This is a genomic window from Pantoea sp. SJZ147 (assembly GCF_007828605.1).
Lineage (GTDB): Bacteria > Pseudomonadota > Gammaproteobacteria > Enterobacterales > Enterobacteriaceae > Pantoea > Pantoea allii.
In genome coordinates this window covers 57,672-115,342 of the sequence record NZ_VIVB01000017.1, presented here as the reverse complement: position 1 = coordinate 115,342, position 57,671 = coordinate 57,672, and the positions used below count along the sequence as shown (strand labels likewise).

Genomic DNA, 57,671 nt, shown 5'->3' with positions numbered 1-57,671 from the left:
CCACGTGCGCCGCTGGTGCTACAGCAACTGGGTTTACTGGTCGCGCTGATGCCCGACATTGCACGCCTGCGACGCACACTGGGCAAACGCTAACGGCCTTTTTCTTTCCCCTCCGACATCATCAGTGCGGCCTGATACCACTCGCCTAACTCGGTTTTAATGGTTTGCGGCAGCGCCGCCTGATGATGACCGGAAATCGCCCCTTCAAGCGCTAACAGCGTTTTGAGGCCAAGATGATGGTTCTTGCGTCTCAGTTTTAACCAACACTGTTTGGCCCCTGCTTCATGCAAGTGTTTTACGGTACAGATACCTATCTCATGCAGCATCATTTCCAGTCGCAGACTGACATTCGGCAGGTCTTTTAAACGCACCTTGCCCTGGCGGTCATCTTGTTCACGCCGGGCGGTTTCCAGTGAAGCGGCAGACAGCGCGACCAGATGCTCTGGGTGAGCCCACAGGTTGTCATCGACCTTATAATAATTCAGGCTGACCGCTATCCCGCGTTTGCGAAACGTAAGCGGTTCCAGCGGCTGTTCTGCCACATATTCCCGTAATTCTTCACTGGCGCGTAAATAGAGCTGATCTTCTTTTATCAGTGCAAAAACGACCCGTTCAACCGCCAGGGCATAGCCACCAAACTGGGTACGGGATTGAACATGACCCAACGGGGCCAACTGCTGTATTGAGCGCAGGATGACCCGCTGCTGTTTCTTCATATCATCACCTCCTTGTAACACAAACCTGTTAAAAACGTTACTATTCAGACGGTTAGAAGATAAGTAAATTCAGTAACAGGTTCAATGAATAAATCCGTTTAAACACAACCTTGTGCAAATTTTGCGAGGCATTTTCAGAAATTCAGGTTGATCTTTATCCAGGATGCCATTACTGTATATCCATACAGTCAACTGCTGAGTGATTAATTTATGCGCACCCAACATACCAGTAATGTATGCTCTGCTCACCGTTACGCCTTGTCCTCTGTTCCGGCAACGCACGGAGGCTGGATCACTGAATTACGTTACAGCGAACAGCCTGGCATGATGCAGATGCTGCTGTTACCGCTGCTACAGCAATTGAGTCAACAATCTCGCTGGCAACTGTGGTTAACGCCTGCCCATAAGTTGAGCCGGGCCTGGATGCAGGAATCGGGTTTGCCACTTGAGAAAAGTATGCATATCGCCGATGCTGAACGTTACAATGCTGTAGAGGCCATGATTAAAGCGTTACGCACAGGAAATTACAGTGTTGTTTTGGCCTGGATTCCCTACGAACTGGATGAAGATGAACGTCGTGAACTGGAACTTGCGGCGGCGGAAGGAAAAGCCCTGGGGCTCATTTTGCGGTCGGGTGAAACTCCCAAAACGGCAGTAAGACCAGAAAGTTCGCTAAAAATTCAGTCTGATTTGTTTCATTAAGTAAAAAATGAGATTTATCTCAACAGGTTTTTTATCTGACTAAAGGCTAAGACACTGATTCTGCTCCCCCCAGTAATGACAACGGCTTAGCCCCCTTTTTGTGGGGTAAGCACCCCACAGAAGTTCAGGCTAAATTGTTAGAAATTATGTATAAAACACTGTTTTTTTACATAAGTGCCTCACATCACACTTGTAAGTTTCCAATCTCGTTGTAGACTTTATCTCGCCAGGGTGCTCAATAACCTCCGTTTTTTGCGGTAGAGTCATAAGCGAGCGTTTTGACCCGGCGAAGGATTAAACCAAGAGCAACCTTTATGCTCATTGCCTATTTGGATGATAACGAGGCGCAAAATGAAAAAGACAGCTATCGCAATTGCAGTGGCACTGGCTGGCTTCGCTACCGTAGCGCAGGCCGCCCCAAAAGATAACACCTGGTACACCGGTGCTAAACTGGGCTGGTCTCAGTATCACGACACTGGTTACTACGGTCACGGTTACCAAAACAACGACGGCCCAACTCATGAAAGCCAACTGGGCGCGGGTGCGTTCGGTGGTTACCAGGCTAACCCATACCTGGGTTTTGAACTGGGTTATGACTGGTTAGGTCGTATGCCTAATAAAGGCAACCAGGTGAATGGCGCATTTAAAGCACAGGGCATCCAGCTGGCTGCCAAACTGAGCTACCCAATCGCAGACGATCTGGACATCTATACCCGCCTGGGTGGCATGGTATGGCGTGCAGACTCTACTCAGCAGAACGTAGCTACTGGCACTCGCATCAGCGACCACGACACCGGTGTTTCTCCACTGGCCGCTGTTGGTGTTGAATATGCGCTGACCAAAAACTGGGCAACCCGTCTGGATTACCAGTGGGTTAACAACATCGGTGATGCACAGACCGTTGGTGCTCGTCCAGACAACGGCATGCTGAGCCTGGGTGTTTCTTACCGCTTCGGTCAGGATGATGTTGCTGCACCAGCTCCGGCTCCAGCACCAGCTCCAGCGCCAGTGGTTCAGACCAAGCGCTTCACTCTGAAATCAGACGTCCTGTTCACGTTCAACAAGTCGACTCTGAAGCCAGAAGGTCAGCAGGCTCTGGATCAGCTGTACAGCCAGCTGAGCTCAATGGATCCTAAAGACGGTTCAGTAGTTGTTCTGGGCTTTACCGATCGCATCGGTTCAGAGCAGTACAACCAGAAACTGTCTGAGAAACGTGCTCAGTCAGTAGTAGATTACCTGGTATCTAAAGGTATCCCTACTAACAAGATCTCTGCTCGCGGCATGGGTGAATCTAACCCAGTTACTGGCAACACCTGTGACAGCGTGAAAGGTCGTAAGGCCCTGATCGACTGCCTGGCGCCAGACCGTCGTGTAGAAATCGATGTTAAAGGCATCAAAGACGTTGTAACTCAGCCACAGGCTTAAGTTATACGTGATAAAAAACCCCGCTAATGCGGGGTTTTTTTTGTCCTGAATATGAGATGGCTCATGGGGTTTTTGCTCTGAAGCGGCTGTCCAGATGGTACGCCCACTACTCTTTTTCAGAACCCGAGTTGCCTAATATCGCCTGCAGATCCTGCTTCAGCGTCGACATTTGGCTGGCGTACTTCTCTTTGCGTTCGGCATCTTCGATGAGCTGCACGATGGTTTCGGACAGCGTACTGTTACGGCGCTGCGCTAATCCCGCCAGCCGTTGCCAGACCAGATATTCGAGATCGATTGATTTTTTACGTGTGTGCTGATGCTCAGCATTGAAATGTCGCTTTCGCCGGGCACGGATAGTTTGCTTAAGTCGGTTGTCCAGATCGGGATGAATATGCTGGTTGATCCAGTCGTTAATTTCTACCGGATTATTTTCCATCACCAACAGCTTATCGACCGCGGCCTGCGCAGCACTGAGTTCCAGGTGACGCGTGATCAGCTCACCTTCCCGATGTTTTTTCACCAGGTATTTCCACTTCCATCCACTTTCAAGATTTTCGAGCTGCTGGTATTTCATCGGAATCTCATCGTGATCACGTAACGAACTAAGAATAACAGCTTTTTTACCGGATGCAGCAACGAAAAACATGCTGCCAGCGTCACAACATCTGATTGAACTCTGCAGTGCTTAAGCAAGGTGAATCCTGTATAATCTCGCTTTTCTCAAAACAGACAAATGCGATTATTTTGACCAGCACTCAACTTACGTGGCAAACCTTACAGCCGGATAGTACGCAATATCAATCCGTTTTCTCCCGAATTGCTGACGAAGAGACCGATGCCTTAGCAACGGTACAGCCCCGACTGCTGAACGCGCTGGCCCATTTACATCATCAAAGTCAGGGTTTCCCACTGCTGCTGGTTCGCAGCCAGGAAAACCGTGACTATCTTGCGTTGATAGCTGATGCAGCACAACGCGTTATGGGCCATTCGTCAGCACTGTCCGGTGGTGACTACCACATCATGGCCGACAACGTTACCTTGCAGCCGCCAACCGACAGCCAGCGCCCGTTTACTAGCCAGGGTGGCATTCACTATGCTGACTGGATCGAGCAGGAAGCGCTGTTTGGCTGTGTTCGGATGCACAAAGATCGTATTCAGCTTGAGCCGGGCCTTATTCATCGTGCTAACGGCGGAACACTGGTACTTTCACTGCGCGCATTGCTCACTCAGCCGCTGCTGTGGCTGCGGCTGAAAAAGTCTATTGAACAAGGCTACATTGAGTGGTTGTCGCAGGACGAACGTCGTCCCCTGCCGGTTTCCGTTCCCCCGCTTCCGCTTCAGCTGAATCTGGTGCTCTGCGGTGAACGTGACACACTGGCTGATTTTCAGGAGCTGGATGCTGAAGCTCACGAAATGGCGATTTACACTGAATTCGAAGAAAATATTCAGATCCTGGATGAAGACGACATGCTCGCATGGTGTCGCTGGACAGTCGATCTTGCCAGCCAGGCGGATATCGCCGTCCCCGATGAAGACTTCTGGCCAGAACTGATCAAAGAAGGCGTCCGTTATAGCGGCGATCAGGAAACCCTTCCGCTCTGCCCACGCTGGCTGCTGCGCCAGCTGCGTGAAACCACCCTGATGGGTGACACGCTCAGCGCCGAAGCACTGCGTGACGCGCTGGAAGCACGGCTGTGGCGTGAGAACTACCTCAACGAACGTTTGCGTGATGAGATTCTGCAGCGCCAAATTTTGGTCGAAACAGAAGGTGAAGTCGTTGGTCAGATAAACGGCCTGTCAGTGGTGGAATATCCCGGTCATCCGCGTGCCTGGGGCGATCCCTGCCGTATTACCTGCGTGGTGCATCCCGGTGACGGTGAATTTACCGATGTCGAACGCAAAGCGGAGCTAGGTGGCAATATTCATGCTAAAGGCATGATGATTATGCAGGCCTACCTGATTGCTGAACTGGAGCTTGATCAGCAACTGCCGTTTTCAGCGTCACTGGTGTTTGAACAATCTTATTCCGAAGTGGATGGCGACAGCGCGTCGCTGGCAGAACTGTGCGCCTTGATTAGCGCCCTTGCCAGCGAGCCCTTGAATCAGCAGGTTGCGGTCACCGGCTCGGTCGATCAGTTTGGTAATGTGCAACCGGTTGGCGGACTGAATGAAAAGATCGAAGGGTTTTTCGATATCTGCCATCAGCGTGAGCTGACCGGACAGCAGGGCGTCATTATTCCTGCCTGTAACGTTCGTCACCTCAGTCTGAACCAGCAGGTGGTTAGCGCGGTCGAAGAGGGACGTTTTCATATCTGGGCAATCGATCGTGCTGATGAAGCGCTGCCTCTGCTGACAGGTAAAATATGGAATACGGAAGATGGCGAAGGCGAATGTCTGCTGCGTACGATTCAGGAGCGCATCAGTCAGATGAATCAACCAGAGCCTTCACCACGATTCTGGCCGCTGCGATGGCTTAACTGGTTTAACCACCGCTAATCCCATTTGCTCAGCATACAACTGTTCGCTAATATTCGAGATTCACTAAAAGAAGGCTTATTGAGAACATGGTAGATAAACGCGAATCCTATACCAAAGAAGACCTGATCCTGTCTGGTCGCGGTGAACTGTTCGGCGAAAATGGTCCGCCGCTTCCATCCGGCAATATGCTGATGATGGACCGCGTGGTCAAAATGACGGAAGACGGTGGTAAATACGATAAAGGCTTCGTGGAAGCTGAGCTGGATATCAATCCGGACCTGTGGTTCTTTGGTTGCCACTTTATTGGCGATCCGGTTATGCCTGGTTGCCTGGGTCTTGATGCAATGTGGCAGCTGGTGGGCTTTTATCTCGGCTGGCTGGGTGGCGAAGGCAAAGGTCGTGCGCTGGGTGTAGGCGAAGTAAAATTCACCGGCCAGGTTCTGCCAGAAGCAAAAAAGGTGACGTATCGCATTCACTTCAAACGTGTCATTAACCGTAAGCTGGTGATGGGCGTTGCCGATGGTGAAGTGCTGGTTGATGGTAATCTCATTTATACCGCCAGCGATTTGAAAGTGGGTCTGTTCAAAGATACCGCAGCATTCTGATACGTTCCCCGCAGAAATGAAAACCTCCGCTTGATGCGGAGGTTATATCCCTTTTCAGTGACATCCGGCTACGCAGCAGCCGACCTGTCCTCCATGGCTTGTCGCCAACCTCCCAACCAGTGAGACTTAGCGTCTATCATTTGATACGGACACATCTCTTTAGAGCGTCCTGTAATGCCAGCTTGATAACCACGTGAATGGGCGCGCTCAAGGCGGTCTCGTTTCTGTCTCTTCATACTCCGTGTCCCTCATGTAAGGTATGTGGAATCTGGTGGAAAGAAAAAGATGGCTAATAAATGTTCAGCCACCCTTTTGTTTTACTCGCTCTGTATGAAAAGATCAATGCGCAATCTTCACGCCAATGTCACAAATGTGACCTGAACCGGACATAAATTTTCTGTTTCGTGATGTAAGCCTATTGCTTTATCCGTATGATTTATATAGAAACCTTTGATAACGTCAAAAAACTTATACGATTCGAAACAATAAGTTAACTAAAAGCCCGTCCCCGCTGAGTGTGCAGTGGCAGCGTTACGCGCAATCTGTTGAGCTATCTGCTGCCAGCCCTGGGCAAGCGTTTTGACTAATGCATCATAGCCATCTTCTCGCTGTGGCAGTACCAGACTGAACGCTTGCTTTGTGAAGCGTCCCTGATGTTCCAGCGTCCACTGCCCGCTAATCACCACCTTGCCGTCATACCTGCCCTGGAAGTCGTTCACCGTCACGTTCAGCGTATCGTGTTCTTGCCCGATTAACGTCTGAGTGACCAGACGACCCGGCAAGGCTTTGGTGAGATTGGTAATTAACGTTTGCTGAAGCTGCTGATCAAGCGGACTGGCCCACAAATTATTGGCGGCTATAACGTATTTTACGTCACTGGTTTGATAAACCAGGCCGTTACCCGCCAGATAATCCGGTACGACCACCTGCTGCACCCACAATGTCGGCTGTGCGTTTGCCTCACTGCTGATCACCTGCATCGAGGCTGCCCCTGAGGGCAGCTGATAGTAAGTGGTATTCACCGTGCTGCTACAGGCACTCAGTGCGAGAGCGGCCAAAAAAACGAGTCCTTTTTTCATTGTTTCGCCCTCTTCGGCTGGGGATCCTGTCCCGGTTTTGCTTCAAACACTAACGCATTACTTTTGGCATTTAGCGTCTTCAGCACTGGCTGCAGTTCACGCAGCACCTGATCAAGCCGTTGCATATCGCCCACCAGCTTGCTGTAGGCAGGTGAACCTGGCTGCAATCCTTTCATACTGCGGTTGAGCTCACGTAGCGTCTGCTGGGTCTCTTCAGGCAGCGTTTTCATCGCCGGACTGCTGGTAACGACGTTGATGTTATCAATGGTACGTTGCAGATCGCGCAGGGTTTTCTGGCTCTCCTTCAGCGTTCCGGTTGCTTCCGACACCATATTGTTTAGCGGTAAACCGTTAATTTTATCCAGCGCAGCCATCAGTTTCTGCTGAATCTGGCTCAAGCCGCCGCTCACCGTCGGGATCACTTCATAACCCGCCACTTTATCCGGGCCTTTATACACCGGTGCATTGTCATAGAAGTCGATATCGACAAACAGCGCGCCAGATAACAGGTTGCCGGTCTTCAACGTGGCGCGCAGGCCGTGTTTCTTACCATCCTGGAGATGCTGTTCAATGTCGAAGTTTTCACCCAGACGGCTAATGAAACGGTCAGGTTCAATGCGAATCAACACCGGCACGCGATAGTCGTTATTCAGCGCCTGCGCAGTGCCTGCATTCATAAACGGCACCTCTGAAACCGTACCCAGACGAATGCCGCGGAATTCCACCGGCGCACCGACCTGCAGCCCGCGAATCGAATCCGAGAAGAACAATAAATAGTCAATATGCGTGGTATACAGAGAGTCCTGAATACTGCGTTGATCGTCAAACAGATGATAATCCGCATGATTCTGGGCCGCTTTACCTAAATCCCAGCCATCTGGCACATCAAAGCTGACCCCGCCGCTGAACAGCGTGGTCAGCGATCCCATTTCAACCCGCATGCCTGACGCCGACATATCAACGGCAATGCCGCTGTCTTTCCAGAAGCGCACATTGGTGGTCACCAGGCGGTCGTAAGGGGCGGCGATAAACAGCTGATAGGTCATCATGCGTTTATCGGTATCAAAACTGCTGGTTTCAACGGTGCCAACACGATAGCCCCGGAACAGCACCGGATCACCCGCGTTAAGCTGTCCCGCTTTTTTACTGTCGAGGATAATGCGGATGCCCTTCGCATCAGGCGGCGCTAAAGGTGGCGCATCCAGCAAGGTGTACTGATCCAGGGGTTCTTTTTTGGTACCCGGCTGGAGCTCAATATATGCCCCGGACAGCAGTGTGCCTAAACCGGTAATGCCTTCGCGACCGACCTGGGGTTTGACCACCCAAAACGCGCTGTCGCTGTGTAGCAGCTTTTCCATACCGGCATTCAGTCGGGCTTTAATCTCAACATGGTGAAGATCGTCAGTCAGTACCGCACTTTCAACCACACCCACGTTAACACTGCGGCTTTTTATGGTGGTTTTACCCGCTTCAATGCCCTCGGCGCTCTCGGTAATCAACGTGACTTCCGGTCCCTGATGGCTAAAGTGATAAAAAAGAATCCAGCCGCCAATTAACAGCGTAACAATAGGGACGATCCATACCGGAGACCAACGCTTGATCTGATCCACTTTGGCATGACCGTGATTATTTTCCGTCAAGATGCGGCTCCTTCATGTTTTTTTCACCAGCACGATCCCAGGTTAAGCGCGGGTCAAACGTCATTGCTGCAATCATGGTCAGAATCACCACCAGCGCAAACAATACGGCTCCCCATGCCGGGTAAACTTTCATTAACTGCCCCATACGCACCAGCGCCGAGAGCACAGCAATCACAAAGACGTCAATCATTGACCAACGTCCAACAAATTCAACCACCTCATAGATCAGGTGCATTTTATGGCTGTCACGCTGCCCGCGCCCGCTGGCATCCCAACACAGCCAGCCAATCGCCAGCATTTTCAGGGACGGGACCATAATACTGGCGATAAAAATAACTAACGCCACCGGATAGGAACCATCGCCCCAGAGTAAAATCACCCCGGCCATAATATTGGATGGCATCGCCGACCCCAGCGTTTCGGTAATCATAATCGGCAGCAAATTGGCGGGGATGTAAAGCATAACGGAGGTGATCAGCAGGGCCAGCGTCCACTGCAGGCTGTGCTTGCGGCGCGCATCGGCAACCACGCCACAGCGCGGACATTCCCGCTGCGCCACCGGCAACACCGCAGTACAGCACGGGCAGGAGCGCAGGCCCTGTTTTAATCCACTGACACCGGCTTGTGGGGCATGAGGCAAAGGCGGCATGGGTTCAATGTGCTGCCACAGCCAACGGCGGTCCAGGCACTGAAATGCCCGTAGCTGTAAGAGACAAAACAGGCACCACGGCCAGAAGCTGGTTTCGAGACCGATTTCACCATAAGCCATTAACTTCACGAAACTGACCAGCACGCCAGCCATAAAGATTTCTGCCATGCCCCAGTTGCGCATATGGAAAAGACTTCGTGCCAGCCCCAGTTTAAGGCTGACAGGCATCCTGACCTGATTGACCAACAGGACAATCGTGATCATGCAAAAGGCGGGAATGCCCTGGACAAACAGCAGGAACAACGTGGCCAGGCTGGCGTAATCATCGGCCACCATCACCCTGGGGATTTGCATCAGGCTAATCTGGCTGGACAGCCCGGCGACTTTCATGGTGATAAACGGAAACAGATTGGCGAGCACCAACATAAACAGTGCGGCAAGCGCATACCCGGTCGGACGTTTACGCGGCTCCGACCAGTTCACGGTCAGGGAAGTATGGCAGCGCGGACATGACGCACGGCTGCCAACGGGAATGTCCGGCAGTTTTACCATCAAGTCGCACTGTGGACAGAGCATCCACGCGTTCGTTTTCTCTGCAGAACACATTCCCGGACCCTTAAGCTATGCGCCGTTTCTCATAGATTCCAGCTCTTCCCAACGCGCAAAAGCGGTTTCCAACTGCTGTTCGACGTCAGCCAGTTCATCTAACACCGGCTGCGTTTTATCGTGTGGCTGACTGAAAAAATCCGGATGACTCATCCTGGCCTGCAGCTCGCCAATACGCGCCTCTAACTGTTCCAGTTTTTGTGGCAACTGTTCCAGTTCACGCGTGAGGTTATAGCTTAGTTTGTTCGCGTTACGTTTGGCAGCGTCATTTTTAGCATCGGCTGGCTTAAGGGCACTATTTGCCCCTTTTACTGAGCCCTGTCCCTTTTGCTGTTTATAAGCCGCCCGCTGCTGCTGCGCGTCATGGTAGCCGCCGACAAAGGTCCCTATCTCACCGTTGCCTTCAAAAATCCAGCACTCGGTGACGGTATTGTCAACGAACTGACGATCGTGGCTGACCAGCAGCACGGTGCCCTGGTAGCCATCGATGAGCTCTTCCAGCAGTTCCAGCGTTTCCACATCAAGGTCGTTGGTCGGTTCATCAAGAATCATCAGGTTACTGGGGCGCAGGAACAGACGCGCCAGCAGCAGGCGGTTACGTTCTCCACCCGACAGCGCCCTGACGGGAGTCATCGCGCGTTTTGGATGGAACAGGAAGTCCTGCAGGTAGCCCAGCACGTGGCGCGGTTTACCATTGACCAACACCTCTTGCTTGCCCTCCGCCAGGTTGTCCATCACTGTCCGATCGGGATCGAGTTCGGCACGGTGCTGATCGAAATAGGCGACCTCAAGCTTGGTACCCGAATGCACACGACCGTGATCGGCCTTCAGCTGTTGCAGCATCAGACGCAGTAAGGTGGTTTTCCCACAACCGTTCGGCCCAATCAGGGCAATCTTGTCGCCGCGCTGCACCTGGGCAGAGAAATCTTTTACCAGCTGCTTGCCGTCCACGGCGTAATCCACATTTTCCAGTTCAAAGACAATTTTACCGGAACGTGATGCTTCACCGACCTGCATATTGGCTTTGCCCATGACCTCACGACGCTCTGAGCGCTCGCGGCGCAACGCTTTTAACGCCCGCACGCGGCCTTCATTACGCGTACGACGCGCCTTGATGCCTTGACGAATCCACACTTCTTCCTGCGCCAGCTTGCGGTCAAACTCGGCGTTTTGCATCTCTTCAACGCGCAAGGCTTCTTCTTTGCCTTCCAGGTAGGTGTCGTAGTTACCCGGCCATGACACCAGCTTGCCACGGTCCAGATCCACAATACGGGTGGCCATATTGCGGATAAAAGATCGGTCGTGAGAGATAAAGACGATGCTGCCGCTGAAGGTTTTCAGGAAAGTTTCCAGCCAGTCGATCGTTTCAATATCAAGGTGGTTAGTTGGCTCATCCAGCATCAGCACGCGGGGATTACTGACCAGCGCACGTCCCAGCGCGGCTTTACGCAACCAGCCGCCGGATAAAGAGGACAGTTCGGTGTCCGGCGACAGACCAATCTGCTGCAGCACGTCCATGATACGGCTTTCCAACTGCCACAAATTGTGATGATCCAGAATCCCCTGCAGGCGCGCCATCTCGTTGAGATTTTTATCACTCGGATCGTCCATCACCTGATGCGAAATCGCATGGTAGGCTTTAAGATGCTCCGCCTGCTCTTCTACGCCTTCGGCCACAAAATCATACACCGAACCGCTGATATTCCGCGGTGGGTCCTGCTGAAGCCGTGCCACGACCAGATCGGTTTCATAAATAATGCGACCGTCATCCAGCGGCTGCTCGCCATTAATGATTTTCATCAATGTGGATTTTCCGGCACCGTTACGGCCCACCAGACACACGCGCTCATTTTCTTCGATGTGCAGTTCGGTATTGTCTAACAGCGGCGCATCGCTAAAGGACAGATAAGCGCCGTGGATACTAATTAATGACATGTAACTTATTCCTTACCAGCATGAGTAATCAGCCAGCAGTTATGAATTTGGCGGTTACGCGCAAAATCCTGTGACAGGGTTTTCTGAGTGATGTCCTGAGCCTGGAGCCCCAATGCCTTAAGGCCATCCAGATCCATTTTGAAACCACGTTTGTTATTCGAGAACATGATGGTACCGCCTTTACGCAACAGGCGTTTCAGGTTACGCATCAGCATCATATGATCGCGCTGCACATCGAAACTCTCTTCCATACGTTTTGAGTTGGAAAATGTGGGCGGATCGATAAAGATCAGGTCGAAATTCTCATCGCTCTCGTTCAGCCAGCTCAGGCAGTCGGCATGAAGCAGGCGATGTTGACGGCCGGTCAGGCCGTTGAGCCGCAGGTTACGCTCGGCCCATTCCAGATACGTGCGCGACATATCCACGGTGGTGGTGGAGCGCGCGCCGCCCAGACCCGCATGTACGCTGGCGGAACCGGTGTACGCAAACAGATTCAGAAAATCTTTGCCTTGGCTCATCTGGCCCAGCATCTTGCGGGCAATGCGGTGATCGAGGAACAATCCGGTATCCAGATAGTCAGTCAGGTTCACCAGGAAACGGGCGTTAAACTCCTGCACTTCAAAATAGTCGCCCTTCTCGCTCAGCTTTTGATACTGCGCTTTGCCCTTTTGCCGTTCGCGGGTCTTAAGGATTAAGCGGTTTGATGGCAATTCAAGCACGCTCAGCGTAGCGCTAATCACATCAAACAAACGCTGACGGGCTTTGTTCGCGTCGATGGTTTTGGGTGGTGCATATTCCTGCACGACCACCCAGTCCGCATAGCGATCCACGGCCACATTATAGTCCGGCAGATCGGCGTCATAAATGCGGTAGCACTCAATGCCTTCCTGACGCGCCCACTTATCCAGCTTCTTGAGGTTTTTGCGCAGACGGTTCGCGTAATCTTCAGCAATCTGATTACCGCGCTCAGCGCTGCTCGCCGACAGCTGATAGTTTTTCTGTACACAGTCCAGCGGGCCGTTTTTGGCTTTGAACTGACGGTCGGCACGCAGTTGCAGGCAACTCAGCAGCTCGGGAGACGCGCTAAACAGCGACAAATTCCAGCCAGCAAAATGCTGCTTCATCAACCGACCAAGCTGACTGTGCAGGGCAATAAGCGCAGGCTCGCTTTCCAGACGTTCACCGTAAGGTGGGTTACTGAGTACCGTGCCCAGCGTTTCTGAATTAACGGGATTCTGCAGCTTCAGCAGGTCCTGTTGTGCAAAGGTGAAGTGTTCAAAGACACCGGCGCGGCGCGCGTTCGATTTTGCCCACTCCAGCACCCGGCCGTTATTGTCATAACCAAAAAAACGCGCCTGACACGCTGCGGTGCCGACACGCGCCCGCGCCTGCGCGTCGCTCTTAACCTCTTGCCACAGGCTTTCGTTAAAACCAGACCAGGCGGTGAAGCCCCACTGATTACGCAGTAAACCCGGTGCGCGGTCGCAGGCTATCAGCGCGGCCTCAATCAGCAAGGTCCCGGAACCACACATTGGATCAATAAGCGGCGTGGTGGGCTGCCAGCCTGAACGCATCACAATCGCTGCGGCCAGGTTCTCTTTCAGCGGCGCCTGTCCGGTTTGCTGACGATAACCGCGCTGATGTAAGGCACTGCCGCTTAAGTCCAGCGCAATGCTGGCGCGATCGTCGTCAAGCCACACGTTGATGCGGATATCAGCCTGTTCGCGATCGACGTCCGGGCGTGCCAGATTACGGCGGGTAAAGCTGTCGACAATCGCATCTTTCACGCGCAGTGCGCCAAACTGGCTGTTGCGAATCTCATCGTTGGTGCCGTTAAAATGCACGACAAAGGTTTTATCGCTGCCGAACATGGCTGGCCAGTCGATGCCCTGCACCCCAAGGTAGAGATCGAGATCGCTGTAAACGCCAACCTCAGACAAGGGCAGCAAAATACGCGAAGCCAGACGACTCCACATCAGGCTTTGGTACATAACGCGGTCATCGGCTTTGAAGTGAACGCCTCCCTGTACCACTTGCAAATCCTGCGCGCCCAGCGCGTCCAGCTCATTTTTTAACAGCTCTTCGAGCCCACGCGCCGTGCTGGCAAACAGAGAATTCATATCGTCACTTTTTTACTCTTGAGAAAATTGTTGCGCATTATAGCGAATCGCAGACCTATGTCATAAAGTTAGCTTCTTTTGTCTTGCGCGCCTGCTCCTGGAGACCTTCATGATTACGCTTTCCCGCCTGTTTATCCATCCTGTCAAATCCATGCGCGGGTTACAGGTATCACATGCCTGGGTTGCCAACAGCGGGTTAACCTATGACCGTATCTTTATGGTGACCGAACCTGACGGTACCTTTATTACTGCGCGTCAGTTCCCAGAGATGGTGCAGTTTACGCCGGCCATTACGCCAGAGGGCTTGTTTTTACAAGCGCCCGACGGCAGCCAGTCGCTTATCCGTTTCGTAGACTTCACCCAGGATGAGCAGCCGACAGAGGTCTGGGGCAACACCTTTACCTCACGCATCGCGCCAGACAATATTAACCAGTGGCTGAGTGGTTTTTTTCCACGAGCGGTACAGTTGCGCTGGGTCGGGCCGCAGCCCTCACGTCGCGTGAAGCGCTTTACAGAGGTGCCACTGAGTTTTGCCGATGGATATCCCTACCTGGTAGTGAACAACGCGTCGTGGCAGGATTTACAGCAGCGTTGTCCAGCCAGCGTGCGGATCGAGCAGTTTCGCCCAAACCTGGTGGTGAGTGGTGCACCCGCCTGGGATGAAGACAACTGGGCTGAAATAGCTATCGGTCAGGTAAACTTCTCCGTTCCTAAGCCTTGCAGTCGCTGTGTTTTTACCACGGTTGGTGTTGAAAGCGGCCAGAAACATCCGGATGGCCAACCTTTGGCCACGCTCCAGGGATTTCGAACGGCGCAGGATGGCAGTGGGGACATTGATTTTGGCCTGAATCTGATTGCGCTCAACAGCGGTATTATTCGTGCCGGAGACGAGGTCAGGATAACCAAACGCCAGCCGCCGCGCGCGTACGGACCGGGAGAGGTGGTCGAAACGCTCAAGCCGCAACGGCAAGCGCCCCAGCAGGTCACGATTATCTGGCAGGGCCAGCGCTTCAGCGGCGACAATCAGCAGGTTTTACTTGAGCAGCTCGAAGCGCAGGGCTTCCGCATTCCTTATTCGTGTCGGGCTGGCCTGTGCGGCAGTTGTAAAATAACGCTGGTTGCGGGAAAGGTAAAAGCCTTAAAGCAGAGCGCCATCCGTGATGATGGCACTATATTGAGTTGCAGCTGTATTCCGGCGGGTGATATCGACGTGGTATGAGTTACACCGCGCGCGCATAGCGCGTGGCTTTTTCCTGCTTGTGGGGTTGCAGCCGATCGTTCATCACTTTAATCGCATCGCCAAGAACCATTCCCTTGCCCGCCAGCGTCAGTGCGGGCTGTGCCAGCAAGCAGAGCGCGGCGTTGTCGCCATTTTCGACCACCAGCAGACGCGCCTGTTCGCCATTTTCAGCCAGCGTGACCTCGACCATTTCGCCCACAGCGGGCTGCATTGACTGACGGTGCGCCGAGAAATGCCAGCTTTTTGGCATCAGGGGTTTCAGAAAACGCGCAGCAACCAGCGCATTTAATACCAGTTCAGCGCGTTGATCGCTGTTGAGCGGGCTTTGACGACATTTCTCTTCAAACGTGAAATAGAGTGCAGCATCATCAACACAAAATCCGGATTCGGTGAAAGCATCCGGCGTCAGCATTTTACGTGCATAGCGGGAACGAAAAAGCATACCGTCAGCCAGATCGAGCATCATTCGGTCGTGCTCTGCGTCGTAATACCAACGCCATTTGTCATCGGGTTTAATTTTCATCATGTGCCCTGTATTTACCGCTACGCTAAAAGCAAAAAATCCATCAAATAAAAATGAATGCTGAAAAATCGTGCAACAGGACAAAATATAAACGAGCCGGAGGGATAAATAAACCCCCCAGCGCATTATTATGACGAATGTCTTAGATATGGCTCACGATATCTTTAATTAAGCCCGGCCCTTTATAAATAAAACCAGAATAAATTTGAACCAGCGTGGCGCCTGCCGCTATTTTTTCACGCGCCGCGGTAAGCGAATCAATGCCGCCCACGCCAATAATTGGCAATCGTCCCTGTAATTCTTGTGACAGCCGCTGAATGACGGCGGTGCTGCGAGACTGTACCGGACGACCACTTAAGCCACCGATTTCTTCGCCATATTTCAGACCATTTACCAGCGACCGATCGAGCGTGGTATTTGTCGCAATAACGCCATCAATCTGGTGCCGTATTAAACTGTCAGCCACCTGGATCAATTCTTCCTCAGAAAGATCCGGTGCGATCTTTACCGCCACCGGCACATATTTGAGATGCCGTTTTTCCAGCTCTTTTTGTTTCGCTTTAATGGAAAAGAGCAGATCGTCCAGTGCCTCACCATATTGCAGCGAGCGTAAACCTGGCGTATTAGGAGACGAAATATTGATAGCGATATAACCCGCATGGGCATACACCTTCTCCATGCAGATCAGGTAATCATCTTTGCCCTGCTCTACCGGCGTATCTTTATTTTTGCCAATATTGATCCCCAGTACACCTTTAAAACGGGATTTTTTCACGTTTTCCACCAGATTATCGACACCGAGGTTATTGAACCCCATGCGGTTAATAATCCCTTCTGCTTCGACTAAGCGAAACATGCGCGGCTTGTCGTTGCCCGCCTGAGCGCGTGGCGTAACCGTTCCCACTTCAACAAAGCCGAATCCCATGGCACCAAATGCATCGATACACTCGGCATTCTTATCCAGGCCCGCGGCAAGGCCAAGGGCATTGTCGAACGTCAGCCCCATACAGCTAACCGGACGCGAGGGTAAATTCTGGCGAATGAACATTTCCAGCGGCGTACCGCTCATAAAGCGCAGCTGCTGAAAGGTGAGATGGTGCGCACGTTCAGGATCGAGCCTGAACAATGCCGGTCGGACAATTGAGTAAAACATGCACTCTCCTGGAAGACGGAAGCGATGGTGAAAATCAGTGCACAGGAAATTGTGCGCCAGAATGGTAAGGTGCTCTGGCGCAAAAGTAAATCGCGGGGCGTTAAGCCAGGGGACTGTTTAAAGCAGTTTTGATCTTACACAACGGAATCGTTTGCTGTACGTGAATTCAACCTGTCGGGGAACGCATAGTCACGCCAGATTTTGTGCCGCACCATGATGCCGAAAATACCGATGCAGACCAATACTTCGGCCAGCACCATCGACCAGGCCGCGCCGACGGCACCAAATTTCCACGCCAGCAGGCAGCAAACCGGGACGTTAATCACGCCCGCGACCATCATCACCATCATGCGTTGCCGTGCCAGCCCATGGGGGATCAAAATCTGCAGGCCCGCCGGATACGCGATATTGCCAAACAGGAAGCAGAGTACAAAGACGCGCAGCACATCGGCTGAGGGCAGGAAGTCTTTACCTAACAGCAACGCGACAACCTGATCGGCAAACAGCCAGGTAAAGATCACGATAGCCAGGCTCAGCGCAAACGACAGCATCAGGCTTTTCCGTGTTGCTGCAACCGCCGCCGCTTTGTCGCGGCCAAACAGGTGACTGACGCGGGGGAAAAACGCGCTACCAATCTGCTCTGGCACCGAGTTCGCGGCCTTGCGTAACCGATCCGCACCGTTGTAGATCCCCACCATGTAATGGGAGGTAAAAGAAGCCAGAATCACGACGTTAACACTGTTAAACAGATTGGCGCCCGCGATAGCAATAAACACATCCGCACTGTCGGTGATGCGCTGTTTGATTTCGCGTGGCTCAAAGCGATACGCGCCAATCACCTTCATTTCCAACACAAATTTCAGCGTGATGATGGCGTTGATAATCGACACCGCACCCGGTATCAGGGCAGCCAGCCAGGTATCCTCTGGCGTTTTCACCAGTAAAAACGTCAGTGGAATGGCACAGAAATTACCAAAGGTCGCGATGACAGCCGTTTTGCCCAGCTTTTCGAATCCCTGCATTAACCAGCCGAATGAAAACAGAGAGCCGATTAAGGTGGTGCAGTTAGCCAGGATAATGAAGAACAGAGAATGCCAGGACGGATTAAACCAGGTCGCCGTGAGTAACGTGCCGCTGGTCACCAGCAGCAGCATCAGCTTGGCGTTGAAGGTCGACCAGAAAAGCTGGGTAACACGTGTTTTATCGTCCCGGTGATGGGCAATGTCCTTGGTGGTAAAAACATTGAATCCCCAGTCAGAGATGGTACTGCAGTAAAGGACGCAGGCAATCGCCAGCGCCAGAATCCCCATATGATCCACCCCAAGCACACGCGCCAGATAGGGTAAGGTCGCCAACGGAAACAGGAAGGAGGCTCCCCGGTAGGCCAGTAAAGATAAGATATTGACTACTAAACTTTTGTCGAGCACTTTTGCCATGTCACAACAACCTTATACACATTGCATGTCTCACCTTCGCATTTCGTTCAGGTGCAAACAACATCAGGGTCCACTTTTAGGAATTACGGAACGCGTTTGAGTTCTTTTTTCACTTTATGGCTTTGCAATAAAATGAAGGTTTCCGGACTGTTTAACAGCAGCCATTCTTTAAGGCTGCTGGCTTTAATTCGGCGGCCCAGATAACGAATCGCATTCAGCACATATTCCGGTACCGGCGTTTGGTTGTAGAGCGACAGATAGATCATTAAACGAAAAGAGTGAATAAGGTAGGCTTTTTCCAGCGCCTTCTTTAATTCACTTTCTGCCCGTGAACTGCACAAGGTGTTGAAAGTGGCAATAAAAGCATTGTAGCGCTGAAAGAAAAAAGTAGGACTTTTACTGCTGTTGGTCAGCGACCCACTACGTATGCGCTGTTTGTAATACGTCTGCTGGGTTACCCATGCCTGTTTGCATTTCATAAATACCGATAAGGTAAAATTATGATCTTCATGCACGCGATCGACAAAGCGCAAATGATGCTGCTGGATAACGGTTTTTCTCAGCACGTAATTCCAGGCTGCAGAGGTATAGGAGCCGTTATGAAGCAACGCTAACAGCACATCCTGTGGCCGCTGAATGCCAGACAGGCTGTGCCTGACCTTAGGCCAGGTGATGTGCGGTTTATCTTCCCGGTACGCGCTGGAATTAAAACAAAATAAATCGGTATCCGGATAATTTTCGACGACCTGAGTAAGCTCACTCACTAATCCGTCCGCCACCACATCATCAGGATCGCAAAAGAAAACGAACTGCCCTTGCGCCACTTCTACGCCTTTATCGCGCGCATTGCCTGCACCGCCATTGGCTATTGTGATCATTTTCACCTGCGGAAGATGACTATAGTGCTGTTCAACTAAGGCTACCGTTCCATCGGTAGAGCTGTCGTTAACAATGATAATTTCGTTTGGCGCGCTAATTTGCCGTAATAATGAATCAACGCATTCGACAATATATTTTTCCACATTGTAAGTGGGAATAATGACCGATAACAGGATGTCAGACATACGAGATTTCTCTGCTGTTAGAAAATGACAAATAAAATCCACCAGCCTGAGACAGGCACTGACCAAGGGCGAATAGTAATTTTTAAAATAACAGGCGCTTACATTGAGCAGAGACATTTTACTGCCTGAATCAATAAAATGCCTGTCTCAATGTCGGCAGGAAAAGGCGATCAAAAAAAACATCGTTAGCGGTTCTAAAGAATAACTGACAGATAATCACGTCCCTGTTTAGAAATCATTTAGAAATCATTATCTCATCAGGACGTTTTGGCTGCGCTATCTGTAACCAAACATGAATTACCGTTAAAAAATTCATGTAAAATGCCCGTAATCCCCATCCCTTCCATGCAACTAATCCTAATACTTCGCCGGGAGCCAAACGAAATCACGTTGAATCATCGACATTTTTTACCCTTTCTTTTTTTGTATCGCGTAAAAAACAACAACACCGTTTTTCGTTTCATTCCTTTGTTTCATTATTTTGATATTCAAGTAACCAAATGTACGGATTCCGGGGGTTTCATGGCGTTTATTCACCCGGATTAATGTATCAATGCACCTTCCCTGCTTTTTTTAAGATTTGTCGTATCGGTTTTATCTCTCAGTCCTGACGTTTTTATCTGAAATCCTTTTGCAATTTTTACCTTTAGATTGTCAGAAAAATCATTTAAGCCCTGCCGTTGCCTCTGCCAGGATGAAAGCCTCAGTTCTCAACAAAAGATAATCAATAACTTTCAGTTATAAGGAGTCGTAAATGAGAGTGCTTACCCTGGCAGGTAGTCCGCGGTTTCCTTCACGGTCCACGTCGTTGTTAGCGCTATGCCAGCGCAAACTGGAAGCATCCGGCGTTGAGGTCATTCCGTGGAACATCCATAACTTTCAACCTGACGATCTGATCAATGCACGCTTTGACTCCCCGGCGCTTTTAGCCCTGAGCGAAGATCTGGCTCAGGCTGATGGCCTGGTCATTGCCACGCCTGTCTATAAAGCCTCTTTTTCGGGGGCGCTAAAAACCGTTCTCGACCTGTTACCTGAACGCGCGCTGGCTCATAAAGTGGTGCTCCCGTTGGCCAGTGGTGGAAGCGCCGGTCATATGCTGGCCCTGGATTACGCGCTTAAGCCAGTTTTAAATGCCCTTAAAGCTGAAGAAGTGCTTCACGGGGTTTACGCCGAAGATAATCAAATCAAACATTACGACCGCCAGCCAGAACTGGACCCGGTGCTGGCAAGCCGTCTGGACGAAGCGGTGCAATCGTTCTGGCTGGCGTTGTCACGACGTCATCAGCCCGTTGCCCTGGCCGTGTAAGGATACAGAGATGAAACGAATAGTCAGCGCGTGGTTAATGGCAGGGATGTTTGTAGCAGGGGCACAGGTTGACGCCGCAGAAGCGCCGCCCGCTCAGGTTCGCATCGGCTATCAAAAGGGGTCGGTCAGTATGGTGCTGGCAAAAGAACATCGCCTGCTGGAGACGCGTTTCCCCCACACGACAATTCAGTGGATTGAATTTCCGGCCGGACCGCAAATGCTGGAAGCGCTGAACGTGGACAGCATCGATATTGGCAGTACCGGCGATATCCCACCGATCTTCGCACAGGCCGCAGGAGCAGACTTACTGTATATCGGCTCCGAACCGCCGAAGCCCAAAGCTGAGGTTATTCTGGTCAGCCAAAACAGCCCGTTAAAATCCGTTGCCGATTTGAAAGGCAAAAAGGTGGCCTTTCAGAAAGGCTCCAGTTCCCATAACTTGCTATTGCGCGCGCTGGAAGAAGCGGGTTTGAGTTTCAAGGATATTCAGCCGGTTTATCTGACGCCTGCTGATGCCCGAGCAGCCTTCCAGCAGGGCAACGTTGACGCCTGGGCGATATGGGACCCCTATTATTCCGCCGTCCTGCTGCAGGGTAATGTCCGCGTATTGAAAGACGGCACCACGCTGAATCAAACCGGGCCGTTCTACCTTGCGACGCGCAGTTTTGCACAGGACCACAATGACTTCGTCTTAGCGACGTTAAAAGCCTTCAGTGACGCAGAAGCGCTGACGCGTAGCGAACGCGATCAGAGTATTCGTCTGCTTTCTACATCGATCGGTCTGCCTGAGGCCGTCATTGCCAGCAACCTGGACCATCGCCCGCCCAGCCCGGTCAGCCCGGTGAGTGCGCACACGGTCGCTTTGCAGCAGAAAACCGCCGATCTGTTTTATGCCAATCATCTGATTCCCGTGAAAGTATCGATTGCCGAGCGCATCTGGCATCCCCATGCCGTAACGCAATAAGGAGAGAAAAATGAGTGTTTCCGTATTTTGGTTCCTGCCAACCCATGGTGACGGACATTACCTTGGCACAGCTGAAGGCGCTCGCCCGGTTGACCATGCTTATTTACAACAGGTGGCACAGGCTGCCGACCGGCTGGGCTTTGGTGGCGTTCTGATCCCGACGGGCCGCTCCTGTGAAGATGCCTGGCTGGTGGCGGCATCGTTAATCCCTGTGACTCAGCGTCTGCGTTTTCTGGTGGCCCTGCGTCCCGGTGTCATTTCGCCCACCCAGGCTGCGCGTCAGGCCGCAACGCTCGATCGCCTTTCCAACGGACGCGCGCTGTTCAACCTGGTGACCGGGGGCGATCCCGAGGAGCTGGCTGGTGATGGCGTATTTCTCGATCACCGCGAGCGCTATGCTGAATCGGCCGAGTTTACCCGCGTCTGGCGGCGCGTGCTGGAAGGCGAAACGGTGGATTACGAAGGCAAGCACGTTCATGTGCGAGGCGCTCGTCTGATGTTTAAGCCAGTACAGCAGCCCCGTCCGCCGCTGTGGTTCGGGGGTTCTTCAGAGCCCGCTCAGGATCTTGCCGCCGAACAGGTCGATGTTTACCTCACCTGGGGTGAACCACCTGCCCTGGTTAAAGAGAAAATTGAGCAAGTGCGGGCGAAAGCCGCAGCACAGGGGCGACAGGTTCGGTTTGGTATTCGCCTTCACGTGATCGTGCGTGAAACCAATGAGGAAGCCTGGCAGGCAGCCGACAAGCTGATCGCCAACGTGGATGATGCCACCATCGCCAAAGCACAAAGCGCCTTCCAACGCACCGACTCGGTGGGTCAACAGCGCATGGCTGCTCTGCACGGCGGACGCCGCGATAAGCTGGAGATCAGCCCTAACCTCTGGGCCGGCGTCGGACTGGTGCGTAGTGGCGCAGGCACGGCGCTCGTTGGCGATGCGCCTACCGTGGCGGCACGGATGAAAGAGTATGAAGCCCTGGGCATTGAAACCTTTATCCTGTCGGGATATCCGCATCTGGAGGAAGCTTATCGCGTCGGTGAGCTGCTGTTTCCTCATCTGGATCTGAATATTCCTCAGGTCCCGCAACCGCGGGTGGTTCAGGCGCACGGTGAAGCCGTTGCGAATGATTTTACGCCTGAGAAAAAAGCCGCCCGGGCCTGAGGAGATAACGATGACCAGACTACGTAAATCATTCTCAGCGGCGCTGGTGCCCTGGCTGCTGCCGGTGTTACTGGTGGTGGTCTGGCAAATTGCATCACAGACCGGCTGGCTGTCTACGCGTATTCTGCCAGCACCGGAAAAGATTGTGACCACCTTCTGGCAGTTGGCCGCCAGTGGCGAGCTCTGGCAGCATCTCGCCATCAGCAGTTGGCGGGCATTGCTTGGCTTCAGCATTGGCGGTTCACTCGGTTTGCTGCTGGGATTGATCACCGGCACCTCGCGGCTGGGTGAGCGCCTGCTGGATACCTCACTACAAATGTTACGCAACGTGCCCCATCTGGCGCTAATCCCACTGGTTATCCTGTGGTTTGGCATCGATGAATCCGCCAAAATTTTTCTGGTGGCGCTGGGCACGCTGTTCCCTATTTACCTGAATACCTACCACGGTATTCGCAACGTGGACCCAGGTCTGGTTGAAATGGCGCGCAGCTACGGTCTATCCGGCTGGAGCCTGTTTGTTCAGGTGATCTTACCCGGCGCGTTACCGAGCATCATGGTAGGCGTGCGCTTTGGACTGGGATTAATGTGGCTAACGCTGATTGTGGCCGAGACGATTTCGGCTAACGCCGGTATTGGCTATCTGGCAATGAACGCCCGTGAATTTCTGCAAACGGATGTGGTGATGGTTGCCATCATTCTTTATGCCCTGCTGGGAAAACTGGCTGATGTCAGCGCATTACTGCTGGAGCGTGTCTGGTTACGCTGGCATCCGGCTTATCAACGTAAGGAGCAAACCGCATGATTAACTCCGCTATCCCGGCGCGTCTCAACGCGGGTACGCCCGTCGGTGTGAAGGGCGTCAGTAAGAAGTACGGCGAGCGCACCATTCTGAATCACATCGACCTGCATATTCCTTCCGGCCAGTTTGTTGCCGTAGTGGGCCGCAGCGGCTGTGGTAAAAGCACCCTGCTGCGCCTGCTGGCCGGGCTGGAAAACAGCACCCAGGGTCAACTGCTGGCAGGTAATGCGCCGCTGCAGACTGCGCGCGACGAAACCCGGTTGATGTTTCAGGATGCCCGACTGCTGCCGTGGAAAAAAGTCATTGATAATGTCTCGCTGGGTCTGCGTGGCAACGCATGGCGTGAGGCCGCACGTGACGCGCTGGAGGCTGTCGGACTGGCTGACAGAGCACACGAGTGGCCTGCCGCGCTCTCCGGTGGTCAGAAACAGCGTGTGGCGCTGGCTCGGGCGCTGATTCACCGTCCCGGCCTGCTGCTACTGGATGAGCCGCTGGGGGCGCTGGATGCCTTAACGCGGATCGAGATGCAGGAGCTGATCGAATCGCTCTGGCAGCAGTACCACTTTACGGTTCTGTTGGTTACCCATGATGTCAGTGAAGCAGTCGCGATGGCTGATCGGGTGTTACTGATAGAGGAAGGTCAGATAGGACTGGATTTGCTGGTCGATCTGCCCCGCCCCCGGCGACGGGGTTCAGCGCGTCTGGCAGAGCTGGAAGCGGAAGTGCTGGATCGGGTTATGCGTCGCGGCGCAACAGACAAACCGCCACGCTATGCGCAACAGCGTTAATCAAACGGCGGGCTGTTAACCCGCCGTTTTTTATCAGGCGTTCAGTGCCTTGGTAATTTTCTCGTACAGATCGCCAGACAGTTTATCCAGACCTTGCAACTGCTCCAGCGCCTGACGCATCAGCGCCTGGCGGTTAGCGTCATAACGTTTCAGACGAATTAATGGCTCAATCATACGCGAGGCCACCTGCGGATTGCGGGTATTAAGATCCGTCAACATCTCCACCAGGAAGCGATAACCACTGCCATCTTCGGCATGGAACGCCGAGGGATTACCTGAAGCAAACGCACCAATCAACGAGCGAATACGGTTGGGGTTACCCATACTGAAGGAACGGTGCGACAGTAAACGACGCACGTTGAGTAACGCATTTTGCGCCGGGCTGGTAGCCTGTAAGACAAACCATTTGTCCATCACCAGGCCATCCTTGTGCCAGCGCTCATCATAGTCCGCTAACAACGCATCACGGCACGGTAACTGTGCCGCCACCGCAGCAGTGAGTGCAGCCAGGGAGTCCGTCATGTTATTGGCATGCTGGTATTGCGCCTGCACCAGTTTATTCGCCAGATCCATGTCCCCAAAGGCCAGATAGTAAAGACAGATATTCTTCAGCGAACGTTTACCAATGTCTGCATGATCTACGTGGTATTCGGCCTGCTGATTCGCATGGTAAACGGCAAAGAACTCATCGGCCAACTCACGGGCCAGCGTACGCACCAGCGCCTCACGCACCAGCGCAATGGCCTGCGGATCGATAATTTCAAACAGTTCGGCGATTTCGTTTTCACTTGGCAGCGATAAAATCAGGGCGGTGAGCGCCGGATCGCTGTCGGCATCCAGCAACACCGTGCGGAAGGCGTCTGCGACATGCAGTGGCAATGACAGATGCTGGCCTTGCTGATGACGCGCCACGTTGAGGCGCAGGTAAGTGGCTAACAGGCTTTGTGCGGCATCCCAGCGTGAAAAGTCGTTGCGTGCATGGCGCATCAGGAAAGTCAGTTGCGCATCGCTCCACTTATAATCGAGCTTCACCGGCGCGGAAAACTCACGCAGCAGTGACGGCACTGGCTGGAAATAGACGTTATCGAAAACAAAGGTCTGGAACTCTTCCGTTACGTTCAACACGTTATGCACCGGATGGCCGTCACGCTGAAGCGGAATCACCTTACCCTGCCCGTCATAGAGTTCGATATCCAGCGGGATATGCAGTGGCAACTTCTCTTTCTGCTCGGCCGTCGGCGGCGTGTGCTGGGTAACATGAAGCGTGTACTGTTCCAGTTCCGGGTTGTAGTCATCGCGCACCGACAGCGTTGGCGTGCCCGACTGACTGTACCAGCGACGGAACTGAGAGAGATCGATATTAGAAGCGTCTTCCATAGCCTGAACAAAATCATCGCAGGTGGCTGCGCTGCCGTCGTGGCGTTCGAAATACAGCTGCATCCCTTTCTGGAAATTCTCTTCACCCAGCAAGGTGTGCAGCATACGGATCACTTCAGAGCCTTTTTCATACACCGTTAAGGTGTAGAAATTGTTCATTTCGATCACCTGATCCGGGCGGATCGGATGCGCCATTGGGCTGGCGTCCTCGGCAAACTGCGCGCCGCGCATGATGCGCACGTTATCTATGCGGTTAACCGCACGCGATCCGAGGTCGGAGCTGAACTCCTGATCGCGAAAGACGGTCAGGCCCTCTTTCAGGCTCAGTTGGAACCAGTCGCGACAGGTTACGCGGTTGCCGGTCCAGTTATGGAAATACTCATGACCAATGACCGCTTCAATCCCCAGATAATCTTTATCGGTGGCAGTTTCGGCTTTTGCCAGCACGTATTTGGAGTTGAAAACGTTCAGGCCTTTATTCTCCATCGCGCCCATGTTGAAGAAGTCCACGGCAACAATCATAAAGATGTCGAGGTCATACTCCAGGCCAAAGCGCTCCTCATCCCACTTCATGCTGTTCTTCAGGGAGGTCATCGCCCAGTCGGCACGATCCAGATTGCCGCGATCGACAAAGATCTCCAGCGCAACATTGCGACCAGAACGCGTGGTAAAGCTGTCACGCAGCACATCAAAGTCACCTGCCACCAGCGCAAACAGATAGCACGGTTTAGGGAAAGGATCCTGCCACTTTACCCAGTTACGGCCTTGGTCATCTTTACCACTGTCAATGCGGTTGCCGTTTGACAGCAGGTAGGGATAACGGCTGCCGTCAGCGATAATGGTAGTGGTAAAGCGCGCCAGCACGTCGGGGCGATCCAGATACCAGGTAATATGCCGGAAACCTTCGGCTTCACATTGGGTGCAGAGCGCTTCACCGGATTTGTAGAGCCCTTCAAGGGCGCTGTTACGGTCAGGATGGATATCATTGACGATTTTAAGCGTGAAGCTGTCCGGTAACTGACTTAATACCAGCGAACCCGCGTCTTCATGCCAGGCCGTCCAGGCCTGACCATTGACTTCCAGCGACACCAGCGTCAGATCTTCGCCGTCCAGACGCAGTTCAGCCTGGTGGTCTCCCTGACGTTTAACCTGACTCACCGCCGTCACCCGCGTCGTCGTTTCATCCAGTTCAAAGGTTAAATCGATATCGGTGATGGTGTAGTCCGGCGCACGATAATCGTGTCGATATTTTATTTGTGGCTGCTGCGTCATATTCCGTCTCGCATGTAGTAGTTATTCGTCAAAGTCTACGCATTCGTCGCTAAAGTAAAAGTATAAGCATTACTCGTCAAACGTCTAAGCATGATGCGCCGAGCTTAGCATGCACAATGCATGTATCAGATAAAATGGCTACAATTTGTTAACAATGACACATTTCGTCCTCGACTCGCTATCCTCAAATATGCTGTGATCGCTCTCTGTTAGTGATTTATACTTTTGCGTCTTTTACGACGTTAAACACACCGGGCTCTGCGCCACCGAACAGGATGCTGAAACGCGCCATGACAGGACATGCTTCCCCGATACTGACTTCGCTGCTGGATACGGATGCTTATAAGCTTCATATGCAGCAAGCCGTATTCCACCGTTACCATGATGTCACGGTGGCCGCGGAGTTCCGCTGCCGTAGCGACGAGCTGCTGGGTTTTTATGCTGACGAGATCCGTGCGGCAATAGATGCCATGCAGGCGCTGGCACTCACCGAGGCTGAATATGCCTGGTTATCTGACCTGCCCTTTTTTGCTGATGACTACCTTAGCTGGCTGCGAAACTTTCGCTACGACCCACAACAGGTCGAAGTCCAGAATCACCATGGCAAGCTGGCTATCCGCATCCAGGGCCCCTGGCGGGAAGTCATCCTGTGGGAAGTCCCACTGCTGGCGCTGATCAGCGAAGTGGTTCACCGTCACCGCACACCCGCCATCAGCAGCCAGCAGGCCGTGGAATTTCTGCATCAGAAACTGGACAGGTTTCAAACCCAGGTGGCTGACACCGATATGTCACGTTTCCGATTGATGGATTTTGGCACCCGACGCCGTTATTCACAGGACGTGCAGGAATCGATTGTCAGCACCCTGAAACAGGATTTTCCGTGGCTGATGGGCACCAGTAACTATGATCTGGCACGCCGCCTTGAACTTACGCCAGTAGGTACTCAGGCTCACGAGTGGTTTCAGGCTTTTCAACAAATCAGCCCGGTGCTGGCGAACAGCCAGCGCGCGGCCTTACAGGCCTGGCTGGATGAATATGATGACAAGCTGGGCATTGCTTTGACCGACTGTATTGCCATGGATGCCTTCCTGCGCGATTTCGGTCCGGTCTTCGCCCGGCGTTATCAGGGACTGCGCCACGACTCAGGTGACCCGGTTGAGTGGGGCGAGAAAGCCCTGGCGCACTATCAGCAGTTGGGTATCGATCCGCTCACGAAAACGCTCGTGTTTTCGGATAATCTCAACCTGGAGAAATCGCTGGCGCTCTATCGTCACTTTGGCCAGCGTACCAACGTTGTATTCGGCATCGGCACGCGCCTGACCTGCGACATTCCCGGTGTTACGCCACTCAATATCGTGATCAAGCTGGTGCAATGTAATGGCAAGCCGGTCGCTAAGCTCTCTGACAGCCCAGGCAAAACGATCTGTCAGGACAAAGCGTTCGTTAAAGCCCTGCGAAAAGCCTTTGACCTGCCGCTGGTTAAAAAAGCCAGCTAGCCTCTTTGTTATCGGGGCGTTAACGCGCCCCGCCTTCCCGGCATTAAATCTGATATTCCCCTGAATTTTGCTTGTTTCCTGTTGACTCACAAGTAACATAGCTACACCCCAGTCTGGGGAATTCATTCACACACTTCTTCTATATAGAGAGATATTTATGAGCGTAGTGCCTGTAGCGGATGTACTGCACGGTCGCGTCGCGGTTGACAGTGACGTCACCGTACGTGGTTGGGTGCGTACCCGAAGAGATTCCAAAGCCGGTCTTTCCTTTATCGCTGTCTATGACGGCTCCTGCTTTAATCCCGTTCAGGCTGTCGTCAATAATTCTCTGAATAATTATCAGGACGAAGTGCTGCACCTGACCACTGGCTGTTCCGTCATTGTCACCGGTAAGGTGGTTGCGTCGCCGGGTCAGGGTCAGGCATTCGAAATCCAGGCGACAAAACTGGAAGTGGTGGGCTGGGTAGAAGATCCCGACAGCTACCCGATGGCGGCAAAACGCCACAGTATTGAATACCTGCGTGAAGTCGCGCACCTGCGTCCGCGTACCAACCTGATTGGCGCTGTAGCCCGGGTGCGTCACACGCTGGCACAGGCGCTGCATCGCTTCTTCCATGAGAACGGTTACTTCTGGGTCTCCACGCCGCTTATTACCGCCTCCGATACCGAAGGAGCCGGTGAGATGTTCCGCGTCTCAACCCTGGACATGGAAAACTTACCGCGCAACGATCAGGGTAAAGTCGACTACTCCGAGGATTTCTTCGGTAAAGAAGCCTTCCTGACGGTGTCCGGTCAGTTAAACGGTGAAACCTACGCCAGTGCCCTGTCGAAAATCTACACCTTTGGCCCGACTTTCCGCGCGGAAAACTCCAACACCAGCCGCCATCTGGCAGAATTCTGGATGCTGGAACCGGAAATCGCTTTCGCCTCATTAGACGATGCGGCAGCCCTGGCGGAAGCCATGCTGAAGTATGTCTTCCAGGCCGTTCTGAATGAGCGTGCGGACGATATGGCGTTTTTTGCCGAACGCGTAGACAAGGATGCGATTAATCGCCTGGAGCGTTTTGTTACTACCGATTTCGCCCAGGTCGATTATACCGATGCCGTCGATATCCTGATGAACTGCGGTCAGACCTTTGAGAACCCTGTGTCATGGGGCATCGATCTGTCCTCTGAACATGAACGTTATCTTGCCGAGAAGCATTTCAAAGCGCCGGTGGTGGTTAAAAACTATCCGAAAGATATCAAGGCGTTCTATATGCGCCTGAACGACGACGGTAAAACCGTGGCCGCGATGGATGTGTTAGCGCCGGGCATCGGTGAAATCATCGGGGGTTCTCAGCGTGAAGAGCGTCTGGATGTGCTTGATGCGCGTCTGGAAGAGATGGGCCTGAAAAAAGAAGATTACTGGTGGTATCGCGATCTGCGTCGCTATGGCACCGTGCCACATTCAGGTTTTGGATTAGGTTTCGAACGTTTAATCGCCTATGTCACCGGCGTACAAAATGTAAGAGATGTTATCCCCTTCCCACGCACGCCTCGCAACGCGAGCTTCTGATTTTCAGCATTAAATATAAGAAATTCATATATATAAAGAGGTCGGCATCGCCGGCCTTTTTTTATTTTTGTAAATTTTGATATGTCTCACAAAGTTCCGTTATTTTTACATTTTGTAATACATATTTTATATTTGAAACAAGATTACGACTTTTGTAGCATTTTCGCAGTAGAATTACCCGATGGGGGATGGAAAGATGCGTGCAGACACAGGAGACACCAAACTTCTTTCAAGGTTCACGTAAAGTTTTCTTGACGGCAGTGGCAGGTGTCCAAATAACTCCAATGAGGGTAATAAATAATGATGAAGCGCAACATTCTGGCAGTGGTTATCCCTGCTCTGCTCGCCGCTGGCGCAGCTAACGCAGCAGAAGTTTATAACAAAGACGGCAACAAGCTGGACCTGTACGGTAAAGTGGATGCGCGTCACCAGTTCTCTGATAACGCAGGTGATGACGGCGATCAGACTTATATTCGCTTCGGCTTTAAAGGCGAAACCAAGATTAATGACCAGATGACCGGTTACGGTCAGTGGGAATACAACATTCAGGGCAATAACTCTGAAGGTTCTGACGCGCAAAGCGGTAACAAAACCCGTCTGGGCTTTGCCGGTCTGAAATTCGGTGATGCAGGTTCAATCGACTACGGCCGTAACTACGGTGTGGTTTATGACGCAATCGGCTGGACCGATATGTTGCCAGTATTCGGTGGCGACTCAGGTTACTCAGACAACTTTATGAACGGTCGTAGCAGCGGTCTGCTGACCTACCGTAACACCAACTTCTTTGGTCTGGTAGATGGCTGGAACTTTGCGCTTCAGTATCAGGGTAAAAATGATCGTACCGATCCTCGCCGTGCGAATGGTGATGGCTACGGTATTTCAACCTCGTACACCTCTCCGATCGGAGTCGGTATCGTAGGTGCTTACAGCAGCAGCGATCGTACTAATAGCCAGGCTAACGGTTCAGTCAGTAATAACAACGTTGTAACCTCTCAAGGTGCTGGCGTTGGTGCTGGTAAGCGTGCAGAAAACTGGGCAACTGCTCTGAAATATGACGCTAACAACGTTTACCTGGCAGCAATGTACGGTGAAACCCGTAACTCTACGCCAATCAGCGGAACTTTTAACGTCAATAATACAGTAATTAGCGGCAACGCTTATGCTAACAAAACTCAAGAAATCGAGCTGGTAGCTCAGTATCAGTTCGACTTCGGTCTGCGTCCATCTCTGGCCTACGTTCAGTCTAAAGGCAAAGACATCGAAGGTATCGGCGATGCTGATATCTACAAATACTTCGATGTGGGCGCAACTTACTACTTCAACAAAAACATGGCCACCTACGTTGACTACAAAATCAACCAGCTGGACAAAAACAACCCACTTGGTCTGCCTGATGATGACGTAGTTGGTGTTGGTCTGGTTTACCAGTTCTAAGTTTGTTGATGCAGTACAAAAAACGGAGCTTCGGCTCCGTTTTTAATGCCGTTTTCTTGCCCTCTCCCCGGTTATTTCCCCCCAACAACATAAGAACGGGTAATTCTGGCGCACAGACGATGAATTTTATCGCAAACGGTTGGCATTTCGCCGTGCTGACGTTAACCTGATGGTTCATTTGCTAAAGTTCACGCTACTGGACCCGACTCATGTTTGAATCGATCTCTGCTGCACCCGCTGATCCTATCCTTGGCCTGGCCGATCTCTACCGTGCCGACGACCGCCCAAATAAAATCAATCTTGGTATTGGTGTTTATAAAGATGAAACCGGGAAAACGCCGGTGCTCACCAGCGTTAAAAAAGCAGAACAGTACCTGCTTGAAAACGAAACCAGTAAAAATTACCTGAGCATTGACGGTCTGCCGGATTTCGCGCATTGCACGCAGGAATTGTTATTTGGCAAAGGCAACGCCCTGATCGCGTCGGGCAGAGCCCGTACGGCGCAGACGCCGGGCGGTACGGGTGCACTGCGCGTCGCCGCAGATTTCCTGTCCACCCAGACCGCCGTTAAGCGCGTGTGGGTGAGCAACCCGAGCTGGCCTAACCACAAAAATGTGTTCAATGCTGCCGGGCTTGAGGTGTGCGAATACCAGTATTACGACGCGGCTAACCATACGCTGGACTTTGATGGCATGCTGGCCTCGCTGAAAGAGGTGAAAGCTGGTGATGTGGTGCTGTTCCACGGCTGCTGCCATAACCCGACCGGTATTGATCCAACAGCAGAGCAGTGGCAACAGCTGGCACAGCTCTCCCAGGCCAACGGCTGGTTGCCCCTGTTCGACTTCGCCTACCAGGGCTTTGCCCGTGGTCTGGAAGAGGATGCGGAAGGGCTGCGCATTTTTGCTGCCAGCCATCAGGAACTGATTGTCGCCAGTTCTTATTCCAAGAACTTTGGCCTGTATAACGAACGTGTTGGTGCAATTACATTGGTTGCAAGCGACGCCGCGACGGTCGAGACCGCGTTTAGCCAGGTGAAATACACCATTCGCGCTAACTACTCCAATCCTCCGTCACACGGTGCCGCCGTCGTTGCCACCATCCTGGGTAATGACGCGCTGCGTACTATCTGGCAGCAAGAGCTGTCTGATATGCGTCAGCGTATCCAGCGCATGCGTCAGCTGTTTGTTAACACGCTGGCGGATAAAGGCGCACAGCAGGACTTCAGCTTTATCATCAAGCAGAATGGGATGTTCTCATTCAGCGGACTGACCAAAGATCAGGTTATCCGCCTGCGCGAGGAGTTTGGGGTTTATGCCGTTAATTCGGGCCGCGTGAACGTTGCCGGTATGACGCCAGATAATATGTCTGCACTGTGTGAGGCAATTGTCGCCGTACTTTAGGCTGATACCGCATAAAAAATGGGCCGCTCTGGCCCATTTTTTATTGCAGGAAAGGATTGGTCAGACGTTCACGTCCCAGCGTTGACACAGGACCGTGACCGGGTAAAAACGTGACATCGTCGCCTAGCGGCAGCAGCTTATTTTTTATCGCATCGATGAGATGCTGATGATTGCCCTGCGGGAAATCAGTGCGCCCTACACCACCGCTAAAAATCACATCACCCGAAATCAGTAAGCGACCTTTGGCATCAAAAAATACAATGTGGCCTGGCGTATGTCCCGGGCAGTGCAGTACGTCAAGCGTGACCTGGCCGACCTGAACAGTGTCACCTTCCTCCAGCCAGCGATCCGGCGTCAGTGGCGCGCAGTACTCAAGACCAAACATTTGGCTTTGCGTGGGTAATGATTCCAGCCAGAATGCATCCTGCTTTTGCGGACCGACCAGCGGCACCTTCCAGAATGCAGCCAGTTCCGCCGCCGCCCCAACGTGATCGAGATGACCGTGCGTAAGCAGGATCTGTGCGGGCTTTACCTCAAGCTGTGCCAGCGTTTGCTTGATGGTCTCAGCATCGCCACCGGGGTCCACAAGGGCGGATTCACGCGTGGTTTCACACCAGATAACCGAACAATTCTGCGCAAAGGCGGTGACGGGGATAATGTGATAGTTCATAACGCTCCATGGTCGGCACCCGCAGCGTTGCCGACGTTACTACCAGTGCCTGACGGGACCGGTATCAATATGTACAAAGTTGCTGCTGGGGTAATATCCTACACCACCGGCTCGCATTTTTAATGCGGCTTTGCGAACATTCGCCAACGTCACCCCTTCAATATGAAAATCCATCGCCTGGCCTTTGGTGTGGTAACTGTGTTTTGCCACACCAGGTCCCGATTCCCGCAGCATATTGTTCGTCGCCAGTGAGCGATAGCCGGAGACGAGCTGAACGGGTTTGCGCGTTTCTAACAGCGCCTGAAGGCGATAGAGCTGATCAAACAGATGGGGATCGATACTTTTTGTTTTATTGGCACGGTAGTCGCGGAAAAAGTGGTTCAGGCGTGACAATTCACTTTTGTCGTAACTTTTACCGTTAAAAAATTCAGTTTTAAGGGTTTCGCCAGTGTGAAGATTATTGAGCGTTAAAATCCGTGGACGTGAAGTGGAGAGTGAAGCCATCGCGGTCTCTGGCAGTAAGGCCAGACCGGCAGCGGCACTTCCGCAAAGCAGCAGTTTGCGACGTAAAGAATCGATTGTAGACATGGAGCGGTTTACCTGAAAACAGAGTCAAAGACATGTGCAAAAAACGTACTGGCGGAACCATAACTTCCTGGCGCTAGCACGTCAACCCATTATGGGCAAGTTTGGAAGGCGGCTCCAGATAAAGCCGCCTTAATGACAGGACTGAATCATGCAGAGGCCGTGCGACTAACGATTAAAAATCAACCATTAGAGCAACAACTGTTGCGCACGGCTTAAGACCTGGCTGGCTGAACGCGCCGTATTATCATAATTGTAAATATCTGTACGGAACTGCGTTTTACCGTCATCCGCGACCCAGGCCGTTAAATAATACAGGTTAACCGGGATGCGATGGCGAATAGGCACATAGCGCGTGTCTCCCTGCTTAAGCGTGTCAGAGATACGGGCATCGTTCCAGCCGACATCCTGCAACAGAATACCCGCCAGTTCTGAGGCTTTATTGACGCGCACGCAGCCCGAGCTTAGCGCACGAATATCGCGCTGGAACAGGTTGTGGTTCGGCGTGTCATGCAGATAAATCGCATCCGAGCTTGGCATATTAAACTTATAGCGACCCAGCGAGTTGGTTTGCCCCGGTGCCTGACGTATGCGGTAAGGGAAAGAAGACGCGGACACCATGCTCCAGTCAATCATGCTGGGATCGATGACTTCAGAATCGGCACTCCAGCCAGACAGCAGGGTATAACCGTGCTTATACAGATAGGTGGGGTCCTGTTTCACTTTAGGAATAATGTCCTGACGCACCAGGTTGGTCGGCACATTCCACGGCGGATTCAGCACCACATTATTCAGTGCGCTTCGCATCAACGGCGTTTTACGATCTGGCCGGCCCACGATAACCCGGGAGGACAGAACTTTTGTGCCGTTGTTGTAATAGTTCAGCGAGTAGTTGGGGATGTTAACCATAATGCCGTTGTGCATATCATCCGGCAGCAGGCGCAGGCGCTGAATATTCAACGCCAGTAAGGCAGCACGCTGCTGGGGTGAGACATTCAGCCATTCACGTGTGCGCAGGCCAATCGCCCCATCGGCGTCAAGCCCCTGCCACTGCTGAAAGCGTTTTACCGCCGCCACCAGGTTGTCATCATAGACGTTCACACCGCCCGGTGCCGAGGGGGCATTTTGCACATTGCCTGAAACATCGGGCGTGATGGCGGGTATATCATTAACCGTCACTGCCGAAGGACTCACGGCGACAGGCTGCTCGCTGTGGCTGGCAGGAACGGGCGCGGTGGGAACGACGTCCTCGTTGGGCGCAGGTACGGCAACCTGAGCGCTTAACATACCGCTGCGGCGTAATATTTCGCGTAAGGCCGGCACATCGTCACTGACCTGTCCAGGTCGTAAGGTGTCACGATTTTTAATTTGCGGCCAGGGCTGTTTATCTTCAAGCAGACTCTTCAGCGCCTTGTGCATCAAGGGATACTGCGGATGCTGCGGCACCAGTGAATTGACAAAGGCCAGCGAACTGCCCGCATTCACCGCATTCTGCCATGCGTTAATCACGGACACCGACGGTACCGCCAGCTTGTAAGGGACGGTGCTGTACAGCCAGGTTTCCCCCTGAACAGGCACCGTTGACACAAACTGCAAATAGCCCAGCATCGCATCGGACAGCGTTACGTCGCGGGCGAAATCTTTAATCGTCGGATCGGTCAGGCGATCGACCCAGCGGGTAAACTGCGGCTGGACGCCGGAAAGCGCAACCTCCGCCAGCTGCTGCTGAAACTTTTGCACGGCGTCAGGATCTTGCCAGATCGGCTGCATATTTCGCGCGGCATACAGGGCAGCCAGTGAAGCGCCATAAAAAGGCTGGTTATCGCCTGAAAAAGCCTGTCGGATCTTCTGCTGGCTCTCGCTGACGGACAGGGCTGCATGCGTCATTTGCGTGCCCGGCATGGCAGCGATGATAGCGGCCTGAGCCATGGCACAAGGAATCAGCGTTAGTGCCAGCGCAAGCCACGAACTAACCTGATGAATTTTTAAGCTTTTATTCAGTAACATCCCTGCCCCCTTCATTGATCTACCGCGCAGCATGTCAGGAAACGGCTGCGATCGGGCTGTTACCCATATTATTGAGTATACGAATAAAAACGGCATTTGCCTCCTGTGACAAATGCCGTTACCAGATTAACCAATGGCGCTGTTTTTGACTATCTCTGCATCATGAATATTATGTCGTGGTTTCGCTTGCTGGATCGGCTTCGCTACTGCGTTTCGCAGGCAGCGGATCGGCGGCGAATCCGCGTAATCCCACCACGTGAACGTGCTCGGTATTATTAAATACTTTACGCATCAGTTTATAAGTGGTGCCCTTCTCCGGGCTGATGTTCTCTGGTGCCGCAATAACCAGCTGCATCTCCAGACGCTCACAGAGTTCAAACAGCGTCGCGATAGAGCGTGCATCCAGACGAGCGGCTTCATCCAGGAACAGCAGACGGCAAGGTGAAATATCTTTACCGCGCAGGCGGCGTGATTCCTCTTCCCAGCTCTGAACGACCATAACCAGAATCGACATCCCGGTACCAATCGCCTCACCGGTAGACAGCGCACCACTTTCTGCGCGCAGCCAGCCGTCCGAACCACGATTGACCTCGACTTCCATCTCCAGGTAATTACGGTAGTCCAGCAGCTCTTCACCAATGGTCTGCGGCGTGCGCTGGCCCATATCAATATGTGGATTCAGACGTTGATAGAGCTTCGCCAGCGCTTCCGAGAACGTGAGTCGGTTGCTGTTAAACAGATCCTGATGCTGTTCATGCTCTTCAGACAACGTATCCAGCAGCATCGCGTGGGTTTCCCGCACGTTAACGTTAAGCCGGACGCTGCGCACCTGACCAAAGCTAACGGTTTGTAACCCCTGGTTCAGCTGACGAATACGGTTCTGTTCACGCTGGATCGTTTTACGAATAATGTTCGCCACGCTGCGTGAACTGATCGCCAGAGTTTGCTCACGGGCCGTCAACTCCTCCGTCAGACGATTGAGTTCAATCTCCATCTGTTCGATGGCTTCAACCGGATCGTCGGTGCGAATAATATCCTGACGGATACGTTCGCGCAGATGTTGATACACGGCGATGAAAAACTGAATCTTACGTTCCGGACGTTTAGGATCTTCAGACAAACGCAGCACGTCGCGCAGATGTTCGTTATCCGCAACCGCCAGGCGCAGTGCGCCCAGCGCCTTATCCGACATGGATCGCAGTTCATCGCCACTGAGATAAGCCAGTTCACGGCGATGCAGACGGCGTTCCACCCCGTTGTCTTTAACCAGACGCAGTACCAGGCACCAGCCCGCTTTGGCGCTGACCACCTGTTCACGGTTCTGGTGATAGTTACGTTCAAGCTGGCGCAGCTTTTTCTGCAGGTTGTCCATCTCTGCTTCGCAGAAGGTGAGCTGTTTCTCCAGCTGATTGCGGCGGGCGCGGTTGTGGCTCAGCGCCGTATAAAGCTCGTCACGGCGGATTCGCGCGCGTTCTTCCGCACTGGCATCGGCCTGAACCCCAATGTCCTGCATTTCCTGCTGCAGCTCTTTCAGCATGTCGCGCTTGGCATCATAAGCACTTTTTAACGATGCCAGCACCTGCGAATACTGCGTCAGCTGCGACTGATGCGCGCGCAGGCGTTCACGCGTGCGACTCCGTTCGGCTTCGGCCTGCTCCAGGCGCTGCCGTAGTTTATCGCTCAGGTCGTTGTTGCCGCCCAGCATGCCAGCCGAGTCGTCATAGCTAAAATGCGCCCGGCGCTGTACCACTTCCGTCAGGGCAAACGCCTGCTGACGCGCATTGCGCTGCTGTTGCTGCGCCTGCTGGTAATCCGCCTGCAGCTGTTCGTGCTGTTCAGGATCGCTTTGCAGTACCGCAATCATCGGCTCAAGTTTGGCCAGTTTCGTCCCATGTAAATGCAGGAAACGTGCGGCCTCTTGCGCCTCTTCGACCTGCTCGCGAATCTCTTCACAACGATCCGCCAGGGTTTCATCCAGCAACAGGTTAATGCGCGGCAACAGGCGGTTAAGCTGTGCAACGCCCTCTTTCGCCAGCTCAAACTGCTGACGCTGCTGCTGATTGTTGCTTTCATGTTGATTGAGCGCACGTTCCAGCTCACCGCGACGGGCGCCGAGCTGACGGATTTGCGCTTCAGGATCGTCATCAAAGGCCACCGCAAGGTGACTGCCGATAAAGCGGCTGAAAGACTGGTGTAAACGTTGCGTCTTCTGAACGTCAAAAGATAACGTGGCATAGCGTTCCGCCAGGCGATCGCGCTCATTGTTAAGTAGCTCGAGTTGGTTTTCGCGTGCCGCCCGACCAAATAAAGGAATTTTTGGGAAGCGGGAATAGCGCCACTGACGCTCGGCGACTTTCACTACGACCGCGTTTTGTAGCTCGTCTACGCTGAACACGCTGTCATCGAACGACTGGGGGTCCCCTTCGATCAGGTACAGATCTTCCGGGCACTCTTCTAAGCCATCCAGTTGCTCACGCACCAGCGACAGGTCGGGCACCACAATAGCGTGGCGCGACGGGCCATACAGCGCGGAGAAGTAAGGTGCATCGTTCAGCGTCACGTCATCATAAATTTCTGACAGCAGTACGCCGCCAAACCGTTCGGCAAGCTGATTCAGGCGAGGATCTTCGGCACCGCCCGGTTGGCTGAGACGTTCAATTTGCTGCTCAATTTCACGTTTGCGCGCCGCCACTTCGTCACGTTCAACGGTGGTTTCACGCTCGCGTTCCAGCAACTGCTGCATGTACTCGGTCACGTCCTGGCTGCTGGCCAGTTCCTGACCGGTTTGCTCACTGAGCTGAGTCAGGATTTCTTGTGCTGCCAGCCAGTGCGGCGCGCGCGCGGTCAGCGACGTGATGCGTTCGCGCAGCTGCTCAAGTTCCTGGCGCATCATCATGCGCTGTTCGCCCGCGTCAGCCACGCTGCTGTTGAGCTGCTCGATTTGCGCTTCGAGTTCACGCTGCAACCCTTCCAACGCATCAGGCTCGTAATGCTGGCCCTGACGTTTACAGAACTCTGCCAGCAGACGTTCGGCTTCCTGTTGTTCGCGCAGGCGCTGTTCAAGCTCATTCAGGCGCAGACGCAGTGACGAAAGTTGATCGGCATGGTGACGCTGATTGCTGGCATCGCGCAGCAGATCGCGGCCGACTTGCCACGCCTCTTTGCGGCTGACGTCACCGGCAATGCTGGTGACCAGCGACAACGCCTGCTCAAACTGGCTGTGAGCCGCTTCCGCTACGCTCAGCTTCTGCTCAAGATGCAACAGTTGCCCCGTGGCTTCTTCTTCTTTCGCCTGGAAGCTGGCCTGCCATTCGGCAGCATTTTCAATATTCAGATCCGGCAGCTGGCACAGCGATCGCGCACGTTCCAGCGCCTGTAACGCCTGTTGGTACTGGATCGCCCGGGTTTGTTGCACATCCAGCGCCTGCTGAAAATCGGCCAGCTGGCTTTTCAGCTCATCGACTTCCAGTTCGGCCGCCTCAGCACGGGCCTCATTTTCTTCCTGGATTTCACGCGCTTCGGCGACCACTTCGCTCTGCTCTTCCAGACGCAGCGTTAGATCCTCGATATCGCTGTCATACCGGGTAATCTTCTCTTGCTGGCGCATCGCCGTTTGCACCAGATTCAGGTGATCGCTGGCTGCCTGATAATCGATTTCGAGATCGCTTTCCGCCCCGCTGTGTTCGGCCAGCTCGCGCGCCATTTCCACATGACGGAACTGTTCAGAGGCCAGCTGTTTGCGGCTGCTGAACAGCTCATTGCGCAGTTGTAAGGCGCTATCAAGATGAATGCGTCGCTCATTGGCGTGACGCATGTAGTCTGCCGAAACGTAGCTGGTGGCTTCAGAAATCAGATGCTTGAACAGGTCACGATCGGACTGCGTCACGCGGATGGCTTCCAGCGTCATGCGGTTTTCGCGCAGTGCCGCTTCCATATCCTGAAACGCTTTGCGCACGCCGCTGTTTTCCGGCAACAGGTAGTCGCGCAGAGAGCGGGTAATCGCACTGGAGATACCGCCGTAAAGTGACGCTTCGATCAGGCGATAAAACTTGCTGCGATCGCTGGCTGAACGCAGGCGACGCGGCACGACACCGAGATCAAACATCATGGCATGATAGTCGGTGACCGAGCTGTACTGACGGAACTGGACGCCTTCCAGTGCCTCAACGCGTTCTTTTACCTCGTTAAGCGGTAAAACACGTGCCTGACGGCTGTTGAGGATTTCCGTGAGCATGTCGGTAGGCAGCGTATCCGTGGGCAGCCCATGAATACTGAAAGGCTTGATATCGACCTTCTTATCACGTCCGGCGATCTGCTGCAGTCTGACACCCACGACAACGCGTTGATGACGGGAATTGACCACGTCCAGCATGGCATAGCAGACGCCGGCGCGAAGTTTACCGTGCAGGCCTTTATCGCGTGAACCCGAGGTGGCGCCGGCTTCGGTAGTGTTACGGAAGTGCAACAAGGTTAAGTCAGGAATCAGCGCCGTGACAAAGGCCGCCATGGTGGTTGACTTACCTGCCCCGTTCCCACCCGACAGCGTGGTGACCAGTTCATCAAGATCAAAGGTTCGGGCAAAAAAACCGTTCCAGTTGATCAGCGTTAGCGAACGAAATTTGCCGCGTTCAATCATGCCTGTTCTTCCTCCGCGATATCACCCGCATCGCTGTCATTCTCTTCACTGTCTTCCGCCTCAGTCGTGGCCGTTGCGTTGTCCAGCAACATTGCCTCGCCGTCACGAATCAGGCGCAACTGCGCTTCCCGCGGATCATCACCGCTGCGCACATCGGCACCAAAGCGAAAAACAGACTCGATAATACGAAACTTGCTGCTGTCATTGCCAAAGAACCACACCATACCAAGACGACGCAGGCGGCTTAAGGAAGCCCGCATTTTTTCCTGCAGCTTGGCACGATCGAGATCCGAGCCGGTTGAGCGCTGGTTAACCAGCTTCAGCAGTTTGCTTTCATCAGCCAGGGACAGCAGCTCGTCATACAGCTCCTGCTGGGTAAAAATACCTTCGTTCGCCAGACGTTCCGGGCTGAGATAGAGATAGCACAGGATTTTACCGACCATCATATCCAGCTCAGACAGGACAGAGCGAGGAATCAACGTGGTTGAGCGTGGACGCAGATAGAAGAATCCCTCTGGCGCGCGGATCAGCTCAACGTTATAGCGCGTATAAAACTCTTCCAGATACTGCTGGTAATCCATCAGAAAAGCGTGGTTATCCAGCTCTTCAATGCCAATGTGGCGTCCGGCACGCAGTTGACTGTCCAGCGCCGGAAAAATCGGATTTGCCAGTGCCTGTGCCAGTTTAACCGGCATCACTTGTTCAATATTTGTCGATGACATGTGCCTGCACCTTGGCTCCGTAATCATTAATGGCTTGCCATTCCACAGGCAAACCGGCTAAATCGGCTTCCGCTACGCCGAGTCGCACCGCCTGATCCACTACGATGCGCGCAAGGTCAAAGTGACGCGCGCGTGGGTATTGGGCCAGATAGTCGCGCATTACCACGGCGAGGTTGAGCGGTTTTTGCTGCGTTTTGTAACTCTCTAAGGCTTCTTCAATCATGGCCGCCAGCTGCTCGCGAATTTCATTAAATTCTTCAAATTCCAGCTCGGCAGGCAGTTCGCCCATGACTTCGTCGTTACGCAGCGTCAACTCGTCATCACGCATATCGTAAAGACGTTCGGCGTTGGCATAGGTCAACGCCCAGGGCGCATCAAAATAGTTCTGTACGGAAACCCGCAACCGCTGAGCAAAAACGCGGTTTTTGTCCATATCGATGGCAGTACGAATAAATTTGTGGACGTGGCGATCGTAGCCAATCCACAGGTCGATGGCCTGCTGCCCCCAACTGGTAATGCGGTCGAGTTTGCTTTGCAAATCGAAGACCAGTTTATCGACGAAGCCCAGATCCGGGCTATCCAGCGTCGCATCCTGAATACGCAGCAGATTTTCCTGCAGCTTATCGCCCGCCGCCTCAAGCGTATCCTGCAGCTCGCGCAGTGTACCTGAGGTTTCCGACAGCAACATTTCACAGCTTGAAATTGCGGCTCGCCAGTCTTTGTTCAGCAGTTCAGCAATATCGGATTTCACCGCCTGCTGTTGCTCATCCATCAGGCGCTGTGTCATATCAATACTGTCGAAGATTTCGGCCACCGAGTATTTCAGCGGCGCGAATACGTTGCGGTGCCAGTGAAATTCGTCGCCATTTTCCTGAGCGGCATCCGCGGCACGCTTCAGTTCCGCAGCAACAATGGAAAGTTGCATAGACAGGCGCAGCGTGGAGAACTCACGCTGGCGGATATAGTAATCAGTGATGCCAATGGCCAACGGCGTCAGGCGATAAATGGCATTGCCCTCGGTTAACTCACTGGTAAAGCGGTTTAACAAGCGCTGACGCACCATATCGTTGATGGCGTTGTTGGCACGCACCAGGACGGTTTCACTGGTTTGCTCAAAGGCTTTGCTGACGTGACGAAACGCATCAATCAGATCACCTTCGCTCATCTCTCCGTCCATGCGCTCGCCGTTTAGCGTGGCGATAGCCAGCAAAAAAGCCAGACGTTCAACTGGCAGCGCAAGGGAGAAGTCATTCTTGCGCGCCCAGGATACCAGTTCCGGTACCGTCTGGGAAAATTCACTCATAATTCGTCCTTCTGCCCGGGTTTGCGCGCGGTCACGTGGATGTAACGCCCTAAGCTTAAAAAGGGTTCCTGGCGGCAAAAGCGCCGCTCCATCTCAATAATTTCGTCGTCACTCTTTGGCTCGCCTTTAGGCGGCTTCATATAATCACTGAATACACGAATCCCGGCACGCCGTTCAATCTGGAAACCACAGGCTTCCAGCCAGCGATACACATCATCGGGATCGCGAGGATAATCCGGTGACAGCGTGCGCTTCTTGCGTTTGGTTAAGTTGGTACGCAGATAACCAAAATTACCCAACGTCAGGGTGCGTAATGTTAAACCATGCAGGTTGTAAAACATCAACGACAGCACGCCGCCGGGCCGCAGTGTATCAAACAAGGCTTTTAACACGGCTTCAGGTTCAGCAACCCACTCAAGCACAGCGTGAAACAATACCAGATCCACCGGCTTAACCAAATGTTCACCGACCTGCTGCGCGCTAATTTGTTTGAATTGCATGTGGTGGCTCACACCCAACGCCTGGGCATTTTCCTGCGCGCGGCGTAACATTTCACCTGACAGATCGCACAGCACGACCTGATGGCCCCGCGCCGCCAGCCCGCTGGAAATTTGCCCTATACCGCCGCCCGCATCCAGCACGCTCAGGGAAGAGGAGGACAGGCTGGGAAGAATCGTTTCCAGCTCATCCCACAGGATGGCCTGACGCACCTGGCCTTTGGTTGTGCCGTAAATATTTTGCGAAAATTTATCCGCGAGATCGTCAAAGTTACGATCCTGCATGGCGTGGACTCCGGTATGCTGCGGTGAAACATATGCTATTTTGTCACAGGTACAGTAAGAATGAAGCTTTCATCCCATTCTTGTGCTCTGGCTGCTGTTTTTTCGGACAACAAGAGGTTTTTTAAATGTTTTTTATGCTGAAAAAGGCAGTGGGTAACGTATTACTTCCCCTGCCTTTTCTGCTTTTGCTTATGGCAGTGGGCATTTTACTGCTTTGGTTCAGTCGCTGGCAGAAAAGCGGCAAAATAATCATCTCAACCAGCTGGCTGGTGTTATTGCTGATTAGCCTACAACCCGTTGCAGACCGCCTGCTGCTGCCGGTGGAGTCGCACTATCCGACCTGGAATGGCAGCCAGAAAGTGGATTACATCGTGGTACTGGGCGGAGGTTATACCTATAACTCTGCATGGGCACCCAGTTCAAACTTGTTGAATAACAGTTTGCCCCGGGTGACAGAAGGCGTGCGCCAGTGGCGGCGTAACCCGCAGGCAACAATGATATTTACCGGTGCCGCTGCAGGGCATAACCCCAAAAGTAATGCGTGGGTGGCCGCACAGGTCGCCGAAAGCCTTGGCGTACCTTCATCACATATCCATACATTGGATCAGCCCAAAGATACTGCGCAGGAAGCCCAGGCGGTCAGCGCCCTGATCGGTCATCAACCCTTCCTGTTGGTCACATCAGCGAATCATATGCCGCGTGCCATGCGTTTTTTCCAGCAGGCAGGACTCGACCCGACGCCCGCGCCGGCTAACCAACTGGCGATTACCTCCCCGTTAAACTGGTGGGAGCGTGCTTTCCCTTCTCCTCTGTGGATGGGCCACAGCGAGCGCGCTATCTATGAAACGCTGGGCAGCCTGTTACAGCGCTTTAAAACCTCTGCTGAGGACACTGGCCCGTAAACATGCTGAGTGATACGCCCAATAACGCGCGTATCACTCAACCATGGTTTTCTGTTTGGGGCCATATCTGGACGGGTGCATCCTCAGGCAAGCGCCGCGAGGGGTAAAGCGCGACGGCTCGACTCAGCCGTGCATGGCAGCACGAACGCGGATCAGATCCTCTGGCGTATCGACGCCAACGCCCGGTACCGTTTTTGCTACCGCGACATGAATCTTTTCGCCATACCACAGCACGCGGAGTTGCTCGAGAAGTTCGATCTGCTCAAGTGGACAAGGTGCCCAGCCTACGTAACGACGAATAAACCCTGCGCGGTAGGCGTAAATGCCAATGTGACGTAACAGCGTATCGCCGATCCGATCGCGCGATTCGGCGTAGCGCTCACGGTCCCAGGGAATGGTCGCGCGTGAGAAATACAGCGCGTAGCCTTTTGCATCCATAACGACTTTAACGGCATTGGGATTAAATGCTTCTTCCGCATCGGTAATCGGCACGGCCAGCGTCGCCATACCTGCTTCAGAATGCGCCAGGTTGGTCGCTACCTGATGCACGATTTCCGCCGGGATCATGGGCTCATCGCCCTGAACATTGACGATAATTTGATCGTCTGCAAACTGATACTTCTCAATCACCTCGGCAAGACGTTCCGTGCCTGAATGATGGTCGGCGCGCGTCATGCAGACTTCGCCCCCTGCCGCTTCGACAGCGCTGGCTACATCAGGGTGGTCGGTCGCCACGATCACCCGGCTGGCACCGGATTCTCGTGCGCGCTCCATCACATGTACCACCATCGTCTTGCCATGAATATCGACCAAGGGTTTACCGGGTAAACGGGTTGAGGCATAACGAGCAGGAATGATGGCAATAAAACTCATGGATGGATCTCTTCAACCGATAAGGTACGGGCTTCATTTTCCAGGAGAACCGGAATGCCATCGCGCACAGGGAAAGCCAGCGCATCCGGCTTGCAGATCAGTTCTTGCTGTTCGTTGTTGTAGTACAGCTTGCCATTGCAAACCGGGCAGGCAACGATTTCGAGTAAACGGTGATCCATATTTCCTCCATCACGGACCGAGAGCGTAAGCGCTAAAGCATATCACAGCGCTGACAAGAGCGGGTAAACCGCACCGGGTGCGGCATCACGGATTATCCAGTTGCCACAACGTTGGCCAGTGCGCCAGTAACGCTGAGGGTGCCTGCTGAATCGCGACCGTCTCTGCGCCCTGCCAGCGCGCAAAGCGGGTTATTGCGCGTTGGGCATCCTGCAAAAATGACGCAGTGACCGGGACGTTTTGTTCCAGCCAGATATTTTTGATTTCAAGCTGGCGCGACGCGCGGAGCATCCGTGCATCAAGCCGGGCTTTAATTTGGCCGCGATGCAGCAAGGGTAAGACAAAGTAGCCATATTTACGCTTAGCGGCTGGCGTATAGCATTCAATACGGTAGTCAAAACCAAAGAGTTCCAGCGCCCGTTTCCGATCCCAAACCAAGGGATCGAACGGGGATAACAGCGTGGTATGTGTCGCTTTCAACGGCGTCGCTAATCCGGGCAGCGCACTCTGATGCAGCCACATTTCTCCCATACCATTAACCTCGACCGGAATAATTTCTCCGGCCTCCTGCGCCCATTGCATAAACACGTTGACGGGTGCGCGTTTCAGCCGGTAATAATCCGCCAGCCACTCGCGGCGAAAAATCCCCAGGCTGCGTGCGCTGTTTATAAGCATTAATCGGGTTGCTTCGTCCTCGCTGATGGCATGGATCGCATCCTGCCAGTCAGGCATCACCCGGGCGCGTAAATCGTAAACACGCTGAAAATTTCGCCGTTCCGACACCATCAACTCACCGGCACTAAACAGGTTTTCAAGATGCCGCTTGTGCGGTTTCCAGGCCCACCATCCGGGTTTATGATTTTTTCCGCTGGCAAAATCGGCCGATCTTACCGGTCCGTTATCGCGGATATACGTCAGTAACTCGGCGATCTCCTGCTGATATTCGGCAGCCCACTGCGCACTGTATTTCCAACCCAGACGTTCAGGCGACAGCATGCGATGTCGCAGTAGTTTGTAATCGTTGCGCGGAATAAAGCAGGCTTCATGGGCCCAGTACTCAAATATCTCGCCCTGAGCAAGAGCCTCATCCAGCCAGGAGGACGGATAGTCGCCTAAACGACTAAACAGCACCAGATAAGGGCTTCGGGCAACCACATTGATGGTGTCGATTTGCAGCAAAGACATCTGGGTAATACAGTCTGGAATGTCCTCACGGCGTGCCCGGCGGGCAGCGGGACGAAGCAGGCCCTGTGCCGCGAGTTGAATATTGCGGGCCTGCTGTAGCGAAAGTGAATGTGTGCTCATTCTCTTCCTTATCTGAAGGGGATTTTAGTGCGATGCCCGGTGTGAATACGTGCCGCAAAGGCGTTCTAAATCGTCTAACAGTGCCATTGCCGCTTCAGCTTGCAGATGAGCATCTACCGGTAAATACCACCAGGCAGGTTGCGCGAATGCGCGACACTTTACCGCATCTTTTTCGGTCATCAGCAGCGTCTGCTCCGGCAGCAGCAGACGTGAAAGTTCGTCTTCGCTATAGGCATGGTGATCGGCGAAGGCGATTTCCGCCACGGGCGTTAAACCCTGCTGTTTTAAGGTGTTAAAAAAGCGAGGTGGATGACCGATTCCCGCCATCGCAACAACGTCTTGAAACGCGCTGAGTGGACGTTGCTCACCGCTAAGAAGGTGGGTCGCCATGCCCGGGCGCAGTTGCATGGCAATTTCACCCTGCTGCGGTTCGCCGCCGTTGACGATAATGGCATCCACCGTATTCAGGCGCGAAGCACGTTCACGCATCGGACCCGCGGGTAGCCACCAGCCATTACCAAAACGGCGCACACCATCGACCACCACGATTTCCCGATCGCGCTGCAATGCGTAATGCTGCAGGCCATCGTCGGTGACAATCAAATCCAGTGAATGATGTTCCAGGAGCGCCTCAATGGCATCACGACGACGAGGGGCGACGGCCACTGGCGCAGACGTGCGCTGAGCGATCAGAACAGGTTCATCCCCTGCCTGTTCGGTCGCAGTGTCGGCCGTAACCCGCAACGGATAACTGTCTGCTTTGCCGCCATAGCCGCGCGAAATCACCCCCACCCGTAATCCGCGCTGTTGCAGGGCTTCTACCAACCAAATCACCACCGGTGTTTTACCGTTCCCACCAGCAGTCAAATTACCCACCACGACCACAGGCAGCGGCGCGCGCCAGCTTTTACGCCAGCCGCGTTGAAAACTGAAGCGAATCAATGCCGTGATAGCACCGTACAGCACACTGAGTGGCCATAGCAGTAACCACAGGGGTGATCGGCCACTCCAGATGCGCTCAATCATTGGCCAAATTGCATTTTATGAAGTTGTGCATAAGCGCCTTTTTCCGCCAGCAACGCTGCATGCGTGCCGCGCTCAATGATTTTGCCCTCTTCCACCACCACAATTTCATCCGCTTTTTCGATAGTAGACAGGCGGTGTGCAATGACCAGGGAGGTACGGTTTTTCTGCAACTCGTCCAGCGCTGACTGGATGGCACGCTCAGATTCCGTATCCAGCGCAGAGGTCGCCTCATCAAGAATCAGGATTGGGCAGTCGCGCAGCAGCGCGCGAGCAATAGCGATACGCTGGCGCTGACCGCCAGACAACAGGACGCCGTTCTCACCGATCACGGTATCCAGGCCTTTATCCATTTTATTGATAAAATCCATGGCATGGGCCATGGTCGCCGCCTTTTCAATTTCCGCGCGGCTGTACTGCTCGCTTCGCGCGTAGGCGATGTTATTGGCGACGGTATCATTGAACAGGTGCACATTTTGCGACACAAGTGCCACCTGATTACGTAATGAGGATAAGGTGTACTCGCGCAGGTCGTGACCATCCAGCAAAATGTCGCCCTGCTGAATATCATAAAAACGCGTCAGCAGGCTTGCAATGGTGGATTTACCCGAGCCTGAGCGACCAACCAATGCCACCGTTTTTCCTGCTGGCAGCATCAGATTAATGTCTTTCAATGCTGGGGTTTCACGACCGGGATAGGTAAATGTCACATTACGGAACTCGACATCGCCTTTGGCGCGGGTAATTTCACGCTTACCGGTGTCAATTTCCTGTTCGCTGTCCAGGATGGAGAACAGCGTCTGGCAGGCTGCCATACCGCGCTGGAACTGAGCATTGACGTTAGTCAGCGACTTCAGTGGGCGCATCAGGGCAATCATCGAGGAGAACACAACCGTTATGGTACCGGCGGTCAACGTATCCATTACGCTTGGGAAACTTGCCGCATAGAGGACGAAGGCCAGGGCCAGAGAGGCGATCAGCTGAATGACAGGATCGGAGATCGAAGACGCTGAAACCAGCTTCATGCCCTGCTGGCGCATACGGTTGCTGACCTTAGCAAAGCGCTCAGATTCAATTTCCTGACCACCGAAAATCAGCACTTCTTTATGCCCTTTCAGCATTTGCTCAGCGCTGGTCGTCACCTGCCCCATGGTGTTTTGCATCGATTTGCTGATGTTGCGGAAACGTTTTGACACCATGCGAATGGCAAATGAAACGATGGGGGCCAGCACAATCAGGATCAGTGACAGCTGCCAGCTGTAGTAAAACATCATGATAAACAAGCCAATAATCGATGCACCCTCACGTACCACCGTCACCAGCGCACCTGACGACGACGAGGCAACCTGCTCAGAATCATAGGTGATGCGCGAGAGTAGCGTGCCCGTGGACTGTTGATCGAAGAAGGCTACCGGCATGCCCATCATATGACTGAAGAGGCGGCGACGCATATTCATGACTACATTGCCCGACACCCATGAAATGCAGTAGCTGGAGATATAGCTGCTCACGCCACGAATCAGCATCAAACCAATGACTGCCAACGGCATCCACAGCATTACGGACCTGTCCGCTTTACCAAAGCCGTCATCCAGCAAAGGCTTCAACAGGGAGAGCATTAACGTATCGCCTGCGGCATTAATAATCAGGGCCGTAGCCGCCACAATTAAGCCAGCTTTGTTGGGTGCGATCATCGGCCAGAGTCGACGGAATGTCTGCCACGTTGAGAGATCTTTATCTTGATGCATTATTTATTCACGTTGTTGGAAATAGCCGGTCATTCTACCTGGATTCGCGTTTGACGCCAAACCACTGATGATACCAACGGGGCATTAATTGCTCTCGGAGGGTAAAAACCTGTATTTTTCCCTTATTAACCCTGATGCTTATCTGTCCAGATTGCCCCGTATCGAGCCAGTTATAGCCATATTCATGGTAATGCCGCAAAACAGGTTTCGCCGGCATGCGCCATGCATTATAGCGTGCCAGCGACGCCATCGCGGTGCTACCGGCGACGCTGCGCAGCAGTAAGCGAGACGACGAGGTACGGCTGCCATGGTGAGGAACCTGCAGGATATCAGCCTTAAGCTGCTGCTTTTCCAGCCTGACCAGTTGCTTTTCAGCCGGGCTTTCAAGATCGCCGGTCAATAACAGCCGGACTTTTCCATCATCCACCCTCACCACGCAGGAGTCGTTATTTTCGCCCGCGTTCGGCGCGGTGAGCGGCCAGAGCACCGTAAAATTTAGCTGTTTCCAGCGCCATGCGGCACCGCGAACGCAGGGTAAATGCTGGTGGCCCGCTAAACCGCTACGGACCTTCATTGTGGGCCAGTGTTGCAGAATGGCAGATAACCCACCGATATGATCGAGGTGTTTGTGGCTCAGTATGACCTGCTGCAATTTAAGACCTTTGCGTTGCATCCAGGGAATAATAACCCGTGTTCCCGCATCACTGTTTTGCCAGCGCGGCCCCGTATCGTACAAGACAGCCTCACGGCCCTGACTGATGACCACGCTCAAACCATGCCCGACATCCAGCATATCAATGCGCCATTCCCTGTCCGGTTTATCGTGGCGGGAGAACATCAGGGCCAGTGCGACAGCACTGCAGCTCCACGGCAGGCTGAATAGTACGCCAGTGCGCCAGACAAGCAGACCGCCCCAGACGATGAGCATATAAAAAGTCGCCCCTTGTAGCGGCCACCAGCCTGGCGGCAACAGAGCCAGGCCGGTTAACAGAAGACGAAGCGACACATCTGCCGCCAGCCAAAGCCACATGGATAATTCCGCTACCGGCAGCAGCATCGCAAGCAGTATCAACGGCACCGTGATGAATGACACCACCGGGATGGCCAGCAGATTCGCGATTAACGCCGTCATACTGATGCCATTAAATAAGCTCGCCTGTAGCGGCAGCATCAAAATCATCATCCCCAACTGTAGGTGGAGGAGCTGTATCGGCAACCAGCGGCGTGCGTGGCGAAAGCGCGCCACCAGTGGAAACCAGTGATACCAGGTCAACAACATGCCAACGGCCAGCACCGAGAGCCAGAAGCTGTCCGAGAGCACCGTCAGCGGATCGATAGCCAGCAGTGAGCCTACGCACAGCGTCCAGACCTGCCAGCCACTTAACTGCACGCCAATGAATCGTGTTACGGCCCAGAGAGTCAGCGCCAGCAATGCCCGCTGCGCAGGTGCATGAGCCCCCGAGAGCCAGGTATACAGCGCGGCAAAAATCCAGCTAATGACCACGGGATACCGATAACCAATACGGCGGGCCGGAAACAGAATCTGGCTACCCCGTGCCAGTAACCATCCCATCCCTGCTGCCAGCGCGATGTGCATGCCTGAAATAGCCATCAAATGTGCGGTGCCCGTGTCACGCAATAATTGCCGGGTAGCTTCACTCAGGTTGTCCCGGATACCAAACGCCAGTGCTTCAAGCGTGGCGGAGGCAGGCAACAAACCGTTTTGCTGGCGATGATAATGTATAAAACGCCAGCGCCAGCTGCAGGATGGATGCGTGATGACCTGCGAAATAATGCGTCCTTGTACAGGTGCATGGTTCGCCATGGCGAAACGCTGTGCATCAAAATCGCCTTCGTTGAGCCGGGCATGCACCGCCCTCAGCCTGAGCATCATTTCCCAGCGCTGACCCGGGCAATATTCACTGCTGTCACCCGGCAACGAGAGCCAGGCAAAGCGAGGTGGAAAAAACCTCTGGTTGCCCTCTTTGAGCAGTCTGACTCTGATGCGGGAATGGGTCTGATGTACATCCTCAATTTGCACATCGAACATCGCCGGCCGGGCAATCATCTTTTCGGTGTCGTTTACCAGAGATTGTGCATTGAAAAGCGACCATGCAGCGAGCAGCAGCGCCACGCCTGTCATACGCACGTAGCGGTGAGGCAACTGCATCAGGCAACCGCCACTCAGGAGCAACAGCACCGTTATTAACAGTGGCGGAAGCCGGGGTAATAGCAGTAAAGGTAAACTGCTCACCGCAGCGATTCTTGCCAGTGCAATCCATGTCAACATAATGCATCTCGCTCTTGTCGTAGCGCGAGTATGCCGCAGGGCTATTCTTGATAAAGCACGCTATGGGCAAAATAAGGGAAGCGTCGAAGTGAATATCGGCGATTGCAGTCGTGCGGCTTTTTTCTGGAAGAGAGGTTCAGTGTCAAAATCAGGCAAAAAAAAACGACATCCGGAGATGTCGTTTAGGCGGTTCGGTATCGGCTTAGCCGTAAATGTTGGCACGATCACGCAGCTCTTTACCTGGCTTGAAGTGGGGAACGTATTTACCTTCCAGATCCACTTTGTCACCCGTTTTCGGGTTACGGCCAGTGCGCGGAGCGCGATAATGCAACGAAAAGCTGCCGAATCCCCGGATTTCAATGCGTTCGCCCTGTGCCAGCGTAGTGGCCATGTGCTCAAGCATCTCTTTGACTGCATCCTCAACGACTTTCGCCGGTATATGAGTGTGCTGTCCCGCCAGCCTTTCAATCAGTTCTGACTTGGTCATGTAACCTCCGGTTAATCCCTACAGGAATGTATGACAGCTTTTACCGAAACCGGGCGAATAAATCCGCCCGGTGCAAGGTCGATTACTCGCCTTTAGCCGCTTTGAACGCTTCAGCCATAGCGCTAGAGAAGTTGCCTTCTTCCTGTTTGGTGTTAACAGTGTTGATGGCTTCTTTCTCGTCAGCCTGGTCTTTCGCACGAACAGACAGGCTAACAACGCGGTTTTTACGGTCAACGCCGGTGAATTTAGCTTCAACGTCGTCGCCTACGTTCAGAACCAGCGTAGCGTCTTCGATGCGGTCCAGTGAAGCTTCAGAAGCGCGCAGGTAACCCTCAACGCCGTCTGCTAATTCAACTGTAGCACCTTTAGCATCAACTGCAGTCACTTTACCGGTGACGATGGCACCTTTCTTGTTCAAAGTGATGTAGTTGTTGAACGGATCTTCTGCCAGCTGTTTCACGCCCAGAGAGATACGCTCGCGCTCTGCATCAACCTGCAGTACAACGGCAGCGATTTCGTCGCCTTTTTTGTACTCACGAACGGCTTCTTCGCCAGTCGCGTTCCAGGAGATGTCAGACAGGTGAACCAGACCGTCGATGCCGCCGTCCAGGCCGATGAAGATACCGAAGTCAGTGATTGACTTGATTTTACCTTCAACGCGATCGCCTTTGTTGTGGGTCTCGGCGAACTGCTGCCATGGGTTAGATTTGCACTGCTTCAGACCCAGGGAGATACGACGACGCTCTTCATCGATGTCCAGAACCATAACTTCAACCACATCGCCTACGTTTACAACTTTAGACGGATGGATGTTTTTGTTGGTCCAGTCCATTTCTGAAACGTGTACCAGACCTTCAACGCCTTCTTCGATTTCCACGAAGCAGCCGTAATCAGTCAGGTTGGTTACACGACCAGTCAGCTTAGTGCCTTCTGGATAGCGCTTAGCGATAGCCACCCATGGATCTTCGCCCAGCTGCTTCAGACCCAGTGATACACGGGTACGCTCGCGGTCGAATTTCAGCACTTTAACGTTGATTTCATCGCCAACATTCACGATTTCGCTTGGATGCTTAACGCGCTTCCAGGCCATATCAGTGATATGCAGCAGGCCGTCAACGCCGCCCAGATCAACGAATGCACCGTAGTCAGTAAGGTTCTTAACGATACCTTTAACTTCCATGCCTTCCTGCAGGTTTTCCAGCAGCTGATCGCGCTCTGCGCTGTTCTCAGATTCGATAACCGCACGACGTGAAACCACGACGTTATTGCGTTTCTGATCAAGCTTGATCACTTTGAATTCAAGCTCTTTGCCTTCCAGGTGCAGCGTGTCACGCACTGGACGCACATCAACCAGTGAACCTGGCAGGAACGCACGGATACCGTTCAGCTCAACTGTGAAGCCACCTTTGACTTTGCCGTTGATAATACCGGTAACAGTTTCAGCTTCTTCGTAGGCTTTTTCCAGCGTGATCCAAGCTTCATGACGCTTAGCTTTCTCACGGGACAGCAGAGTTTCACCGAAGCCGTCTTCCACTGCGTCCAGAGCAACGTCAACTTCGTCACCAACCTGGATTTCCAGTTCGCCGGCTGCGTTTTTGAACTGCTCTGCAGGAATTGCAGATTCAGATTTCAGGCCCGCATCAACCAGAACAACGTCTTTGTCGATAGAGACAACGACGCCACGAACGATGGAACCCGGGCGGGTTTCGATTTCTTTCAGGGATTCTTCAAATAGTTGAGCAAAAGATTCAGTCATATTGATAATCTTAGGATTCTTCAATTTAACGTCCATCTGACTTCATGTCGGATGGGGTTGTTTCACATGCCCTGCACCGGGTCCGTGGCACAGGGTTAATAAATTCGTTTACGCCAAAATATCAGATGCCCAGCGTCTTTCGGGCATAATTCAGCGCCTTATCAATAACTTGCTCGATAGACATCTGTGTTGAATCCAACACTAATGCGTCTTCAGCAGGCACCAATGGCGCTATAGCGCGGTTGCGATCGCGATCATCGCGCTCTTTTATCTCGGCTAAAAGGCGATCAAAGTTAACATTAAAGCCCTTATCCTGCAACTGTAGCATACGTCGCTCTGCACGCACTTCCGGGCTGGCATCAAGGAAAATCTTGACGGGGGCGTCGGGAAAAACAACGGTGCCCATATCACGGCCATCGGCAATTAAGCCGGGGCCATCGCGAAAAGCACGCTGGCGGCGCAATAGAGCCTCACGGACGCGGGGAAAAGCGGCAACGCGCGAGGCGGTGTTGCTGACTTCCTGGGTCCGAATTTCGCTGGTGACTTCTTCACCTTCCAGAATGACCTGCATCTCGCCGTTCTGAGAGATAAAGCGCACATCCAGGTGAGCAGCAATGGGAACCAGTCCCTCTTCAGACTCAATATCGACCTGATGATGTAATGCGGCTAAGGCCAAAACACGATAGATCGCGCCGGAATCCAGTAAATGCCACTGCAAGGCTTCCGCCATCGCTTTGCACAGGGTGCCCTTTCCCGCGCCACTTGGCCCATCAATAGTTATGACCGGGGCAGTTGCTGTCATCATTCCCTCCTGTTGCTGCGCGCATTTTGGCCAGTTGGCCGTCACAAATGTCGGGCATTATACGCTGCCCTGCGACGCTTCGTTACCCTTTAGAGGGAAGGTGATGCGAAATTTCGCCAGAAAAAGGACTTTTCTGGCCTGCTGAATGGGAATGAGAAACAGGCCCGGCGAAATACTCACCGGGCGAGGAGATCAGGCATTCTGGCTGATTTTTGCCAGTTGCTCGAAATAATCAGGGAAGGTTTTTGCAGTACAGCCAGGATCCAGAATGGTAACGGGCGTATCTGATAACGCCACCAGCGAGAAACACATTGCCATACGGTGATCGTTATAGGTTCCGATCGCGGCATGCGTCAACTGAGCCGGAGGCGTAATACGGATATAATCGTGCCCTTCTTCGACTTCAGCCCCGACTTTACGCAATTCTGTTGCCATAGCCGTCAGGCGATCGGTTTCTTTTACCCGCCAGTTATAGATGTTACGCAGTTGGGTGGTGCCCTGAGCAAACAGTGCAGCAGTCGCGATCGTCATAGCCGCATCAGGAATGTGATTCATATCCATATCGACAGCCTGCAGTTTGCCCGCTGTACAGGCGATGTAATCATCACCCCACTCGACGGATGCGCCCATTTTTTCCAGAACATCAGCAAAGCGAATATCGCCCTGTACGCTGTTACGACCAATACCGGTCACGCGCACAGTGCCACCTTTAATCGCTGCCGCCGCAAGAAAATAGGAGGCAGAAGATGCATCGCCTTCCACCAGATAATCTCCCGGTGACTGATACTGCTGTTTTCCTTTAATCAGGAAGTGCTGGTAGTTTTGATTTTCAACCTCAACGCCAAAGCAGCGCATCAGGTGCAGCGTAATATCGATATAAGGCTTAGAGACCAGATCGCCTTTAATGCTGATTCGCGTGTTCTCTTCAGCTAAAGGGGCCATCATCAGTAACGCGGTCAAAAACTGACTGGATACGCTGCCGTCTACGGTGACTTCACCGCCAACAAAGCCACCACGCAGGCGAACAGGCGGATAATCTGTATTCTCAAGGTAATCAATCTGGGCGCCCCCCTGACGTAACGCATCGACCAGATGCCCAATCGGCCGCTCTTTCATTCGCGGCTCGCCCGTGAGCACCACATCCTGCGCCCCAAGGCAGAGCGCCGCTGCCAGCGGGCGCATGGCCGTGCCAGCATTGCCCAGGAAAAGCTCAACCGGTTGTGCAGCCAAAAGAGGGCCGCCCTTTCCTGTCACTTCGCAAACGGTACGATCGTGGGAAAGGGTGAAATCCACGTCCAGAGCCTTGAGCGCATTAAGCATGTGCTTAACATCATCACTGTCCAGCAGGTTAGTGAGTCGGGTTTTACCCTTCGCTAATGCGGCCAGCAGCAACGCACGGTTTGAAACACTCTTGGAACCGGGCAAATTAACCGTGCCATTAACGCGAGCAATGGGCTGAAGGGTCAGGGAATCTTGCATGTGAAACTCAATCCTCAAAAAAACGACAACTCCGCCGGATGGCGGAGTCGGGTGTCAGCAGTCCCGCTGACTGGGGAATAATCAGCCGTGGCGACGTTCGAAATCAACCATGAAGTCTGTCAGCGCTTTAACGCCTTCCAGCGGCATGGCATTGTAAATGGATGCCCGCATGCCGCCGACAACGCGGTGGCCTTTTAACGCGTGTAAACCGGCTTTTAATGACTCGTCCAGGAACAGGCTGTCGAGTGACGCATCCGCCAACTGGAAAGGAATATTCATTCGCGAGCGGTTTTGCAGCGCAACATCGTTACGATAGAAATCACTCTTGTCGATCAGATCGTAAAGCAAGCCCGCTTTTGCCTGATTAATTTTCTCAATTTCGGCCACACCACCTTTCTGCTTCAGCCACTTAAACACCAGTCCACTCAGGTACCAGGCGAAGGTGGGCGGTGTATTGAACATCGAATCATTTTCTGCCAGAACGCTGTAATCCAGGATAGAAGGCACGCTCTTATGGGCTTTACCTAACAGATCGTCCCGGACAATGACCAGGGTAATCCCCGCCGGGCCAATATTTTTCTGCGCACCCGCGTAAATCACGCCATAGCGACTGATATCGATAGTGCGGGATAAAATCGTGGAGGAGAGATCGGCAACGACGACTTTGTTGCCAAAATCAGGTTCTTCATCAATGGCAACGCCGTCGATGGTTTCGTTAGGACAGAAGTGCAAATAGGCGGCCGTGTCACTGACATCCCACTCACGCATCGGCAGAATGGCACGCTTACCCGCAAGGGTGGTTTTGACATCCAGGGTACGTGGCGAGCAATATTTAGCCGCTTCTTTAATAGCGCTGTGCGCCCAGTAGCCGCCGTCGGCATAATCTGCACTGGTGGCGCTACCCAGCAGGTTACCCGGTACCGCAGCAAACTGCGCACGTGCGCCGCCATGGCAGAATAAAACTTTGTAATTAGAGGGTATTTTTAGCAGATCGCGGAAGTCCGCCTCTGCTTCCTCAGCCACCTGAATAAATTCTTTACTGCGGTGGCTGATCTCCATTACGGAAGTTCCCAGGCCGTGCCAGTTTGTCAGTTCTTGTTCTGCACGGCGGAGCACTTCGCTCGGAAGCATCGCTGGCCCAGAGCTAAAATTATAAATTTGCGTCATTTCCCTCACCACTGTCATATAAAACGGTTATGA

47 protein-coding genes (1 of these 47 only partly in view) are annotated in these 57,671 nt (G+C 53.2%); 16 read left to right on the top strand and 31 right to left on the bottom strand.

Features of this window, described 5'->3' with window-relative positions; genetic code table 11:
• Positions 1 to 93, top strand: partial view of a YccS family putative transporter gene (gene yccS / locus FBY13_RS21545; RefSeq protein ID WP_063878986.1) — the end only. The gene continues 2,055 nt to the left of window position 1, outside the view; the window shows 93 of its 2,148 coding nt (coding positions 2,056-2,148); its start codon lies beyond the left edge, outside the window; its stop codon occupies positions 91 to 93.
• Here yccS and FBY13_RS21540 read toward each other — a convergent pair.
• Positions 90 to 716 (bottom strand): TfoX/Sxy family DNA transformation protein, encoded by a 627-nt coding sequence (locus FBY13_RS21540; RefSeq protein ID WP_145395102.1) that lies wholly within the window; start codon positions 714 to 716, stop codon positions 90 to 92. The two genes, yccS and FBY13_RS21540, sit on opposite strands and share 4 nt — an antisense overlap.
• Before the next feature lie 210 nt (positions 717 to 926).
• On the opposite strand from FBY13_RS21540, the gene sulA reads away from it, so the two are divergent.
• A complete protein-coding gene (gene sulA, locus FBY13_RS21535) occupies positions 927 to 1,418 on the top strand; it encodes an SOS-induced cell division inhibitor SulA (protein ID WP_063878984.1) in 492 nt (163 codons plus the stop codon).
• Between the two features lie 351 nt (positions 1,419 to 1,769).
• Positions 1,770 to 2,843, top strand: a complete 1,074-nt coding sequence (ompA, locus tag FBY13_RS21530) for a porin OmpA (protein ID WP_063878983.1) — start codon at positions 1,770 to 1,772, stop codon at positions 2,841 to 2,843.
• Between the two features lie 106 nt (positions 2,844 to 2,949).
• Here the strand turns inward: ompA and matP are convergent, their stop codons facing one another.
• The gene (gene matP, locus FBY13_RS21525; RefSeq protein ID WP_141248571.1) at positions 2,950 to 3,417 is read right to left on the bottom strand and encodes a macrodomain Ter protein MatP; all 468 of its coding nucleotides are present in this window, start codon (positions 3,415 to 3,417) and stop codon (positions 2,950 to 2,952) included.
• A 95-nt stretch (positions 3,418 to 3,512) separates the two neighbouring features.
• Here matP and FBY13_RS21520 point away from each other — a divergent pair, with 95 nt between their 5' ends.
• Together FBY13_RS21520 and fabA are read left to right on the top strand one after the other, a co-directional pair.
• On the top strand, positions 3,513 to 5,339 hold the full coding sequence (locus tag FBY13_RS21520; protein ID WP_063878980.1) for a Lon protease family protein: 1,827 nt from the start codon (positions 3,513 to 3,515) through the stop codon (positions 5,337 to 5,339).
• A 68-nt stretch (positions 5,340 to 5,407) separates the two neighbouring features.
• Complete coding sequence (fabA, locus tag FBY13_RS21515; protein WP_008925876.1) at positions 5,408 to 5,926, top strand: bifunctional 3-hydroxydecanoyl-ACP dehydratase/trans-2-decenoyl-ACP isomerase; 519 nt, start codon at positions 5,408 to 5,410, stop codon at positions 5,924 to 5,926.
• 68 nt (positions 5,927 to 5,994) lie between these two features.
• On the opposite strand, the gene rmf is transcribed toward fabA, so the two are convergent.
• The 6 genes from rmf to rlmKL form a co-directional block, all read right to left on the bottom strand.
• Positions 5,995 to 6,162 carry a ribosome modulation factor gene (gene rmf, locus FBY13_RS21510; RefSeq protein ID WP_006118662.1) on the bottom strand — a complete coding sequence of 56 codons (168 nt, stop codon included), beginning with the start codon at positions 6,160 to 6,162 and terminating at the stop codon, positions 5,995 to 5,997.
• A 258-nt stretch (positions 6,163 to 6,420) separates the two neighbouring features.
• Positions 6,421 to 7,005 (bottom strand): membrane integrity-associated transporter subunit PqiC, encoded by a 585-nt coding sequence (pqiC, locus tag FBY13_RS21505; protein WP_096012245.1) that lies wholly within the window; start codon positions 7,003 to 7,005, stop codon positions 6,421 to 6,423.
• On the bottom strand, positions 7,002 to 8,645 hold the full coding sequence (gene pqiB / locus FBY13_RS21500; protein WP_063878977.1) for an intermembrane transport protein PqiB: 1,644 nt from the start codon (positions 8,643 to 8,645) through the stop codon (positions 7,002 to 7,004). The genes pqiC and pqiB overlap by 4 nt, the downstream gene beginning before the upstream one ends.
• Entirely contained in the window at positions 8,632 to 9,900 is a 1,269-nt protein-coding gene (gene pqiA, locus FBY13_RS21495) for a membrane integrity-associated transporter subunit PqiA (protein WP_145395101.1), read from the bottom strand. The genes pqiB and pqiA overlap by 14 nt, the downstream gene beginning before the upstream one ends.
• A 15-nt stretch (positions 9,901 to 9,915) precedes the next feature.
• Positions 9,916 to 11,835 carry an ABC transporter ATP-binding protein gene (locus FBY13_RS21490; protein WP_145395100.1) on the bottom strand — a complete coding sequence of 640 codons (1,920 nt, stop codon included), beginning with the start codon at positions 11,833 to 11,835 and terminating at the stop codon, positions 9,916 to 9,918.
• A 5-nt stretch (positions 11,836 to 11,840) separates the two neighbouring features.
• Positions 11,841 to 13,955, bottom strand: coding sequence for a bifunctional 23S rRNA (guanine(2069)-N(7))-methyltransferase RlmK/23S rRNA (guanine(2445)-N(2))-methyltransferase RlmL (gene rlmKL, locus FBY13_RS21485; protein ID WP_096012242.1), 2,115 nt, complete (start codon positions 13,953 to 13,955; stop codon positions 11,841 to 11,843).
• A gap of 109 nt (positions 13,956 to 14,064) precedes the next feature.
• Here rlmKL and FBY13_RS21480 point away from each other — a divergent pair, with 109 nt between their 5' ends.
• Complete coding sequence (locus FBY13_RS21480) at positions 14,065 to 15,174, top strand: YcbX family protein (protein ID WP_145395099.1); 1,110 nt, start codon at positions 14,065 to 14,067, stop codon at positions 15,172 to 15,174.
• 1 nt (position 15,175) lies between these two features.
• Here the strand turns inward: FBY13_RS21480 and FBY13_RS21475 are convergent, their stop codons facing one another.
• From FBY13_RS21475 to FBY13_RS21460, 4 genes are all read right to left on the bottom strand, one after another.
• Positions 15,176 to 15,718 carry a cell division protein ZapC gene (locus tag FBY13_RS21475; protein ID WP_063878971.1) on the bottom strand — a complete coding sequence of 181 codons (543 nt, stop codon included), beginning with the start codon at positions 15,716 to 15,718 and terminating at the stop codon, positions 15,176 to 15,178.
• A 142-nt stretch (positions 15,719 to 15,860) separates the two neighbouring features.
• Positions 15,861 to 16,871, bottom strand: a complete 1,011-nt coding sequence (pyrD, locus tag FBY13_RS21470; RefSeq protein ID WP_063878970.1) for a quinone-dependent dihydroorotate dehydrogenase — start codon at positions 16,869 to 16,871, stop codon at positions 15,861 to 15,863.
• Positions 16,872 to 17,005: 134 nt separating this feature from the next.
• The gene (locus tag FBY13_RS21465) at positions 17,006 to 18,307 is read right to left on the bottom strand and encodes a flippase (RefSeq protein ID WP_063878969.1); all 1,302 of its coding nucleotides are present in this window, start codon (positions 18,305 to 18,307) and stop codon (positions 17,006 to 17,008) included.
• Between the two features lie 83 nt (positions 18,308 to 18,390).
• Positions 18,391 to 19,371, bottom strand: a complete 981-nt coding sequence (locus tag FBY13_RS21460) for a glycosyltransferase (protein ID WP_145395098.1) — start codon at positions 19,369 to 19,371, stop codon at positions 18,391 to 18,393.
• A gap of 754 nt (positions 19,372 to 20,125) precedes the next feature.
• Here FBY13_RS21460 and ssuE point away from each other — a divergent pair.
• Genes ssuE through ssuB form a run of 5 tightly spaced genes read left to right on the top strand, consistent with a single transcriptional unit; the run spans position 20,126 to position 24,387 of the window.
• The gene (gene ssuE / locus FBY13_RS21455) at positions 20,126 to 20,677 is read left to right on the top strand and encodes an NADPH-dependent FMN reductase (RefSeq protein WP_063878968.1); all 552 of its coding nucleotides are present in this window, start codon (positions 20,126 to 20,128) and stop codon (positions 20,675 to 20,677) included.
• A gap of 10 nt (positions 20,678 to 20,687) precedes the next feature.
• Positions 20,688 to 21,641: a sulfonate ABC transporter substrate-binding protein gene (locus FBY13_RS21450; protein ID WP_145395097.1), complete on the top strand. Its 954-nt coding sequence runs from the start codon at positions 20,688 to 20,690 to the stop codon at positions 21,639 to 21,641.
• A gap of 10 nt (positions 21,642 to 21,651) precedes the next feature.
• Positions 21,652 to 22,800, top strand: coding sequence for an FMNH2-dependent alkanesulfonate monooxygenase (ssuD, locus tag FBY13_RS21445; RefSeq protein WP_145395096.1), 1,149 nt, complete (start codon positions 21,652 to 21,654; stop codon positions 22,798 to 22,800).
• 10 nt (positions 22,801 to 22,810) lie between these two features.
• Positions 22,811 to 23,602 (top strand): aliphatic sulfonate ABC transporter permease SsuC, encoded by a 792-nt coding sequence (gene ssuC / locus FBY13_RS21440; RefSeq protein ID WP_063878965.1) that lies wholly within the window; start codon positions 22,811 to 22,813, stop codon positions 23,600 to 23,602.
• The gene (gene ssuB / locus FBY13_RS21435) at positions 23,599 to 24,387 is read left to right on the top strand and encodes an aliphatic sulfonates ABC transporter ATP-binding protein (protein WP_063878964.1); all 789 of its coding nucleotides are present in this window, start codon (positions 23,599 to 23,601) and stop codon (positions 24,385 to 24,387) included. The genes ssuC and ssuB overlap by 4 nt, the downstream gene beginning before the upstream one ends.
• 33 nt (positions 24,388 to 24,420) lie before the next feature.
• On the opposite strand, the gene pepN is transcribed toward ssuB, so the two are convergent.
• Positions 24,421 to 27,036: an aminopeptidase N gene (gene pepN, locus FBY13_RS21430; protein WP_063878963.1), complete on the bottom strand. Its 2,616-nt coding sequence runs from the start codon at positions 27,034 to 27,036 to the stop codon at positions 24,421 to 24,423.
• 290 nt (positions 27,037 to 27,326) lie between these two features.
• Between pepN and pncB the strand changes: the two genes are divergently transcribed.
• The 4 genes from pncB to FBY13_RS21410 all read left to right on the top strand — a co-directional run bounded on the left by pncB (position 27,327) and on the right by FBY13_RS21410 (position 32,924).
• Positions 27,327 to 28,532, top strand: coding sequence for a nicotinate phosphoribosyltransferase (gene pncB, locus FBY13_RS21425; protein ID WP_145395095.1), 1,206 nt, complete (start codon positions 27,327 to 27,329; stop codon positions 28,530 to 28,532).
• Positions 28,533 to 28,689: 157 nt separating this feature from the next.
• The gene (gene asnS, locus FBY13_RS21420; protein WP_063878962.1) at positions 28,690 to 30,090 is read left to right on the top strand and encodes an asparagine--tRNA ligase; all 1,401 of its coding nucleotides are present in this window, start codon (positions 28,690 to 28,692) and stop codon (positions 30,088 to 30,090) included.
• Between the two features lie 300 nt (positions 30,091 to 30,390).
• Positions 30,391 to 31,524 (top strand): porin OmpF, encoded by a 1,134-nt coding sequence (gene ompF / locus FBY13_RS21415; RefSeq protein ID WP_304621934.1) that lies wholly within the window; start codon positions 30,391 to 30,393, stop codon positions 31,522 to 31,524.
• 209 nt (positions 31,525 to 31,733) lie between these two features.
• Positions 31,734 to 32,924, top strand: a complete 1,191-nt coding sequence (locus tag FBY13_RS21410; RefSeq protein WP_145395094.1) for an amino acid aminotransferase — start codon at positions 31,734 to 31,736, stop codon at positions 32,922 to 32,924.
• Positions 32,925 to 32,964: 40 nt separating this feature from the next.
• Here the strand turns inward: FBY13_RS21410 and FBY13_RS21405 are convergent, their stop codons facing one another.
• The 7 genes from FBY13_RS21405 to cmoM all read right to left on the bottom strand — a co-directional run bounded on the left by FBY13_RS21405 (position 32,965) and on the right by cmoM (position 43,629).
• A complete protein-coding gene (locus FBY13_RS21405) occupies positions 32,965 to 33,594 on the bottom strand; it encodes an MBL fold metallo-hydrolase (protein ID WP_096012234.1) in 630 nt (209 codons plus the stop codon).
• Positions 33,595 to 33,633: 39 nt separating this feature from the next.
• A complete protein-coding gene (locus FBY13_RS21400) occupies positions 33,634 to 34,182 on the bottom strand; it encodes a YcbK family protein (protein ID WP_013025254.1) in 549 nt (182 codons plus the stop codon).
• A 186-nt stretch (positions 34,183 to 34,368) separates the two neighbouring features.
• Entirely contained in the window at positions 34,369 to 36,186 is a 1,818-nt protein-coding gene (gene ldtD / locus FBY13_RS21395; protein WP_145395093.1) for a L,D-transpeptidase, read from the bottom strand.
• A gap of 169 nt (positions 36,187 to 36,355) precedes the next feature.
• Positions 36,356 to 40,822, bottom strand: coding sequence for a chromosome partition protein MukB (gene mukB, locus FBY13_RS21390; protein WP_063878957.1), 4,467 nt, complete (start codon positions 40,820 to 40,822; stop codon positions 36,356 to 36,358).
• Positions 40,819 to 41,544 carry a chromosome partition protein MukE gene (gene mukE / locus FBY13_RS21385; protein WP_063878956.1) on the bottom strand — a complete coding sequence of 242 codons (726 nt, stop codon included), beginning with the start codon at positions 41,542 to 41,544 and terminating at the stop codon, positions 40,819 to 40,821. The genes mukB and mukE overlap by 4 nt, the downstream gene beginning before the upstream one ends.
• A complete protein-coding gene (mukF, locus tag FBY13_RS21380; RefSeq protein WP_063878955.1) occupies positions 41,525 to 42,847 on the bottom strand; it encodes a chromosome partition protein MukF in 1,323 nt (440 codons plus the stop codon). Before mukF ends, mukE begins: the two co-directional genes overlap by 20 nt.
• Positions 42,844 to 43,629, bottom strand: coding sequence for a tRNA uridine 5-oxyacetic acid(34) methyltransferase CmoM (gene cmoM, locus FBY13_RS21375; protein ID WP_063878954.1), 786 nt, complete (start codon positions 43,627 to 43,629; stop codon positions 42,844 to 42,846). The genes mukF and cmoM overlap by 4 nt, the downstream gene beginning before the upstream one ends.
• Positions 43,630 to 43,754: 125 nt before the next feature.
• On the opposite strand from cmoM, the gene elyC reads away from it, so the two are divergent.
• Positions 43,755 to 44,531: an envelope biogenesis factor ElyC gene (gene elyC / locus FBY13_RS21370; RefSeq protein WP_096012231.1), complete on the top strand. Its 777-nt coding sequence runs from the start codon at positions 43,755 to 43,757 to the stop codon at positions 44,529 to 44,531.
• A gap of 123 nt (positions 44,532 to 44,654) precedes the next feature.
• On the opposite strand, the gene kdsB is transcribed toward elyC, so the two are convergent.
• From kdsB to serC, 11 genes are all read right to left on the bottom strand, one after another.
• Positions 44,655 to 45,404: a 3-deoxy-manno-octulosonate cytidylyltransferase gene (gene kdsB / locus FBY13_RS21365; RefSeq protein ID WP_096012230.1), complete on the bottom strand. Its 750-nt coding sequence runs from the start codon at positions 45,402 to 45,404 to the stop codon at positions 44,655 to 44,657.
• A complete protein-coding gene (locus FBY13_RS21360) occupies positions 45,401 to 45,583 on the bottom strand; it encodes a Trm112 family protein (RefSeq protein ID WP_013025246.1) in 183 nt (60 codons plus the stop codon). The genes kdsB and FBY13_RS21360 overlap by 4 nt, the downstream gene beginning before the upstream one ends.
• An 85-nt stretch (positions 45,584 to 45,668) precedes the next feature.
• Positions 45,669 to 46,886 carry a winged helix-turn-helix domain-containing protein gene (locus tag FBY13_RS21355; RefSeq protein WP_096012229.1) on the bottom strand — a complete coding sequence of 406 codons (1,218 nt, stop codon included), beginning with the start codon at positions 46,884 to 46,886 and terminating at the stop codon, positions 45,669 to 45,671.
• A gap of 24 nt (positions 46,887 to 46,910) precedes the next feature.
• Positions 46,911 to 47,912, bottom strand: a complete 1,002-nt coding sequence (lpxK, locus tag FBY13_RS21350; RefSeq protein ID WP_096012228.1) for a tetraacyldisaccharide 4'-kinase — start codon at positions 47,910 to 47,912, stop codon at positions 46,911 to 46,913.
• Positions 47,909 to 49,657 (bottom strand): lipid A ABC transporter ATP-binding protein/permease MsbA, encoded by a 1,749-nt coding sequence (gene msbA, locus FBY13_RS21345; RefSeq protein ID WP_063878949.1) that lies wholly within the window; start codon positions 49,655 to 49,657, stop codon positions 47,909 to 47,911. The genes lpxK and msbA overlap by 4 nt, the downstream gene beginning before the upstream one ends.
• A 34-nt stretch (positions 49,658 to 49,691) precedes the next feature.
• On the bottom strand, positions 49,692 to 51,947 hold the full coding sequence (locus FBY13_RS21340) for a DNA internalization-related competence protein ComEC/Rec2 (protein ID WP_145395092.1): 2,256 nt from the start codon (positions 51,945 to 51,947) through the stop codon (positions 49,692 to 49,694).
• A gap of 202 nt (positions 51,948 to 52,149) precedes the next feature.
• Positions 52,150 to 52,434, bottom strand: coding sequence for an integration host factor subunit beta (gene ihfB / locus FBY13_RS21335; protein WP_003849360.1), 285 nt, complete (start codon positions 52,432 to 52,434; stop codon positions 52,150 to 52,152).
• Positions 52,435 to 52,516: 82 nt separating this feature from the next.
• A complete protein-coding gene (gene rpsA / locus FBY13_RS21330; protein ID WP_026021040.1) occupies positions 52,517 to 54,190 on the bottom strand; it encodes a 30S ribosomal protein S1 in 1,674 nt (557 codons plus the stop codon).
• Between the two features lie 121 nt (positions 54,191 to 54,311).
• On the bottom strand, positions 54,312 to 54,992 hold the full coding sequence (gene cmk, locus FBY13_RS21325; protein ID WP_145395111.1) for a (d)CMP kinase: 681 nt from the start codon (positions 54,990 to 54,992) through the stop codon (positions 54,312 to 54,314).
• Positions 54,993 to 55,184: 192 nt separating this feature from the next.
• A complete protein-coding gene (gene aroA, locus FBY13_RS21320) occupies positions 55,185 to 56,471 on the bottom strand; it encodes a 3-phosphoshikimate 1-carboxyvinyltransferase (RefSeq protein WP_063878947.1) in 1,287 nt (428 codons plus the stop codon).
• An 81-nt stretch (positions 56,472 to 56,552) separates the two neighbouring features.
• On the bottom strand, positions 56,553 to 57,638 hold the full coding sequence (serC, locus tag FBY13_RS21315) for a 3-phosphoserine/phosphohydroxythreonine transaminase (protein ID WP_145395091.1): 1,086 nt from the start codon (positions 57,636 to 57,638) through the stop codon (positions 56,553 to 56,555).
• Between the last annotated feature and the right edge of the window lie 33 nt (positions 57,639 to 57,671).

Coding starts and splice junctions, on each gene's coding strand:
- FBY13_RS21465 (WP_063878969.1), bottom strand. CDS start 18,307: ATGGCAAAAGTGCTCGACAAAAGTTTAGTAGTCAATATCTTATCTTTA.
- FBY13_RS21340 (WP_145395092.1), bottom strand. CDS start 51,947: ATGTTGACATGGATTGCACTGGCAAGAATCGCTGCGGTGAGCAGTTTA.
- cmoM (WP_063878954.1), bottom strand. CDS start 43,629: ATGCAGGATCGTAACTTTGACGATCTCGCGGATAAATTTTCGCAAAAT.
- ompF (WP_304621934.1), top strand. CDS start 30,391: ATGATGAAGCGCAACATTCTGGCAGTGGTTATCCCTGCTCTGCTCGCC.
- ldtD (WP_145395093.1), bottom strand. CDS start 36,186: ATGTTACTGAATAAAAGCTTAAAAATTCATCAGGTTAGTTCGTGGCTT.
- FBY13_RS21400 (WP_013025254.1), bottom strand. CDS start 34,182: ATGTCTACAATCGATTCTTTACGTCGCAAACTGCTGCTTTGCGGAAGT.
- FBY13_RS21480 (WP_145395099.1), top strand. CDS start 14,065: ATGATTACGCTTTCCCGCCTGTTTATCCATCCTGTCAAATCCATGCGC.
- ssuE (WP_063878968.1), top strand. CDS start 20,126: ATGAGAGTGCTTACCCTGGCAGGTAGTCCGCGGTTTCCTTCACGGTCC.
- pqiA (WP_145395101.1), bottom strand. CDS start 9,900: ATGTGTTCTGCAGAGAAAACGAACGCGTGGATGCTCTGTCCACAGTGC.
- pepN (WP_063878963.1), bottom strand. CDS start 27,036: ATGACGCAGCAGCCACAAATAAAATATCGACACGATTATCGTGCGCCG.
- sulA (WP_063878984.1), top strand. CDS start 927: ATGCGCACCCAACATACCAGTAATGTATGCTCTGCTCACCGTTACGCC.
- mukE (WP_063878956.1), bottom strand. CDS start 41,544: ATGTCATCGACAAATATTGAACAAGTGATGCCGGTTAAACTGGCACAG.
- ihfB (WP_003849360.1), bottom strand. CDS start 52,434: ATGACCAAGTCAGAACTGATTGAAAGGCTGGCGGGACAGCACACTCAT.
- lpxK (WP_096012228.1), bottom strand. CDS start 47,912: ATGATTGAGCGCATCTGGAGTGGCCGATCACCCCTGTGGTTACTGCTA.
- matP (WP_141248571.1), bottom strand. CDS start 3,417: ATGAAATACCAGCAGCTCGAAAATCTTGAAAGTGGATGGAAGTGGAAA.
- msbA (WP_063878949.1), bottom strand. CDS start 49,657: ATGCATCAAGATAAAGATCTCTCAACGTGGCAGACATTCCGTCGACTC.
- pyrD (WP_063878970.1), bottom strand. CDS start 16,871: ATGTTTTACTCAATTGTCCGACCGGCATTGTTCAGGCTCGATCCTGAA.
- FBY13_RS21355 (WP_096012229.1), bottom strand. CDS start 46,886: ATGAGCACACATTCACTTTCGCTACAGCAGGCCCGCAATATTCAACTC.
- rmf (WP_006118662.1), bottom strand. CDS start 6,162: ATGAAGAGACAGAAACGAGACCGCCTTGAGCGCGCCCATTCACGTGGT.
- ssuD (WP_145395096.1), top strand. CDS start 21,652: ATGAGTGTTTCCGTATTTTGGTTCCTGCCAACCCATGGTGACGGACAT.
- ompA (WP_063878983.1), top strand. CDS start 1,770: ATGAAAAAGACAGCTATCGCAATTGCAGTGGCACTGGCTGGCTTCGCT.
- asnS (WP_063878962.1), top strand. CDS start 28,690: ATGAGCGTAGTGCCTGTAGCGGATGTACTGCACGGTCGCGTCGCGGTT.
- FBY13_RS21540 (WP_145395102.1), bottom strand. CDS start 716: ATGAAGAAACAGCAGCGGGTCATCCTGCGCTCAATACAGCAGTTGGCC.
- aroA (WP_063878947.1), bottom strand. CDS start 56,471: ATGCAAGATTCCCTGACCCTTCAGCCCATTGCTCGCGTTAATGGCACG.
- mukF (WP_063878955.1), bottom strand. CDS start 42,847: ATGAGTGAATTTTCCCAGACGGTACCGGAACTGGTATCCTGGGCGCGC.
- FBY13_RS21475 (WP_063878971.1), bottom strand. CDS start 15,718: ATGAAAATTAAACCCGATGACAAATGGCGTTGGTATTACGACGCAGAG.
- rpsA (WP_026021040.1), bottom strand. CDS start 54,190: ATGACTGAATCTTTTGCTCAACTATTTGAAGAATCCCTGAAAGAAATC.
- rlmKL (WP_096012242.1), bottom strand. CDS start 13,955: ATGAATTCTCTGTTTGCCAGCACGGCGCGTGGGCTCGAAGAGCTGTTA.
- FBY13_RS21460 (WP_145395098.1), bottom strand. CDS start 19,371: ATGTCTGACATCCTGTTATCGGTCATTATTCCCACTTACAATGTGGAA.
- cmk (WP_145395111.1), bottom strand. CDS start 54,992: ATGACAGCAACTGCCCCGGTCATAACTATTGATGGGCCAAGTGGCGCG.
- ssuC (WP_063878965.1), top strand. CDS start 22,811: ATGACCAGACTACGTAAATCATTCTCAGCGGCGCTGGTGCCCTGGCTG.
- fabA (WP_008925876.1), top strand. CDS start 5,408: ATGGTAGATAAACGCGAATCCTATACCAAAGAAGACCTGATCCTGTCT.
- FBY13_RS21360 (WP_013025246.1), bottom strand. CDS start 45,583: ATGGATCACCGTTTACTCGAAATCGTTGCCTGCCCGGTTTGCAATGGC.
- pqiC (WP_096012245.1), bottom strand. CDS start 7,005: ATGAAAAAAGGACTCGTTTTTTTGGCCGCTCTCGCACTGAGTGCCTGT.
- FBY13_RS21490 (WP_145395100.1), bottom strand. CDS start 11,835: ATGTCATTAATTAGTATCCACGGCGCTTATCTGTCCTTTAGCGATGCG.
- serC (WP_145395091.1), bottom strand. CDS start 57,638: ATGACGCAAATTTATAATTTTAGCTCTGGGCCAGCGATGCTTCCGAGC.
- FBY13_RS21410 (WP_145395094.1), top strand. CDS start 31,734: ATGTTTGAATCGATCTCTGCTGCACCCGCTGATCCTATCCTTGGCCTG.
- mukB (WP_063878957.1), bottom strand. CDS start 40,822: ATGATTGAACGCGGCAAATTTCGTTCGCTAACGCTGATCAACTGGAAC.
- ssuB (WP_063878964.1), top strand. CDS start 23,599: ATGATTAACTCCGCTATCCCGGCGCGTCTCAACGCGGGTACGCCCGTC.
- pncB (WP_145395095.1), top strand. CDS start 27,327: ATGACAGGACATGCTTCCCCGATACTGACTTCGCTGCTGGATACGGAT.
- FBY13_RS21405 (WP_096012234.1), bottom strand. CDS start 33,594: ATGAACTATCACATTATCCCCGTCACCGCCTTTGCGCAGAATTGTTCG.
- FBY13_RS21450 (WP_145395097.1), top strand. CDS start 20,688: ATGAAACGAATAGTCAGCGCGTGGTTAATGGCAGGGATGTTTGTAGCA.
- elyC (WP_096012231.1), top strand. CDS start 43,755: ATGTTTTTTATGCTGAAAAAGGCAGTGGGTAACGTATTACTTCCCCTG.
- kdsB (WP_096012230.1), bottom strand. CDS start 45,404: ATGAGTTTTATTGCCATCATTCCTGCTCGTTATGCCTCAACCCGTTTA.